The following is a 56741-nucleotide window of genomic DNA, read 5'->3' as shown; positions in this document are numbered from 1 at the left end:
CCCGGTGGGCGCTGTGTAGCAGGATACGGTTTTGGTAATGGTGGCAGATCTGGAGGTGAATCGCCCCGGGTCTGATGGAGGCTTTCATTGCACGGAAGGATGAGAGTCATGGCAGCACCGAGGAAGTACGGGACTGCCGTGCACAAAGAGTTTGCTGACCTTGTCGCGTCACCGCGTGACCATCGAGTTCATCTCACAGGCCAGGCGAGTCGGCCAGCAAGTCAGGCACGAGCCTCACAGCGCGTGTGGCACCGCGGCGCGCGGACCGGCGTACCTCGCCCGCCGTGGAACAATCGACCCCATGGCCAAGGGCAACCCCATCCTCCAGGTGCGAGGGCTGAAACGCGCGTTCGGACCCACCACCATCTTCGACAAGTTCGACCTCGACGTACGCGCCGGTGAGGCCGTCGTGCTGACCGGGCGCAACGGCGCCGGCAAATCGACGCTGCTGCGCTGCCTGGTCGGCGCCGACAAGCCCGACGCGGGGACGATCACCGTCGAGGGCGAGAAGATGTCGGAGACCAACAGGCAGATCCGCCGCGACGTCGCCACGGTCATCGACGACCTCGACTTCTTCCCCGACCTGTCGGTCGTCGAACACCTCGACCTGCTCGCCCGGGCCCACGGCATCGACGACCCCGAGACGATGGTCGACGCCATCCTCGAAGAGGTCCAGCTCGTGCCGCAGTCGGGCCAGCTGCCCGGCACGCTGTCGTCCGGCCAGCGCCGCCGCCTCGGCCTCGCCACCGCCTTCGTACGCCCCCGCAAGCTGCTGATCCTCGACGAGCCCGAGGCTCGCCTCGACGTCGAGGGCGTCCGCTGGCTCGCCGAGCGCCTCAACCGTGAGCTCTCCGAGGGCCTCGCGCTGGTCTTCGCCTCCCACGAGCCTTACCTCGTCGAGCAGGTCGCCACCCGCGTCGTACGCCTCGGCCCCCACGCCGAGGCCGGCGAGAACCGGGTCGAGCTGGCGTACGGCGACGCCCCCGTGGCCGGTGCCACGGCCGCCGCCGAGCCGAAGCCCGAGGCGCAGAGCGCGGGTGGTGGGCAGAAGAAGCCCCGTCCCTCCCACGGGAAGAAGAAGCGTTGACCACGTTCGCCCCCCGCCCCGTCGCCGGGGAACCCGCCGACGAACGCGACCTGCGCCGCCAGATCAAGGACTGGCGCACCGGCCGCGCCACCCGCACCCTGTGGGAGGCGCTGCAGGACGCGTACGTCGTCGTCCTGTCCGTGCTCGTCCTCGGCTCCATGCTGATCGCGCTGATCGTGCAGGCCCAGGGCGATGCGGCCACCTGTACCACCGCCGCCTGCCAGTCCGCCCGCTCGCTGCTCCCGTACGCGGCGCTGGCCACCTCGGTGGCGCTGTCGGTCGCCGCGGCGCGCCTGTTCGGGCCGGTGCTCGCATCGGCGCCGGAGGGCTTCTGGTTGCTCGACGCACCCATCGACCGGGCCCGGCTGCTGCGCGGCCGCCTGATGACCGCCGTCTCGCTCGCCGCCGTCCTCGGTGCAGTCCTGCCCCCGCTGGTCGCGGCCCTCGCGGGTTCGCCGGTCCCGCTGATCGTGGCTTGGGGCGTGGCGGGCGTCCTGTCGTGCGCTGCCATCGTGGCGTTCTCGGCGTTCGAGCAGACGGCCGAGCGGACGCTGGCCACGCGGGTCCTCACCTACCTCTTCGCCATCGCGGCGGTCGCCGCGCTGGGCGCGGTCGTCGGCATCGCCGCGGGGTGGTTCTCCTTCGCCATCGCCGCCGGCACGGAGATGGTCGTCGCCGTGGCGGTCGCGGGGGTCTCAGCGGTCGTCCTCGGCGTCACCTTCGTGGCCGCGTGGTCCCGCCTGCGCCGGCTCCGGCGTACGCGTCTGGTCTCCGGCGGTTCGCTCGTCTCCGGCATGGCCGGCGCCATGTATGCCCTCGACCTCGGTCTGGCCCGCGACATCGTCATCGAGCGCAACGCCCGCGAGCGCGGCCACGTCCGCTCCCGCGCGGGCAGCGGCACCGGCATCGACGCGCTCGTGCGCCGCGATCTGAGCCGGCTGCTGCGTACCCCGCAGGCCTTCCTGCCCGTCCTGGGCTCGCTGGTCGTCCCGTACGCCGCCGCCGCGCTCGGCTTCGGGAAGTTCGTGCCGCTGGTCGCCGGCCTGTTCCTGTTCTGGGCGCTGATCCCGCTACTGGGCTCGCTGCGCGTCCTCACGCGTACCGTCGGCCTCGCCCGCTGCCTGCCGTTCGACCAGCAGCAGATCATGCGCGCGTCGATGACCGTCGCCGCCGCCGTCGCGGCGGTCTGGGGCCTGCTCGTCGTCCCGGCGTTCGTGAGCACCGTCAAGACCCCGACCGACGCGATCACGTACGCGATGCTCACCGCCGTCGCCGGCCTGCTGGGCGCGGTGCGGTGGACGATCGCGAAGCCCGTCGACTACGGCGCCCCGATGCTGGCGACACAGGCCGGCGCGATGCCGCCCGGCCTGATCGGCAACATGGTGCGCGGCTTCGACATGGTCATCGCCATCACGATCCCGCTGTTGTTCGGCCTGCCCTGGCTGATCTCGGTGCTCGTGGCGGGCATCTGCTACTGGTTCGCGCTCGGAAACTTCGACATGGAGAAGCTGCAGGAGCAGCAGGCCGAGCAGAAACGCCTGCTCGAGGAGGAGCGCAAGAAGCGCGAGGAGCTCAAGACCAAGAAGTGACCGGTTGGACGGAGGTGTCACACTGGTCGCATGGACACCAAGCTGCTGGAGACCTTCGTGGCCGTCGTGCACACCGGGAGCATCTCGGCCGCCGCACGCCGGCTGGGGTTGAGTCAGCCCACGGTCAGCCAGCAGGTCAAGTCGCTCGAGCGCAACATGGGCACCCCGCTGTTCTCCCGCGAGGGCGGACGGGTCGAGCTCACCGCTGCCGGGCGCGCGCTTCAGGGGTACGCCGACACGACGCTGTCGTCGTGGCGGTTCGTCATCGATCAGGTCCGCGAGGCGGCCGGCCGTGACGACTTGGTCGACCTGTCGCTGGCCTCGTTCCCGTCGGCGAACGCCGCGCTGCTGCCGGGTGCGTTGGCCGAGCTCGTCGAGCGAGACTCGACGCTGCGCGTGAAGGTGCTCGACGCCGAGCCGCCGGCCTCGTGGGACCTGCTGTCGACCGGCCAGGTCGAGGCGCTGGTGACGTTCTCCTACCCGGGTGAGTCGCCCGGGCGCGGCCTCGTCGAGCTCGGTGTGCTCCAAGAGGACTTCGTCCTGCTCGTCCCCACGGCCGGGGACCTCGGCGGCCGGGAGTCGGCCCCGTTGGAGGCCGCCGCCGACGGCACGTGGATCGGCGGTTGTCCCAAGTGTCGCCAGGAGTTGGTGACCGCCTGCGCGGACCGCGGCTTCACCCCTGACATCCTCGTGTCGACCGATGACCCGGCGATGACGGGCCAGCTCGTCTCCCGCGGCATCGGAGTCGCCATGCGACCGCTGCTGAACGCGCTCGGTTCGATGCCGCAGGGCGTCACCGTCGTGGGCATCGAGGAGCCGCTGCGCCGTCAGGTGTCGCTCGTCGTGCCCGAGCACGACGCGAAGAAGCCGTCGCTGATCAACCTCCACCAGGCCCTCGTCGCCTCGGCGCGCAAGCTCGTGGCCGGCGTACCCGAGGAGCTCGCGGCGCGCATCAGCGTCTGCACCGCCTGACCCTTCCCCTCGAGCCCGATCTCTGCACAGGGCTTCACGACATGGTCCCGGGCGACGGCTTCCGGGACCGATCTGTGCTCACGGCACACCCGCCCGCGTACGCCGATCCACCCCCGGGCAGACTGGGCGTCATGCGTCACTTCGTCGCCGACAACGCCGAGGCCATCACCGACGGGCTGCGCGGTTTCTGCGCGGTCAACGCCGACCTGGTAGCCCTGGGCACCGATCCCCGTCTCGTCGTGCGGGCCACACCGAAGGAGCGCGGCGTCGCCGTCGTCTCCGGCGGCGGGTCCGGCCACGAGCCGCTCCACGCCGGGTTCGTGGGGGAGGGCATGCTGGACGCTGCCGTGCCCGGTGAGGTGTTCGCCTCGCCGTCGGCCGAGCAGGTCATCGCCGCCATGCGCGCGGTCGACACCGGCGACGGCGTGGTGCAGGTGATCAAGAACTACACAGGCGACGTCATCAACTTCACGATGGCCGCCGACGAGTGTCGCGCCGCCGGCATGCAGGTCGAGTCGGTTCTGGTCGACGACGACGTCCCGTCCGGCGTACGCGGGGAACACCCCGGCCGCCGCGGCACCGTCGCCACCGTCGTGGTGGAGAAGGTCTGCGGGGCCGCCGCCGAGGCCGGGCGTCCGCTGGCCGAGGTCGCCGAGCTCGGGCGCCGCGTCGTCGACCGTGCCCGCTCGATCGGCGCCGCGCAGGCTGCTGGCACCGGGTTCGGCGGCGAGCAGGCGTTCGACCTGCCCGACAACGAGGTCGAGTATGGCGTCGGCATCCACGGCGAGCGCGGCACCGACCGCCTGCCCGACGAGGGCCTCGAGAAGCTCGTGGGCCGCATGGTCGACGATCTCTTGGACGATCTCGACGCCGAGGGCCCGCTGCTGGTGATCATGAACGGGCTCGGTTCGACCACGCCGCTCGAGCTGCACGCCGCGATGGCCCACGCCCTGGACGCGCTCGGCTTCCGCGAGCTTGAGGTCGCCCGGGCGCTCGTCGGCGACCTCGTGACCTCGCTCGACATGCGCGGTCTGTCACTCACCGTCGTCGCCATGGACGACGAGCTGCTCGAGCTCTGGGACGCGCCGGTCATGACTTCCGCGTGGCGCGGCGTACGCCTCGATGGGCGGCCGGCGACGAAGCCGCGCCAGGCACCGTGCGTCGACGGTTCGCTCGGCGGTGACGACCCAGGCGCGCACCGCGACGAGGTCCGCGCCTGGGTCGATGCCTTCGCCGACGTCGCCGAGGACAAGGCCGACGAGCTCGGCGAGCTCGACCGCAAGGCGGGCGACGGCGACTTCGGCGACAACCTGCGTACGGCCGTCGGGCGCTACCGCGAGCGCGAGGAATCCGACGCGCTGGTCGCGCTGGCGGCAGCGTACGCGTCGATCGGCGGCACGTCCGGCCCCCTGTATGCGCTGTGGTTCCGGACGCTGGGCCGCGAGGCCGCCGCCTGGACGCCGGAGGGGATCGCGGCGGGCCTGGAGCAGGCGACGGGCCGCGTACGCGAGCTCGGCGGCGCGAGTCCGGGCGACAAGACGATGGTCGACGCCATGGTGCCGGCCGCCGAGGCGGCCCGGCACGCCGTGGACGCAGGGAAGGACGTGCGCGAGGTCCTGGCAGCCGCCGCTGATGCGGCCCTCGAGGGGGCGGAAAGAACCGCGGAGACCACCGCGTCGAAGGGCCGCGCGAGCTATGTCGGTGAGGTCGGTCGTGGCGTGGCCGACCCCGGAGCGCTCGTGGTGGCGTACTTCCTACGGGCGGGCAGCGGCATCGCGTGAGCCGAGCCGGATCGAACTGAACTCGCAACGACACGCCGTGCGGTCGGCGTGTCGTTCGCACTTGGGTGCGATCGGGCTCGGGTCCCGTCGATCCGGGTCAGCCCTCCAGCGCGTCGCGCATCGGGACGAGCTTCGCGTTGGTCTCGGCGAGCTCCGCCATGGGGTCGGAGTCGGCGACGATGCCGCAGCCGGCGTACAGGCGCGCCTGCCTGCCGTCGAGGCGGCCACAGCGCAGCGCGATGGCCCACTCGCCGTCGCCGGACGCGTCGACCCAGCCGACCGGCCCGGCGTAGCGGCCGCGGTCGAGGCCCTCGATCTCACGGATCAACAGGCGGGCGTCGTGGGTGGGCGTGCCGCAGACGGCCGCCGACGGGTGGAGCGCGGCGGCCAGCGACATCGACGTCACGCCCTCGCCGGCGACGGCGGTGACGTCGGAGGCCAGGTGGAACACGTTCGGCAGCTCCAGCACGTAGGGCGTGTCGGGCACGTTCATGCCCGTGCAGTGCGGCGCGAGCGCCTTCGCGACCGACTCCACCGCGTACTCGTGCTCGCCGAGGTCCTTGCTCGAGCGGGCCAGCCCGACCGCGAGCGCGCGGTCGGCGTCGGCGTCGGCGGTGCGCTGGATCGTGCCCGCCAGCACGCGTGACGTCGCCAGGCCGGCCTCGCGACGCACCAGCATCTCCGGGGAGGCGCCGACCATCCCGTCGACCAGGAACGTCCAGCACCGCTCGTACGCCGAGGCCAGTCTCGTCACCACCCAGCGCGGGTCGATCGGTGCGTCCGCGGTCGCGAGCAGCTCGCGGGCCAGCACGACCTTGCCCAGGTCGCCGCGGCGGATGCGCTCGACGGCCTCGGCGACGACACCCTCCCAGGCGGGCCCCGACAGCGCGCCGTCGGCGTACGAGATGGGGCCGGGGGAGCCGGGCCGCTCGTGGCCCAGCTCGGGGACCGCGAGGTCGTCGGGGGACGTGCCCGTGACCGTCGCCCAGCAGCGCCCGTCGCGACGGCCGACGACGACCCGCGGCACCACCAGCACCGACCGCATGCCCGTGTGACCCTGGTCGAACGTGAAAGAGCCGAACGCGACGGGACCGCTGCCGGCGAGGCCGAGGTCGCCCTCGTGGTGGATGGTGCCCACCGTCTGCTTCCACCAGGCCTCGGCGTCGGCGATCGATTCGAACTCCGTGCGCAGGATCTCGCCGCTGCCGACCATGCCGTCGCCGCGGCGCAGCCACACGGTGGTCAGCGCACCGGGGAAGAGTGTGTCGAGGTCGCCCGGGTCGGCGATCTCCACGGTGCGTGCATACAGGTCCCCGGTCGAGTTCACGCGCCGCATCCTAGTCTCCCGGGCCGGATGAGCACCGCGATCCGTGCGCCCCAAGGAATAGATTTACGCAACATGCCAGTGGCTTAATAATGACGTGACTTTTCTTTGTGTGTAAGGGCAATCACATTCTCGACACCATGGTCCTACCCGTTTGGAGAACCCCGAGACCTTGGGCCTAGACTGCGGACGTTAGTGACTGATTTCACGAGCGCCTCAGGAGTGTTCATGTCTCTCGACCCGAATGGGGTCAACCCCCGCCACGCCGCCGATGACCAGCAGGTCGCCGGAGGCCCGCTGGACGGCCAGGGAGATGTCACGCACGCCGACGTCATCGTGGTCGGTGCCGGGCCCGCAGGCTCCGCCACGGCCACCCACCTCGCCCGCCGCGGGCTGCAGGTGGCCCTGCTGGAGAAGGCCGAGTTCCCGCGCGAGAAGGTCTGCGGCGACGGCCTGACGCCGCGCGCGACCCGCCAGCTCATCCGGCTGGGCATCGACACGTCCGAGGAGAACGGCTGGCTCCACAACCGCGGCCTCCGCGTGTACGCCGGACGCGAGAAGCCGTTCGTCTTCGACTGGCCCGACCTGGACGACTTCCCGAACTTCGGACTCGTTCGCCCGCGCGCCGACTTCGACGACCTGCTGGCCCGCAACGCCGTCTCCAGCGGCGCCACGCTGTTCCAGAACACGAACGTGACCGCGCCGATCCTCGACGACACCGGCCGCATCGTCGGCGTCCGCTCCAAGGACGGCCGCGAGTTCCGCGCCCCCTCTGTCGTCGCCTGCGACGGCAACTCGGCCCGCCTGCCCATCGCCATGGGCCTGCAGAAGCGTGACGACCGCCCCATGGGTGTGGCCGTCCGTGCCTACTACGAGAGCCCGCGCCACGACGACGACTACATGGAGTCGTGGCTCGAGCTGTGGGACGGCAAGCCGAACGAGTCGAACCTCCTGCCCGGCTATGGCTGGGTCTTCGGCATGGGTGATGGCACCTGCAACATCGGCCTCGGCATCCTCAACACCTCCTCGGCGTTCGGCAAGACCGACTACAAGGAGCTCATGAAGCGCTGGCTCGACAACACGCCGGCCGAGTGGGGCTTCCGCGAGGAGAACCGCGTCAACGAGATCCGCGGCGCCGCGCTGCCCATGGGCTTCAATCGCGTCCCCCACTACTCGCGCGGCCTCGTGCTCGTGGGCGACTCGGGTGGCATGGTCAACCCGTTCAACGGCGAGGGCATCGCGTACGCGATGGAGGCCGGCGAATACGCGGCCGACGCCATCGCCGAGGCCCACTACCGCGGTGTGGGCACCGCCCAGGCCGAGCGCGCTCTGCAGGCCTACCCCAAGCGCCTCCAGCACGAGCTGGGCGGCTACTACCGCCTCGGCGGGATCTTCGTGAAGCTCATCGGCAACCCGGAGATCATGAAGCTCTGCACGAAATACGGACTGCCGCGCCGCACGCTGATGAAGTTCACCCTCAAGCTGCTGGCGAACCTCACCGACGAGAACGACGGTGATGCCATGGACAAGCTGATCAACACGCTGACGCGGATCGCCCCGTCGGTCTGATCGAAGGAAGAACGATGAACATCTACCTGCCTCTGGTCATCATGCTGGCCATCGCCGCGGCCTTCGTCGCCGGCGGTCTCCTGGTCACCATGCAGCTCGGCCCGCGTCGCTACAACCGCGCCAAGTACGACTCGTACGAGTGCGGCATCGAGCCCACGCCGCAGCCCATCGGCGGTGGCCGCTTCCCCGTGAAGTACTACATCACCGCGATGCTGTTCATCGTCTTCGACATCGAGATCGTGTTCCTCTACCCGTGGGCGGTCACGTTCGACAAGCTCGGCGCGTTCGCGCTCATCGAGATGATCCTGTTCGTCATCACGGTGTTCATCGCCTACATCTACATCATCCGCCGCGGCGGTCTGGAGTGGGACCAGTGAGCCCCGTGTACGACATCGATTCGACTAGGAAGAAGGACTGATATGGCTGGTGGGCTCGAGGACAAGCTCCCCGCGGGCATCGCGCTGACCACCGTCGAGGGCCTCGTCGGCTGGATGCGTCAGGCGTCGTTCTGGCCGGTCACCTTCGGTCTCGCGTGCTGCGCGATCGAGATGATGACCTACGGCGCTCCCCGCTACGACGCCTCGCGCTGGGGCCAGGAGGTCTTCCGACCCTCCCCGCGCCAGGCCGACCTGATGATCGTCGCCGGCCGCGTGTCGCAGAAGATGGCGCCGATTGTGCGCCAGGTCTACGACCAGATGCCGAACCCGAAGTTCGTCATGGCGATGGGCGTGTGCGCCTCGTCGGGCGGCATGTTCAACAACTACGCCGTGGTCCAGGGCGTCGACCACATCGTCCCCGTCGACGTCTACGTGCCCGGCTGCCCGCCGCGCCCCGAGATGTTGATCGACGCGATGTTCAAGCTGAAGAAGCAGAAGGTCGCCAAGCTGAAGATGGGCCCCCACGAGATCGCCGAGCGCGAGGAGCGCGAGCGCGCCGCCCTCTCCGCTCCCGCCACGCACGAGATGAAGGGCCTGCTGCGATGAGTGATCCCATCCGCGACAACAAGGGCAACCCGCACGAGAACAAGCCTGCGGGCGAGCCCGCGTCGCCGACGGGCCCCCAAGGAGCCGAGTCGGGCGACGCCGGTCTGGACCCCATCACGCCCCAGCCCGAGGTCCTCGAGACCCGCAGGGGCATGTGGGGTCGTGGTGGCGGCTCCGGCGACACCTCCGGCTACGGCGGCATCGTTCGCCAGGTCTACAAGCCGCAGGCGACAATGCCTCCCTACGGCGGCTGGTACGACGAGGTCGTCCAGCGGCTCGAACAGCTCGTCCCGGGCGCGATCGAGAAGGTCGTCGTCGACCGCGGCGAGCTGACCCTCTACGTCCACGGCGACCAGCTGGCCGACCTGGCCCGCTCGCTGCGTGACGACCCGCGCCTGCGCTTCGAGCACTGCTCGGGCGTCTCGGGCGTCCACTACCCGTCCGACAAGGGCAACGAGCTGCACGCGGTCTACCACATGCAGTCGCTCACCCATAATCGTCGCGTACGCCTCGAGGCCTCGTGCTCCGAGGACGACCCGCGTCTGCCGTCGATCGTGGCGACCTACCCGGCCGCCGACTGGCACGAGCGCGAGACCTACGACATGTTCGGCATCGTCTTCGACGGCCACCCGGCCCTCACGCGCATCCTGATGCCGGACGACTGGCCCGGCCACCCCCAGCGCAAGGACTACCCGCTGGGCGGCGTGCCTGTGGAATACAAGGGCGCCACGATCCCGCCGCCCGACCAGCGGAGGAGCTACTGATGTCCACCCGCCACGACAACGAGGAAACCGTGAGCAACACCGATCCGGTGATCGCCGACCACGACATGTACACCTCCGGCGACCCCGCCGAGGAGGGTGCGACCGTCTACACCGCCTCCGGCCAGGACTGGGACGAGATCGTCTCGAGCCAGGCCGAACGCGGCGATGAGCTCCTGGTGGTCAACATGGGCCCCCAGCATCCGTCGACCCACGGCGTGCTCCGCCTGATCCTCGAGATGGAGGGCGAGACGATCCGCACCGCGCGTGCCGGTATCGGCTACCTCCACACGGGCATCGAGAAGAACATGGAGTTCCGCTCCTGGACCCAGGGCGTCACGTTCTGCACCCGCATGGACTACTTGACGCCGTTCTTCCAGGAGGCGACCTACTGCATGGGCGTCGAGCGGCTGCTCGGCATCGAGGACGACGTGCCCGAGAAGGCCAAGGTCATCCGCGTCATGCTGATGGAGCTCAACCGCATCGCCTCCCACCTGGTGTGCTTCGGCACCGGTGGCATGGAGATCGGCGCCCTGACGGTCATGACGATCGGTTTCCGTGACCGCGAGATGATCCTCGACGCGTTCGAGGCCATCACGGGCCTGCGCATGAACCACGGCTACATCCGCCCCGGCGGTGTCGCCAACGATGTGACCCACGTCGAACTGGAGAAGGTCAAGGAGACGGTTCGCTGGCTCCACAAGCACCTGCCCGAATACAAGCAGTTCTGCAACGCCAACCCGATCTTCCTCGGCCGCATGAAGGGCGTCGGCTACCTCGACGCGGCCTCGTGCATGGCGCTGGGCATCACCGGCCCGATGCTTCGCTCCACCGGCATCGACTGGGACCTGCGCAAGAAGCAGCCCTACCTCGACTACGAGACCTACGACTTCGAGGTCCCCGTCAACGAGATGGGTGACGCCTTCGGCAAGTTCCTGGTCCGCCAGGAGGAGTGCTGGCAGTCGCTGCGCATCGTCGAGCAGTGCATCGAGCGGCTGGAGAAGATGGAGGGCGCGCCCGTCATGGTCGCCGACCCGAAGATCGCATGGCCGGCCCAGCTGGCCCTCGGCTCCGACGGCATGGGCAACTCCAACGAGCACATCAAGCACATCATGGGCGAGTCCATGGAGGCGCTGATCCACCACTTCAAGATCGTCACCGAGGGCTTCAAGGTCCCGGCCGGTCAGGCGTACGCCCCGGTCGAGTCGCCGAAGGGCGAACTCGGCGCCCACGTGGTCTCCGACGGCACGACGCGCCCGTGGCGCGCCCACTTCCGTGACCCCGCGTTCAACAACCTGCAGGCGGTGCCCGCGCTGTGCGAGGGTGCCCTCATGTCCGACGTGGTCGTCGCGGTCGCCTCGATCGACCCCGTGATGGGAGGCGTGGACCGATGAGTGGTTTCAAGACCCACTTCGAGAATTCCGGTGGTGTGGACCTGTCCAACGAGGACACATTCATCACCGCCGAGACCGTCGAGGAGATCCGCCAGATCGCGGCCCGCTACCCGCAGGCCCGTTCGGCCCTGCTGCCGGCGCTCCACCTGGTGCAGTCGGTCGACGGGCGCGTGAGCCCCCGCGGCATCGAGGTGTGCGCCGAGGTCCTCGGCATCACCGAGGCCGAGGTGTCGGGCGTCGCGACGTTCTACACGATGTACAAGCGCAAGCCGGTCGGCAAGCACCACGTCGGCGTCTGCACCACCGCGCTCTGCGCGATCATGGGCGGCGACCACATCCTGGCCGCGCTGCAGGACCACCTCGGTGTCGGCAACGACGAGACCACCGCCGACGGCGCGATCACGCTGGAGCACCTCGAGTGCAACGCGGCGTGCGACTACGCGCCGGTGATGATGGTCAACTGGGAATTCTTCGACAACATGACGCCGACGTCGGCGATCGAACTCGTCGACGCGCTGCGCGCCGGTGAAACAGTGCAGGCGTCTCGCGGGGCGACGATCACCAGCTGGCGCGAGGCCGAGCGGGTGCTCGCCGGCTTCCCGGACGGCCGCGCCGACGAGGGCCCCGCCGCGGGTCCCGAGTCGGTCCTCGGTCTCGAGATCGCGCGCGAGAAGGGCTGGCAGGCGCCCGATCCGAACAACCTGCCGCCGGCACCGGTCCAGGAGGAGAACAAGTGAGCATCGACCTGCTGACCCCGGTCCTGTCGGCCAACTGGGCCGACGATCGCGCCTGGAAGCTGTCGAACTACGAGCGTCGCGGCGGCTACAACGCGCTGCGCAAGGCCCTCGACATGTCGCCCGACGACATCGTCGCGACCGTCAAGGACGCGGGCCTGCGCGGCCGCGGTGGCGCCGGCTTCCCGACGGGCATGAAGTGGTCCTTCATCCCCAAGGACAACCCGAACCCGAAATACCTCGTGGTCAACGCCGACGAGTCGGAGCCGGGCACCTGCAAGGACATCCCGCTGATGATGGCCTCGCCCCACACGTTGGTCGAGGGCGTCATCATCTCCGCGTACGCGATCGGAGCGAACCACGCGTTCATCTACGTGCGTGGTGAGGTCCTCCACGTCGCCCGCCGCCTCCAGCAGGCGGTGCGCGAGGCCTACTCGGCCGGCTACCTCGGCAAGAACGTCCTCGGCAAGGGCTACGACATCGACCTGGTGATCCACTCCGGTGCCGGCGCCTACATCTGCGGCGAGGAGACGGCGCTGCTCGACTCCCTCGAGGGTCGACGCGGCCAGCCTCGCCTGCGTCCGCCGTTCCCCGCTGTCGCCGGCCTGTACGCGTCGCCCACGGTCATCAACAACGTGGAGTCGATCGCATCGGTGCCGTGCATCATCGACAACGGCAAGGAATGGTTCTCGGCGATGGGCACCGAGAAGTCCAAGGGCATGACGATCTACTCGCTGTCGGGCCACGTGAACCGCCCCGGCCAGTTCGAGGCGCCCATGGGCATCACGCTGCGCCAGCTGCTAGATCTGTCCGGTGGCGTACGCAACGGCCACCGCCTGAAGTTCTGGACCCCGGGCGGCTCGTCGACGCCGATCCTGCCTGGCACCGACGAATACCTCGACCTGCCGCTCGACTACGAGGGCATGGCCGGGGCCAAGACGATGCTGGGCACCAAGGCCCTCCAGTGCTTCGACGAGACGACCTCGGTGGTCCGTTCGACGTTGCGTTGGGTCGAGTTCTACAAGCACGAGTCGTGTGGCAAGTGCACGCCGTGCCGCGAGGGCTCGTGGTGGCTGACCCAGATCCTGATGCGCCTCGAGGCCGGCAAGGGCCAGGAAGGTGACATCGACAAGCTGCTCGACCTGTGCGACAACATCGGCGGCCGCTCGTTCTGCGCGCTCGCCGACGGTGCCGTGGCCTGCGTGACCTCGGCGATCGCCCACTTCCGCGATGAGTTCGAGCAGGGCACGCACACGCCTGCGTGGGAGCTGTTCCCGTATGAGAAGAGCGCGCTCTTCGCCGCCGAGCCGATGACTGTGGGGGCCCACTGATGACTGTCACCAACCACCCGGCCGAGGGCGAGGTCGCCCCGAAGCCCGAGCTCGTCACCCTGACGATCGACGACATCGAGGTATCGGTGCCGAAGGGCACCTTGGCCATCCGTGCCGCCGAGGCCGTCGGCATCGACATCCCGCGCTTCTGCGACCATCCGCTGCTCGACCCGGTCGGCGCGTGCCGCCAGTGCCTCGTCGAGGTCCCGGACGCGGGCAACGGCCGCGGCATGCCGAAGCCCCAGGCCTCCTGCACGCTGCAGGTCGCCCCGGGCATGCAGATCCGTACGCAGCTCAGCTCTCCCGTCGCCCAGAAGGCGCAGGAGGGCATGCTCGAGTTCTTGCTGATGAACCACCCGCTCGACTGCCCGATCTGCGACAAGGGTGGCGAGTGCCCCCTGCAGAACCAGTCGATGTCGCACGGTCACGGCGAGTCGCGCTACGAGGGCGTCAAGCGGACCTACCCGAAGCCGATCAACATCTCCAAGCAGGTCCTGCTCGACCGCGAGCGTTGCGTGCTCTGCGCGCGCTGCACCCGCTTCTCCGAGCAGATCGCCGGTGACCCGATGATCGCCTTGGTCGAGCGCGGCGCGCTCCAGCAGGTCGGCATCTACGAGAAGCAGCCATTCGAGTCCTACTTCTCGGGCAACACCATCCAGATCTGCCCCGTGGGCGCGCTCACGTCGGCGGCGTACCGCTTCCGCTCGCGCCCGTTCGACCTGGTCTCCACGCCGTCGGTGTGCGAAGGCTGCGCGTCGGGCTGCTCCCTGCGCGTCGACCACCGCCGCGGCGAGGTCATGCGTCGCCTTGCTGGCGAGGACCCCGAGGTCAACGAGGAGTGGAACTGCGACAAGGGCCGTTTCGGCTTCGTCTCCAACCGCGGCGACGACCGGGTACGCACCCCGCTGGTCCGTGAGGACGGCGTCCTGCGTCCGGCCTCGTGGGCCGAGGCGATCGACGTGGCCGTGCGCGGCCTGCGTGCGGCGGGCTCGTCGGTGGGCGTCCTGCCCGGCGGCCGCCTGCTGATGGAGGACGCGTACGCGTACTCCAAGTTCGCGCGCGCCGTCCTGAAGACGAACAACATCGACTTCCGCAGCCGTGTCCACACGGTCGAGGAGGGCGGCTTCTTGGCCAACGCGGTCGCGGGCACCGGCCTCCAGACCACGTACGCCGACCTCGAGCGAGCGAAGAAGGTCGTCCTGGTGGCGTTCGAGCCCGAGGACGAGTCGCCCATGGTCTTCCTGCGGCTGCGCAAGGCCGTCCGCAGGAACAACCTCGAGGTTGTCACGGTGGCCCCGTTCCTGTCGAAGGGCTCGGCCAAGCTGAAGGCCCGGCTCGTCGCGACCCAGCCCGGCAACGAGCCCCGCGTCCTCGCGGGCCTCGGTGTCGACCCCGACACCGTGGTGCTGGTGGGCGAGCGCGCCGGCGGCACGCTCGGCCTGCTCACGGCCGTGCTCGACCTGGTCCACAGCGGTGGCGCCAAGCTGGCGTGGATCCCGCGCCGTGCAGGCGACCGCGGTGCGCTGGAGGCTGGCTGCCTGCCTGCCGAACCTCCTGCCCGGCGGCCGTCAGGTCGTCGATGCCCAGGCGCGCGTCGACGTCCAGTCGGTCTGGGGTGTCGAGGGCCTGCCCGGCGAGGGCGGCCTCGATGCCGACGCGATGCTGGGAGCGGCGGCCGAAGGGCGCCTGAGGGCGCTGGTCGTGGGCGGTGTCGAGCCGGCCGACATGCGCTTCCCCGCTGCGGCGATCGACGGCCTCGAGAACGCCGACTTCGTCGTGTCGTTGGAGTCCCGCGAGTCGCAGGTCACCGAGCGCGCCGACGTGGTGTTCCCGGTGTCGGTCATCGAGGAGCGCTCGGGCACGTTCGTCGACTGGGAGGGTCGCGAGCGTCCGCTCCAGCAGTTCCTCAACGTCGACCGCAACGTGATGAGCGACCTCCGCGTGCTGGCGGCGCTGGCCGACGGCCTCGGTGCCGACCTCGGCTTCCGTACGCCGCAGCAGGCCAAGGCCGAGCTCGACGAGCTCGGACCGTGGGATGGCGCCCGCGCCGAGATGCCGCGCGAGGGCGCAGCCAGCGTGCTGGAGCCCGGTGCGGGGGAGGCCGTCCTAGCCGCCCACCGGGAGATGATCGACGACTCCCGCGGCACCGACGGCGAGCCCGCCCTGCTGGCGACTGCGCGTACGCCGGTCGTGCGCATGAACGAGGCCATGGCCGGTGGCCTCACCGACGGGGACCTGGTCGAGGTCTCCCGAGGCGAGGGCCGTGTGGTCCTCCCGCTAGCGATCACCGAAGGCATGGCCGACGGTGTGGTCTGGCTCCCGATGGCTGCTCGCGGGCTGCGTCTGTCGACGCACCTCGGCGCGGTCCCCGGCGACCTGGTCCGTGTGGCCGCGTCCGCCGCCGACTCGGCCACCCACTCTCCCGAAGGAGACCTGGCATGATGCCGCTCGAGATGTCCCTGTTCGGCAACGACCCCTGGTGGTTGTCCGCCATCAAGGGCGCCGTGCTGCTGGTGTACCTCCTGCTGTTCACACTGTTCAACATCGTGTTCGAGCGCAAGGTCGTCGCCAAGATGCAGCATCGCGTCGGCCCGATCATGAACGGCCCCGGCGGCTGGTTCCAGTCGCTGGCCGACGGCGTGAAGCTGATGGTGAAGGAAGACCTGCGTCCCAAGAATGCTGAGGCCTTCATCTTCAACCTGGCGCCCTACCTCGTCGCGATCCCGGCCTTCTCGATCCTGTCGATGATCCCGTTCGGTGGTGAGGTCACGATCCTCGGCCACCGGACGACGCTCCAGCTGACCGACATGCCGGTCGCCGTGCTCGGCATCCTGGCGCTCGCTTCGGTCGGCATCTACGGCATCGTGCTCGCTGGCTGGTCGTCCGGCTCGACGTTCTCGCTGCTCGGCGGCCTGCGTTCGAGCGCGCAGATGATCTCCTACGAGGTCGCGATGGGCTTGTCGTTCGTGACGGTGTTCATGTTCGCCGGCTCGATGTCGACGTCGGAGATTGTCGAGGCCCAGCAGCAGCCGATCAACCTGTTCGGCGGCGTCCAGCTGCCGATCCCGGGCTGGTACTTCCTGCTGCTCGCCCCGTCGTTCATCGTTTACGTCATCTCGATGGTCGGCGAGACCAACCGCGCGCCCTTCGACCTGCCGGAGTGCGAGTCGGAGCTCGTCGGCGGTTTCCACACCGAATACTCGGGCTTCCGCTTCGCCATGTTCTTCCTGGCCGAGTACATCAACATGGTCAACGTGTCGGCGATCGCCGTGACGCTCTTCCTCGGTGGCTGGCACGCCCCGTGGCCGCTGCACGGCCACAGTGTCCTAGACAGCGCGTGGATGGGTCCGGTGTGGCTCACGCTGAAGATCATCCTGTTCATCTTCATGTTCGTGTGGCTGCGCGGCACGCTCCCGCGTCTGCGCTACGACCAGTTCATGGGCTTCGGCTGGAAGTGGCTCATCCCGATCTCCATCGGCTGGATCATGGCGGTCGCCTCGATCCGCAGCCTCAACCTCCACAAGGTCGACGGCCCGAACATCCCGGCGATCATCGGCGCGGTGATCATCCTCTGCGCGCTCGGCTGGTTCGCCTTCTTCGGCGGGAAGCAGGAGGAGGAGAAGCCGCTCAACGCCCCGCAGCCGGCCGGCTCGTTCGACCCGTACGCGGGCGGCTACCCGGTGCCCCCGATGAAGGGGCAGAAGCTGCCTGAGCTTGCCGACGTCGTCACCGTCCCCGACGACCGCTCGACCACCGGCGGCAAAGGTGCCACCACCGCTAACTCGAACACGGGAGATGATCTCTGATGGGCTTTCTCGATGCCTGGGCGGGCTTCGGTGTCACGTTCAAGACGATGTTCCGCAAGACCTTCACCGAGGACTACCCCCTCAAGCCGAAGGTCACCGCGCCGCGCTTTCACGGTCGCCACCAGCTGAACCGCTGGCCCGACGGCCTGGAGAAGTGCGTCGGCTGCGAGCTGTGCGCGTGGGCGTGCCCCGCCGACGCGATCTTCGTCGAGGGCGCGTCGAACGTCGACGGGGAGAACTTCTCCCCGGGCGAGCGCTACGGCCGCGTCTACCAGATCAACTACCTGCGCTGCATCCTGTGCGGCCTGTGCATCGAGGCGTGCCCGACGCGTGCGCTGACGATGACCAACGAGTTCGAGCTGGCCGACTTCACCCGCGAGAAGATGATCTACGAGAAGCAGGACCTGCTGGCCCCGCTCCTCGCGGGCATGGAGCAGCCCCCTCACCCCCGTCGCCTCGGCGACGACGAGAAGGACTACTTCCTGGGCCTGCCGGCCTCCGGCCAGCCCGACACGCGTACGGGCACGACCGCGAGCCCGGCCGAGGCTGGCCACGGCGTGCCGGACCCGGGCCACGTCGACCCGAGCTCCATCCAGGTGGGAGGACCCCAGTGATTCCGATGGTCACCGCTTCGGCGGTCGCTTTCTGGGTGCTGGCACCGTTCATGGTGCTGGGTGCCCTGGGCATGATCCTGTCGAAGAAGGCGGTGCACTCGGCCATGTCGCTGGCCGTGGTCATGGTCTCGCTGGCGGTGCAGTACGCCGCGCAGGGGGCCCCGTTCCTCTTCGCCGTGCAGATCATCGTCTACACCGGCGCGATCCTCATGCTCTTCCTGTTCGTGCTCATGCTCGTGGGTGTCGACGCGCGTGACTCGCTGGTGGAGACGCTGCGCGGCCAGCGCGTGATGGCGATCATCGCCGCCCTCGCGTTCGGCGCGCTGCTGATCTTCGTGGTCGGCAACGCGGTGGTCGAGAGCCAGGTCGTCGGCATCGACGGCGCCAACGTCGTCCGCAACGCCGACGGCACGCTGAACCCGCAGGGCAACGTGACGGCGCTGGCGTACCTGATCTTCAGCCGCTACGTGTTCGTCTTCGAGACGACCTCGGCGCTCCTGATCACCGCCGCGCTCGGCGCGATGGTCCTGGCCCACCGCGAGCGCGTGGGCGAGAAGATCACCCAGCGCGCCAAGATGGGCGAGCGCATGCAGGCGTACGCCAAGACCGGCAAGCATCCCGGCCCGCTGCCGACGCCCGGCGTGTTCGCCCGCCACAACGCGGTCGACACCCCGGCGCTGCTGCCGGACGGCTCTATGGCCGAAGGCTCGGTGTCGCCGACTCTCGTGCGTCGCGGCACCGTGGTCGACGGCCACGCTCTTGCCGAGGCCACGCGCCACACCGTTGCGGCGCTCGACGGCGACGCCTCCTCGGTCAACGGGGCCCCGGCGAGCTCGCTGCCCGCCCGCGCCATCGACGAAGCCGAGGGGGAGAAGTGAACCCGAACAACTACCTGATCCTGTCCGCGATCCTCTTCACGATCGGGACTGTGGGCTTCATGATGCGCCGCAACGCGATCGTCGCCTTCATGTCGGTCGAGCTGATGCTGAACGCCTCGAACCTCGCGCTGGTGACCTTCTCCCGCGTCCACGGCAACCTCAACGGCCAGATCGCGAGCTTCTTCGTGATGGTCGTCGCCGCTGCCGAGGTCGTGGTGGGTCTCGCGATCATCGTGTCCATCTTCCGAACGCGACGCTCGGCTTCGGTCGACGACGCGAACCTGCTGAAGTTCTGAGGTGCATGGCATGACCGTCTTCACCGCCCTCCCGATCCTGGAGGGAGTCACCCCCGTCGTGGAGCCCTTCTCCATGATGACCTCGCTGGCATGGCTCACCATCGCCATCCCGCTGGTCTCGGCCGCCGTGCTCCTGCTGCTGGGCCGCGCGAGTGATGCGTGGGGCCACTGGCTCGGCACGCTCGCCTCGCTGGCGTCGTTCTCGATCGGTGCCTGCATCTTCGTCGAGATGTTCCTCGCCGACGAGGCGAAGCGACGCATCGTCGTCCCGCTGTGGGAGTGGATCGGCGTCGGACCGTGGCACGTCAACCTGGGCCTGCTGGTCGACCAGCTGTCGATCCTGTTCGTGCTGCTGATCACCGGCGTGGGTTCGCTGATCCACATCTATTCGATCGGCTACATGGCCCACGACGAGCGGCGTCGCCGCTTCTTCGCCTACCTGAACCTGTTCATCGCCGCCATGCTCACGCTGGTGCTGTCGGACGGCTACTTGGGCCTGTTCCTGGGCTGGGAGGGTGTGGGCCTCGCGTCCTACCTGCTGATCTCGTTCTGGCAGCACAAGCACTCCGCGGCCGCCGCCGGCAAGAAGGCGTTCGTGGTCAACCGCGTCGGTGACATCGGCCTGGCGCTCGCCATGGCGACGATGTTCGCGACCTTCGGCACAGTGAAATTCGAGGAGGTCAACGAGCGCGTCCACGGCATGGCCACCGCCTCCGGCACCCTGTTCGGTACGGGCTCGCTGACGGTCACGATGATCGGTCTGTTCCTGCTGCTGGCCGCCTGCGGCAAGTCGGCCCAGGTGCCCCTGCAGTCGTGGCTGCTGGACGCGATGGAGGGCCCGACCCCGGTCTCGGCCCTCATCCACGCCGCCACGATGGTCACCGCCGGCGTCTATCTGGTGACGCGCTCCCACGCGATCTACGCCGAGACGCCGCTGGCGTCGACCGCGGTCGCGATCATCGGCACGATCACCCTGCTCGCCGGCGCCTGGATCGGTACGTCGAAGGACGACATCAAGAAGGCGCTCGCCGGTTCGACGATGTCCCAGATCGGCTACATGATGCTCGCCGCGGGCATCGGCCCGGCCGGTTACGCGTTCGCGATCTTCCACCTGATCACCCACGGCTTCTTCAAGGCCAACATGTTCCTCGGCGCCGGCTCCGTGATGCACGGCATGGGCGACGACGTGAACATGCGCCACTACGGCGCGCTGTCGAAGGCCATGAAGGTCACGTTCCTGACATTCGGGGCGGGCTATCTGGCGATCATCGGCTTCCCGTTCACCGCGGGCTTCTTCTCGAAGGACCACATCATCGAGGCGGCGTTCGAGCACAACACCCTGATGGGCGTGTGCGCGCTGATCGGCGCGTTCATCACCGCCTACTACATGACGCGCATGATGATGATGACGTTCTTCGGCACGGAGCGCTGGGAGGACGGCATCCACCCGCACGAGTCGCCGGCCGTCATGACCGTCCCGCTCGTGGTGCTCGCCGTCCTGTCGCTCGTCGCCGGTGTGGCGATGAACGGCTGGATCAGTGGCTGGCTCGACCCGGCCACCGGCGGCCATACCCACACCGCCGACCTGCTCGCCGGGTTCACCTCGCCGATCGGCCTGATCACGTTGGCGGCGGTCGCCCTCGGCGTCCTCGCCGGCTGGCTGGTCTTCCGCGGTCGGATCCCGCGTGACGCCCCCTCGGGCAACGCTTTCGAGAACGCCGCGCGTCACGACCTGTACGGCGACGACATCAACAAGATCTTCGTCATCGATCCCGCGATGGGGCTCGCCACGGGCGTCGCCGCTTTCGATGAGCACCAGGTCGACGGGGCGGTGAACGGGACCGCCGGAACCATCGGTGGCCTGTCCACGATGGCACGTCGTCTGCAGACGGGCTATGTCCGCTCCTACGCGCTGACGATGGTGGCTGGCGCCGCCCTCGTGGGCTTCGTCATGATCCTCGGCCGGCTGGCCTGAGGGGAGGAGTCGTAATGAATTTCCCCTGGCTGACCCTGCTGGGTCTCCTGCCGATGCTCGGCGCGGCCGTGCTCATGATGGTGAGGGACGCCCGGTCCGCGCGTACGCTCGGACTGGTCTTCTCACTGATCACCTTGGCCGTCGGCGTCGCCGTGGCCGTCCTCGTGGCCGGTGGCACCGACGTGAGCGAGAAGTTGCCCTGGATCCGCGCCTTCGGGGCGTACTGGTCGCTCGGCCCGGTCGACGGGGTGTCGTTGACGATGGTGCTGCTGACCGTCATCCTGACCCCCATCGTCCTGATGGCCTCCTGGGACACCGTCGACTCCGACGACCGCTGGGGCAGCCACGTCTACTTCGGCCTCGTCCTGGCGCTGGAGTCGCTGTCGCTGTTCGTCTTCATGGCGACCGACGTGCTGCTGTTCTACCTCTTCTTCGAGGCCACGCTGATCCCGATGTACTTCCTGCTCGGCGGCTTCGGCGGCCGTCGCCGCGGGTACGCCGCCATCAAGTTCCTGCTGTTCGGCCTCGCCGGCGGTCTGATCATGCTGGCTGCCGTCATCGGCCTGTACGCGGTGTCCGCCAGGGCTGGCGCGCCGAGCTACCTGCTCGCCGACCTCGCCAAGCTGGACATCGACGGAAGCACCGGGCGCTGGCTGTTCCTCGGCTTCTTCATCGCGTTCGCGCTGAAGGCCCCGATGGTGCCGTTCCACACCTGGCTGCCCGACGCCGCCGAGGAGGGCACGGCCGGCAGCTCCACGCTGATGGTCGGCCTCCTCGACAAGATCGGCACGTTCGGCATGATCCGCTTCTGCCTTGAGCTGTTCCCCGAGGCGTCGCGCTGGGCCTCCCCGGTCGTGATCGTGCTGGCGCTGATCTCGGTCGTCTACGGCGCGCTCGCCGCCATCGGCCAGAAGGACATGATGCGCCTGATCGCCTTCACCTCGATCAGCCACTTCGGCTTCATCGTGATGGGCATCTTCTCCTTCACGACGGTGTCGATGACGGGTGCGACGTTCTACATGTTCAACCACGCGTTCTCCACGGCGGTGCTGTTCCTCGTGGCCGGCTACCTCGTGCAGCGTCGTGGCTCGCGCCAGATCTCCGCGTACGGCGGCGTGCAGAAGGTCGCCCCTGTCATGGCGGGCCTGTTCCTGTTCGGCGGCCTGTCCTCAGCGGCGCTGCCCGGCATGTCGAGCTTCATCTCGGAGTTCATGGTCATCGCCGGCTCGTTCGCGCGGAACCCGGTCGTCGCCGGCATCTCGACCATCGCCATGGTTCTGTCTGCCGTCTACTGCCTGTGGATGTACCAGCGGATCTTCACCGGTCCGGTCACCGAGCAGACGGCCAAGGCCTTCGGCGGGACGGCCGACCCGGTGGACTTCAACGGTGAGTACGCCGGGGGCGGCCATGCCGCTCACGACGACGACCACGGCCACGGGGCGACCGCCGCCACGGCGACGGCGACCCGCACCGCCACCACCTCGACCACGCCCCTCGATCTGACCGGGCGCGAGAAGCTGGCCATCGCGCCGCTGATCGCCCTGATCCTGGTGTTCGGCTTCTTCCCGAAGCCGATGCTCGACCTGATCGAACCGGCCGTGCAGGCCACCATGCAGCGCGTCGGCATGACCGATCCGCAGCCGCAGCTCGCGAAGGGACACAACTGATGAACTCGGACACGTTCCAGGTGCCCGTGCTGGAGTACGCCCAGCTCGCACCCCTGTTCGTCGTCTTCGGAATGGCCTGCCTCCAGGTCGGCGTTGAGGCGTTCCTGCCCCGCAGGGGCCGGGCCGGCATCCAGATCGGCCTGTCGGCGTTCGGCATCGTCGCCGCGCTGGCGCTGACGGTCATCAACTGGCTCACCGCGCCCGTGATGATCGGCGCCATGGGCTCGATCGCCCTCGACGCGCCGACCTACTTCCTGTGGTCGATGCTGCTGGTCCTCACGCTGGTCAGCCTGCTGGTCTTCGGCGAGCGCCGGCTGGGTGGCGGCAACACGGCGTTCACGCCGCAGGCCGCGTCGGTCCCGGGCACGCCCGCAGAGAAGGAGGCAATCCTCAACCGCCTCGAGCACACCGAGATCTACCCGCTGCTCATGTTCGCCCTCACCGGCATGATGATCTTCCCGGCGTCGAACGACCTGCTGACGATGTTCATCGCCCTCGAGGTCCTGTCACTGCCGCTGTACCTGATGTGCGGCCTGGCCCGCCGTCGCCGCCTGCTGTCGCAGGAGGCGTCGCTCAAGTACTTCCTGCTGGGCGCGCTGTCGTCGGCGTTCTTCCTGTACGGCGCGGCGCTCCTGTACGGCTACGCGGGCGACTTCACGATGTCGGCCATCGACACGGCTTCGCGCAACGGCACGGGTTCGCCGATGCTGCTGCTCGGCGGTCTGGGCCTGGTGGCCGTGGGCCTGTTGTTCAAGGTCGGTGCGGTGCCCTTCCACTCGTGGACGCCCGACGTCTACCAGGGCGCCCCGACGCCGGTGACCGGCTTCATGGCGGCCTGCACGAAGATCGCCGCGGTCGGCGCGCTGCTGCGAGTGTTCTACGTCGCCCTCGGTGGCGCCCGCTGGGACTGGCAGCCGCTCATGGCCGCCGTCGCCGTCGCGACCATGGTCGTCGGCTCGCTGCTGGCCATCACCCAGACCGACGTCAAGCGCATGCTGGCGTACTCGTCGATCGCCCACGCGGGCTTCATCCTGACCGCGGTCACGGGGGCCGCCCAGGGCGCGACCGGCGTTCCCGCCGGCCAGCTCACGTCGCTGTCGGCGATCATGTTCTACCTGGCCACGTACGGCCTCACGACCGTGGGCGCGTTCGCCATCGTCACGATGGTCCGCGACGCCGGCGGCGAGGTCACCTCGCTGAAGTCCTGGTCGGGCCTGGGCCGCAAGAACCCCGGCATCGCCGCGGTGTTCGCGCTGTTCCTGCTGTCGTTCGCGGGCATCCCGCTGACGTCGGGCTTCATCGGCAAGTGGGCCGTGTTCGCCGCCGCGTGGCGTGGCGGCTTCGCATGGCTCGTCGTGGTCGCGGTCCTGTGCTCCCTGGTCGCCGCCTTCTTCTACCTGCGCGTGATCATGGTGATGTTCTTCTCCGACCCGTCGGGTGATGCTCGTGTGGTGGCCCCGAGCTGGATGACCTGGATCGCCGTCGCGGTAGGATGCGTGGCCACGCTGGGTCTCGGCATCCTGCCCGGTCCGCTGATGGACGTGGCCACCAGGGCCAGCGAGTTCATTCGCTGACGTCGCCATACCTTCACCGGTATGCCCGAGAGGAGATCTGTGCTGTCGACATCTGACGCCGTGACCGACGAGGCCTTCGCCGAGACGGTCAAGGCCCGTCTGGCCACCATCGAGGAGAGCCTGCTGGAGTCCGCGCACGGCGACACCCCGATGGTCACCGAGGCGGCGCAGCACATCATCTCCGCCGGCGGCAAGCGTTTCCGTCCGCTGCTGGTCGTCCTCGCCTCCCACTTCGGCGAGGGTGCCAGCGACGACGACGTGACCAGAGCGGCGCTCGTCGTCGAGCTGACCCACGTGGCCAGCCTCTACCACGACGACGTCATGGACGACGCCGAGCTGCGCCGCGGCGTACCCTCGGCCAACCGTCGTTGGGACAACACGGTCGCCATCCTCGTGGGCGACTTCCTGTTCGCCCGCGCGTCCGACACGGTCGCTGACCTCGGCACCGATTTCGTGCGTCTGCAGGCGCGTACCTTCGCGCGCCTCGTCCAGGGTCAGATCGCCGAGACGGTCGGCCCGGCCGACGGCGTCGACCCGCTGGACCACTACCTGCAGGTGCTGGCCGACAAGACCGGCTCGCTCATCGCCACCTCGGCGGTGTTCGGCGGCATGGTCTCGAAGGCGTCGCCGCAGGTGCTCGAGGCCCTGTCGGCCTTCGGCGAGGAGGTCGGCATGGCGTTCCAGCTGTCCGACGACATCATCGACATCACCTCCGACGAGACGGGCAAGACTCCGGGCACCGACCTGCGCGAGGGCGTGGCGACGCTGCCGACGCTGCTGGTCCGCCGCTCGACCGACCTCGCCGACGCGCGCCTCAAGGAGCTGATCGCGTCCGACCTGTCCGACGACGAGGAGCTCGCCGAGGCGATCGCGCTGCTGCGCCGCCACCCGGCGATCGAGGAGTCGCGGGCCGAGGTACGCCGCCGCGCGGAGGCCGCCCGCGGACACTTGGCGGTGCTCCCGGAGGGGCCGGCGCGCGACGCGCTGTCGGCGTTGTGCGACCAGGTCGTCACGCGTTCTGCCTGAGCCGGGAGCGATGGATGGGACCATTGTGAATTCGAGCCGGCCGCACTGAACACCGAATTGGCGATTTTGGCCTCTTTGGTTGCTCGCGAGTGGGTGAAGGTGTCACCGTCATTCCGGCCACCCGACACCGCACCGGTTCGCGTGGGCACCGTGACCGCGACCCCCACGCCGACCCCGTCGGCCACCCCGACGCCTCAGCCGACCCCGTCGGCCACCCCGACGCGTCAGCCGACCCCGTCGGCCACCCCGACGCGTCAGCCGACCCCGTCGGCCACCCCGACGCCTCAGCCGACCCCGTCCTGGCGCCCCGACAAGGACTCCTCGGGCGGCCTCGCCAAGACGGGTGCCTGAGCCCCGAGGCTCTGACTGACCGAACGATCGTGGAGTGCTCCACGTGGCCTAGGATCGGCCGCGTGGAGCACTTCGCGTCTACGGCGCTCGCGCTGGCCGACCTGATCCGCCGCCGGGAGGTCTCGGTCACGGAGGTGACCGACCGCGCCCTCGAGGCGGCCCGAGCTGACCAGCTGGGGGCCTTCGTCCACGTCGCCGACGAGCGGGCGCGTACGCAGGCCCGGGAGCTCGACGCCCGGCTGGCCGACCCCGACTTCACGCCGGGGCCGCTGTTCGGCGTAGCGTGCCCGATCAAGGACCTGAACTCCGTCAAGGGCGTCCCCTACGAGGCCGGCTCGGCCGCGCTGCGCGGCAACGTCGGCACGTGGGACGACGGGACCGTGACGCTGCTGCGCGAGGCAGGCACGGTGATGCTCGGCAAGACGGCGACCCCCGAGTTCGGTCTGCCCTGCTACACCGAGCCGGAAGGACACCGGCCGGCCAGCACCCCGTTCGACCCGAGCCGTGGTGCGGGCGGCTCGTCCGGTGGCGCCGCGGTCGCGGTCGCGTCCGGGATCGTGCCCATCGCCCACGGCTCCGACGGTGGCGGATCCATCCGCATCCCGGCGTCCGCGTGCGGCCTCGTCGGCATGAAGCCTTCGCGCGGCCGCGTCTCGCCCGGACCCCACCTCGGGGACGGCCCGGGACTGGCGACGCAGGGCGTGCTCACCCGCGACGTTCGCGACACGGCGGCCGCCCTGGACGTCCTATCGCGCCGGTGGCCGGGGGACACCTACCTCGCGCCCTACGAGAGCTTCCTGACCGGCTTGGACGCCCCCACACCACGGCTGAGGGTCGGCGTGCTGCGCCGGGGACTCGTCGACCCGGACGCGCTCGTCCACCCCGCCGCGCTGCGCGCCGTCGACGTCACCCTCAACCGCCTCGCCGCCCGCGGCCACGAGATCGTCGACGTGCCCGACTGCGCCGACCTCGCCGAGCAGTGGCAGGCGTTTCAGTGCATGTGGGCCGTCTTGGCACTCGGCGCGCCCGTGCCCGAGCCGATGGAGGACCGGCTGCGCCCGCTGAGCCGCTGGCTGCGCGAGCTGGGCAGGGGTGTGAGCGGGCAGGCGTACGCCGAGGCCGTCTTCACCCAGCAGCGTCTGTCCCGGGCGTACGCGAACGCCTGGGACCCGGTGTGCGACGTGCTGGTCATGCCGACGCTGGCCCAGCCGCCGGCCGCGCACGGCTCCCTGCGCGACGACGACGACCCGGCGGCCGACTTCGCCGCCCAGACGCGCTTCACGCCGTGGACTTCGGTGTTCAACCTGACCGGCCGTCCCGCGATCTCGCTGCCGCTGCACCGTGAGGTGGTCGACGGCGTCGAGCTGCCCTTCGGGGTGATGATCGCCGCACAGCCACTGCGCGACGCCCTGCTGCTGGGGCTCGGACTCGACCTGGAGGAGGACTGATGAGCCCGAAGGCACTGCCCACCGCCGAGGAGCCGACCATGGCGATGACGCTCGCCCACAGCATCGCCATCGTGCTGTTCGCCGTCGGCGGCGTCGTCAACCTCGTCCTCGGTGCCGCCCTCGTGGGGCGCTCGATCCCGCTGGCGCTGGGCTTCCTCGTCGTCTCCGTGGTCCTCTTCGTGGGGCTGCTCCGCAGCGACCGCCTCCTGGTGACCCTCGGCGCCGCCGGCCTCGTCGCCGGACCGATGGTCGCCCAGGCGATCGAGGCCGAGACCGCCGAGATGTCCCTTCTGTCGCTGCTGTTGGGCGTGCTCGTCCTTCTGGCCGTCTGGTGGCTGACGCTCGCCCACCGACCATGGAACCGCCCCCGACCCGCCGACGACTGATGTCCGCCGGCCGGTCGCCCTTCCCGCGCCCGGGCAGGGACGCCACAATGGGGCCATGCGACAGGCACAGATCGACCGTTTCGGGACCGCTGACGAGCTCCACATGGGGGAGGGGCCCAAACCTGCGGCCGCCCCCGGACGCGTCGTCGTCAAGGTCGTCACCGCGGGTGTCAACCCGCTCGACTACAAGATCCGTGACGGGTCCTCGGGCATGTGCAAGGCGATCGGTCCCGACGACTTCCCCCTCGTGCTCGGTCGCGAGGCGTACGGCTTCGTCGAGGAGGTCGGCGAGGGCGTGGGCGGCTTCGAGCCGGGCCAGGCCGTCTTCGGCGTGGCCCCGCCGAACCATCCGGGCCACTGCTACGCCGAGTACGTCTCCCTGCCCGCGGAGTGCCTCTCCGCAGCCCCCGCCGACGGCGACGCCGTGACGCTCGGTGGCCTCGCGCTCGTCGGCACCACCGCCTGGATCGCCGTCCACGAGCTCGCCCGCGTACGCAGCGGCGAGAATGTCCTCGTCCACGGCGGCGCCGGCGGTGTCGGCCAGATGATGGTCCAGATGGCCGCTGCGGCCGGTGCCGACGTGTGGGCCACCGCGTCGACCCGCAACCAGGACCGTCTCCGCGAGCTCGGCGCGACCGCCGTCGACTACACCCAGCAGGACTTCCGCGAGGTCACGCCGAAGATGGACGTCATCCTGGACGGCGTCTACTTCGACGTGTTCGAGAAGTCCCTCGACCACCTCGTCGAGGGCGGGCGCATCGTCACACTGCCGTCGCTCGCCGACCTCGCGCCCGCCCAGGAGCGGGGCATCGAGGCCCACATCCCGAAGATCCACGCCCTCCCCCGCGAGATGGAGCAGCTGGCCCGGCTCGTCACCGACGGCGAGATGTCGCTCGAGGTGTCGAAGGTGCTCCCGCTCGAGCAGGTCGCCGACGCCCACCGCGAGCTCGAGACCGGCCACGCGCGCGGCAAGATCGTGCTCAAGGTGTAGGGCACAACAGACCGAAAACTCCATAACAGGCCCTGGGACGCCGGTTATGGAGTTTTCGGCCTGTTATGCGGCGCGAGCAGGGATCACCAGATGGTGACGCGGTCCTCCGGGGCGAGCCACAGGGCGTCGCCATCGCGTACGCCGAAGGCCGCGTAGAAGGCGTCCACGTTGCGCACGATCTGGTTGCACCGGAACTCGTTCGGTGAATGGGGGTCGGTCGCCAGGCGCTGCTTGACCGCCTCGGGACGGAACTTCGCCTGCCACACCGCCGCCCACGACAGGAAGAGCCGCTGCGCCGGCGTGAAGCCGTCCAGGTCGGCCGCCGGCGCCTCGTCGGCCGCCACGCGGTTCTGCTGGGCGATCTCCCACGCCTTGTACGCGATGGACAGCCCGCCGAGGTCGCCGATGTTCTCGCCGATGGTGAGCTCGCCGTTGACGGTCTGGCCGTCGGCGCCCTCGGGCGAAAGGACCGCGTACTGGTCGATCAGCGACCGCGTGCGCGCGGTGAACGCTTCACGGTCGTCGTCGGTCCACCAGTCACGCAGGCGGCCGTCGCCGTCGCACGTGGAGCCCTGGTCGTCGAAGCCGTGGCCGATCTCGTGGCCGATGACCGCGCCGATGCCTCCGTAGTTGACGGCGTCATCCGCGTCGACGTTGAAGAACGGCGGCTGCAGGATCGCCGCGGGGAACACGATCTCGTTGCGGAGTGGGTGGTAGTAGGCGTTGACCGTCTGCGGCGTCATGAACCACTCGTCGCGGTCGACCGGCTCCGAGACCTTCGCGATCGCCCGGTCGAGCTCGAACCGATTGGCGCGCTCCACGTTGCCGACGAGGTCGTCGCGGCGGATCTCCAGCGCGGAGTAGTCGCGCCACCTCGCCGGGAAGCCGATCTTCGGTGTGAACTGGTCGAGCTTCTTGAGCGCCTCGTCCCGGGTGGCGTCGGTCATCCAGTCGAGGTCGGTGATCGAGCGGCGGTAGGCCTCGATCAGGTTGTCGACGAGCTCGTCCATGCGGGCCTTCGCCTCGACGGGGAAGTGGCGCTCGACGTACAGGCGCCCGACGGCCTCGCCGAGGGTGCCCTCGACCAGGGAGACGCCGCGCTTCCAGCGCTCACGGTTGATGGGTACGCCGGACAGGACCGTGCCGTAGAAGGAGAAGCGCTCGTCGACGTACGCCGACGACAGGTATGGCGAGAACGAGCCGATCAGTGCGAACCGTGCCCACCAGCGCCAGTCGTCGAGGCGCTCGGCGGTCACCAGCTCGGCGAGGGCGGCGAAGAAGCTCGGCTGGGCGTTCACGACCTCGGCGACGGCGGCTTCGGGGATCCCCGCGGCCTCGAGGTACGCGTCCCACGGCAGCGCGCTCGCCGCGGTGAAGTCGGCCCACGTCTGCAGGTTGTACATCTGCACCATGTCGCGGCAGCGGACCTTGTCCCAGTGCCTTGCCGCTATGTCGGTCTCCAGCCGCACGACCGCGGCTGCGCCCTCGGCGGCGTCGCCGAACCCCGCCAGCGCGAGCGTGCGCTCGACGTGGTTCACGTACGCCGTGCGGATCTCGGCGTACCTCGCTCGCGGTAGTACTCCTCGTCGGGCAGGCCCAGACCGGACTGGCCGACGAACAGCACGCAGCGGTCCGGGTGGCCAGGGTCGGAGTCGGCGTCTGCGCCCAGGACCGATCGCGCGCCGAGGCCGGTGAGATGGCCGAACAGCGCCATCAGCCCGTCGACCGAGGCGACGGTGTCGATGCGTTCCAAGTGGTCGCGCAGCGGCTCGAGGCCCAGCTCGTCGGCGCGGTCGGTGTCCATGAACGACGCGTACAGGTCGGCGATGCGGGCCTCGTCGCTGCCAGGCTCGCCTCCGGTCAGACCGGTGACGATGTCGCGCACCGCAGCCTCCGCGGCATCGCGGAGCTCGATGAACGCCCCGGCGCCGGGCTTGTCGTCGTCGATCCGGACGTTCGCCAGCCACGTACCGTTGACGAAGCGGAACAGGTCGTCGGCGGGGCGTACGCCGCGGTCGAAGTCGTCGAGGTCCAGAACCGGTGCAGCAGTCATTCGGCCAGCCTAGCCGCCCCCGGAGCGGGCGGTGCCGTGGTTCAGGCGGCGCGGGTGAAGCGGACCAACACGTCGTCGGTCGTCATCTTCGCCACAGCGGTCGAGCCGAACGTGAAGGTGTTGGCCGACTCACCGCGTACGCCGTTCTGGGAGACCATCACCGACACGTTGATGCGCATCGAGGTCTGGGCCTCGGCCTGGGTCTCGTCGGCGGCGCTGATGCGCGGCTGGAGGTTGTCGAGCGGGTTGGGCCCCTCGAGCTTCCACCGGATGGTGTCGAGCTCGGGCTTCTGTCCCTCCGACGGCTTGACCACCTGCGGGCAGTCGGGCGGCGTGAGCTGCTTGACCTGCAGACAGGCCTCCAGCTGGGCCTTCGCCGCGTTGACGAAAGCCGTGCGTCCCTCCTCGGTGATGCGGGGGGCCGGGGCGATGCGCGGGAACGACTGGGAGTCGGCGACGGTGAACTGCGACTCGGCGTACGTGATGTTGCGCAGGCCGGTGGTAATGCTGTGGGCGCCGGGGAAGATCTCGGCCTCGCCGGACTTCATCTCGATGCCGCCGAGGAGGACGGGCAGGCCCTTGCGGCGGGTGACCTGGACGACGGTGGTGCCGCGCTCGATCTTGTAGGTGCCGTCGGGCTGGCGAACGGGCCGGAACAGACCCCGCTTCGTCTCGCCGCCGACCTTGAAGCTGACCTCGGCGACCTGCTCGCTCTGGGAGCCGGGGGTGATCTCGGTAATGGGGGCGAGCTTGCGCGACTCCGTCAGCGCCTCCTTGGTCAGGAAGGTGCGGTCGGCCGGCTGGTGGACCTGGAGCGCCAGGGCGGCTGAGGCATCGCCGGACGCGACGGCCTCCATGAACGCGAGGGCGGCGTCGACCGGCTTCGACTGGGAGCTCGGGCCGGGCTTGGGCGCGGCCCCCAGGGTCAGGGCGAGGGCGACGACCACGGCGAGGGCGACGACCGCCACGGCGCCGACGGCCAGGCCCACGAGGCGCATCGACGTGCGCTTCGGGGCGGGCGGCGGCGGAGGGGGTGGCGCATAACCGCCGGGTGCGAACCGGCTGTCGTAGCGGGGCATCGTCACGGGGACTCCTGGGGGTCGGGACTCACCTAGGCTAGATGGCGATCAGCTCGCCTCGGACCCGTGGTCGCGGGGCGGTCACGAGGCCCAGATGAAGGGCAGCTGGGGGTCGGCGAGGTCGGCCTCGTATTTGCCGATGACGAGTTTCTCGTCGGAGATCGTGCCTGCTCGACCGCCGGCCGTCCGGATCTTGCCGTTCACCTTGATCGTGAAGCGCACCTCGCCGCGCGCGATGGCGTCGGCGGTGCCGAGTGCGGGGGCGTTGAAGGCTGCGAACGGGTTGCCGTCCATCTTGTAGGTGATCGACGCCGGGTCGACCGTCTCGCCGGCGGCGGCGCGGAACGCCCACGGGCAGCCTTTCGGGGCGAGCTCCTTGGTGGCCAGGCACTGGTTGACGCGGTCTTGGAGGCGCTTCTTGAGCTCGGCCGGGTAGGCCTTCGTCGTCTGTGTCTTCGCGTTGATCTGGGGGTTGTCGATGAGCCCGGTGACGACGATCTCCGGCTGCTGGAACTCGACGAACGCACCCTCTGCGACCGACAGCCGGTGCTGGCCCGGGGCGAGCTCGACGTCGTAGGTGTAGGCCTGGCCGGTCAGCGGCTGCTTGTCGAGCTCGACGCGGATCATCTGGGGGCTGGGCGCGATGCGCGTACGCACCGTCGGGCGCTTGACCTTCCAACCCTCGGCGACGTGGACCATCGGGAATGTGCCGCGCACGTCCTTGCCGCCCAGCTTGTAGGCCAGCACGACGTCCTGACCGTTGAGCGCCTCGGCCCGCACATCGGTGATGGGCGCGGCCTGCTGGGAGGCGCGCAGCGACTCGGGGGTGAACGACGGCGACGTCACCTGGATGGCCGACTGGGCCTGGGCGGTCGCGATGTCGGCGGCGGCGATGGCGTTGAGGTAGCGCACGGCCACCTCCTGGGGGCCCGCAGGCGTAGCCTTCGGGGCGATGAGGGTCCGGACGACGAAGGCGGCGATCGTCGCGAGGACGGCCAGCGCGACGACGAGCGCCACCCACACGCCAGCGCGCGAACGGTGTCGCTCGACCGTCGGCAGGTCGTCGACGACGGGGTCGGTCTCGGGCTGCGGCAGCGGTTCGGCGGCGCGTGCCGGCCGCGCCGGCTCGGCGTACGGCTCGTCCACGGGACGCGCGAACGGACTGCGTTCCTGCTCGGTCATGGACCCCCTTCCAGAAGTCTTGGCGAACTCTAACCGGCCTGACCGACAGGTTCCTAACCGTTGGTCCTGCCCGGGGACGGGCGGGCCGCGACCCTGGCGCGGCGCTGCCTGGAGGCGCGGGACAATGCGTACGCCGTCAGCACCACCAGCGCCGCCCATACGAGCGCGAAACCTGCCCAGCGCGCTGGCGGCATGGCCTCGCGGAACACCCACACGCCGCACGCGAACTGGAGGGTTGGCGCGATGTACTGCAGCATCCCCATCGTCGACAGGTGGATGCGCGGCGCGGCCCACGCGAACAGCAGGAGCGGCCCCGCGGTCACCAGGCCGCTCGAGACCAGCAGCAGGTGGTACGCCGGCGAGGCGTGGAACAGGTCGCCGCGGCCCCGCGCGGCGAGCCAGCCCAGGTAGGCGGCGGCGGGCAGTGCCAGTGCGAGCGACTCCAGCGAGAACGACTCGATCGCGCTGAGGCGTACGCGCTTCTTGAGCAGGCCGTACGTGCCGAACGAGCAGGCGAGGGCGAGCGCGATCCAAGGCGGCCGGCCGAGGTCCATCGTGAGCACGACGACCGCCACGAACGCCAGCGCGACGGCCATCCACTGGACGGGCGCCAGACGCTCGCCGAGGAAGAGCACGCCGAGCAGGATGCTGATGATCGGGTTGATGTAGTAGCCCAGCGCGGTCTCGGTGACGTGGCCGCTGTTGACCGCCCAGATGTAGACGCCCCAGTTGATGCCGATGACGACGGCCGCGCCGAGCACGAACCAGACGGTGCGCCCGTCGCGGACCTTGGTCCGCCAGCCGCGGGCGAACAGGGCCAGCAGGAGCGCCCCGAGAGCCGCCGACCAGAAGACGCGGTGGGCGAGGATCTCGAGGGCACCCGAGGCCGCGAGCAGCGGCCAGTACAGCGGGAACAGCCCCCACATGAAATAGGTCGTCGCGGCGGCGGCGACCCCTCGGCCGTCGGCCCCGGGGGCCTGCTGGTCCGGCGTGGCCTCGCTCATGGCGCGAGGCTAACGCCTCCGTGGACTCAGCCGACGACCGTCCACGTGTCGCGCCCGTTGATCAGCGCCTGGAGCGCGTCGGCGTCGTGGGCCGTCGGGTCGTCACCCCGGGCCTGGGCGACCTGCTCACGGGCGAGGTCGTCGTAGGCGGGGCGCTCGACGTCGCGGAAGATGCCGATGGGGGAGCGCTGCAGCACGCCGGCGTCGGTGAGGCGCGACAGGCCGAACGCGTACGCCGGGTCGCGGTGATGGGCGTCGTGGACGACCACCGCGTCGGCGCCGACCTCGGCGACCTCCTTGATCGCGAACAGGCCGTCGGGCTCGCGGACCACGCCGAGGTGTCCGAGGCCGTCGTCACCGGGGGTGCCGAAGCGGATCGGCTCGCCGTGGACCAGCGGGATGATCGACTCGGCGGTGTCGGCGCCCTTGATGGCGTCGAACGCGCCGTCGTTGAAGATCGGGCAGTTCTGGTAGATCTCCACCAGCGACGCGCCACGATGCTCGGCGGCGGCCCGCAGCACCGACGTGAGGTGCTTGCGGTCGGAGTCGATGGTGCGGGCGACGAACCCGGCCTCCGCACCCAGCGCGACCGACACGGGGTTGAACGGGTGGTCGAGCGAACCCATCGGCGAGCTCTTGGTGACCTTGCCGACCTCGGAGGTCGGCGAGTACTGGCCCTTGGTGAGGCCGTAGATCCGGTTGTTGAACAGCAGGATCGTCAGGTTCACGTTGCGGCGCAGCGCGTGGATGAGGTGGTTGCCGCCGATCGACAGCGCATCGCCGTCGCCGGTGACGACCCACACGCCGAGGTCCTCGCGCGCGGTGGCGACACCGGTGGCGATGGCGGGCGCGCGGCCGTGGATCGAGTGCATGCCGTAGGAGTCGACGTAGTAGGGGAAGCGGCTGGAGCAGCCGATGCCCGACACGATGACGGTGTTCTCGCGCCGGATGCCGATCTCGGGCATGAACGACTGGAAGGCGGCCAGCACGGCGTAGTCACCGCAGCCGGGGCACCAGCGTGCCTCCTGGTCGGTGGTGAAGTCCTTGCGGTTCAGCGGCTCGACGGCCAGCGGGACGCCGCGGAGGCCGTTGATGGCCGGACGGTCAGGGGTCGTGGTCACTGTGCGGCTCCTTCGTCGCCCGCGGACTCGGGCGTGACGGGCTCCGAGCCGTCGGGCTCGGGCTCCTCGGTGAGCTGGTCGGCGGGTACGCCGGAGACGCCGACCTCGGCCAGCAGGTCCTCGGCGAGCTCGGCCAGCGAGATCGGCAGGCCGCGTACGCGGCTGTAGGAGGTGATGTCGACCAGATATTTCGCACGCAGCAGCATCGCGAGCTGGCCGAGGTTCATCTCGGGGACGATCACCTTGTCGTAGCGGCGCAGGACCCCGCCCAGGTTCGCGGGGAACGGGTTGAGGTGGCGCAGGTGGGTCTGGGCGACCTTGCCGCCGGCGGTGCGTACGCGGCGCACGGCCGCGGTGATCGGGCCGTAGGTCGAGCCCCAACCCAGCACGAGGACCGACGCGTCGCCGGTCGGGTCGTCGACCACCAGGTCGGGGATGTCGCGGACGATGCCGTCGATCTTCGCCTGGCGGGTGCGGACCATGCGGTCGTGGTTGTCGGGGTCGTAGGACACCGCTCCGGTGCCCTCGGCCTTTTCGATGCCGCCGACGCGGTGTTCCAGCCCCGGTGTGCCGGGGACGGCCCACGGGCGGGCGAGCGTCTCGGGGTCGCGCTTGTAGGGCAGGAACGTGTCGCCCTCGTTGGGCCCGGTCGCGAAGTCGGGATCGATCGCGGGGATGTCGGCCAGCGACGGCGTACGCCACGGCTCGGCCCCGTTCGCGAGGTAGCCGTCAGACAGCATGACCACCGGCGTACGGTACTTCACCGCGAACCGGACGGCCTCGATGGCGGTGTCGAAGCAGTCGCTGGGCGACTGGGCGGCGAGCACGGGGACGGGCGCCTCGCCGTTGCGGCCGAACATCACCTGGAGCAGGTCGGCCTGCTCGGTCTTCGTCGGCATGCCCGTCGAGGGGCCGGCGCGCTGGACGTCGACGACGACGAGCGGGATCTCGGTCATGACGCCCAGACCGATCGTCTCGGCCTTGAGCGCGATGCCGGGGCCCGAGCTGGTGGTGACGCCGAGCGCGCCCGCGAAGCTCGCGCCGAGCGCGGCGCCGACGGCGGCGATCTCGTCTTCGGCCTGGAACGCGGTCACGCCGAAGCGCTTGTGCTTGGAGAGCTCGTGGAGCACATCGGAGGCCGGTGTGATCGGGTAGGCGCCCAGGAACAGCTCCAGGCCGGCCTTGCGGGCGCCGGTGATGAGGCCGTACGCGGTGGCGACGTTGCCGGAGATCTGGCGGTAGGTGCCCGGCGGCATCACCGCGGGGGCGACCTCGTAGGTGTGGGCGAACGTCTCGGTGGTCTCGCCGAACGCGTAACCGGTCTTGAACGCGGTGATGTTGGCGTCGCGGATCTCGGGCTTGCCAGCGAACTTCTCGCCGAGGAACTGGATGGTGCCCTCGGTCGGGCGGCCGTACAGCCACGACAGCAGGCCCAGAGCGAACATGTTCTTGGCGCGGGTGGCGTCCTTGCGGGTCAGCCCGAACTGCGTCACCGCGGCGACGGTCATGCCGGACAGGTCGAGCGCGTGGAGCTGGTAGCCCTCGAGTGTGTCGTCCTCGAGCGGGTTGGCCTCGTAGCCGACCTTCGCCAGATTGCGCCTGTTGAACTCCGCGGTGTCGGCGATGATCAAGCCGCCGGGCAGGACGTCCTTGAGGTTGGCCTTGAGCGCCGCCGGGTTCATCGCCACGAGCACGTCGGGGCGGTCGCCCGGCGTCATGATGTCGTAGTTGGCGAAGTGGAGCTGGAAGCTCGACACTCCCGGCAGCGTTCCCTGCGGGGCACGGATCTCGGCCGGGAAGTTCGGCAGGGTCGAGATGTCGTTGCCGAAGGTGGCGGAGTCGGCGGTGAAGCGGTCTCCGGTGAGCTGCATGCCGTCGCCGGAATCGCCGGCGAAACGGATGACCACTCGGTCGAGGGTCTGGACGGGCACGGCGCCTCTTTCAGTTCTCTTCGATTCTGGGCTCTCGCCAGTCTACAGACCTGCCGGAAGGCCGCCCGCGTACGCCGCTTCCCACAGGTCAGGTACCGGGGGCGCGGTCAGGCGTCGCCCGTGCCGATGGCCATGGCGTCCTCGAGATCGTCGGCCTCGTGGGCGTCGATCACACGCAGCCGGTCGTGGCCCAGGGCGATCACGCCGCATGACACGACGAGGCACAGCGCACCCACCAGATAGGGCGTCGGGGCGCCGAAGGCGGCGGCGAGCGGTCCGGCGACGGCTGCCGAGACGGCGCCGCCGATGAAGCGAACGCCCGAGTAGGTCGACGAGGCGATGCTGCGCGGGAGGTCGGTGGCCTCCATGACCGCCTCGGTGAAGACGGTGTTGAGGATGCCCAGCAGCAGGCCGCCGACGACGATGCCGATGACCAGGGCGATCAGGGAGTGCACCTCGACGGCGAGGAAGGCCAGGTCGACGGCGAGGAAGAGCAGGGTCGCGCGGAGGACGGTGGTGCGCCCGTGGCGGCGCATCAGCTGCGGGGCGACGAAGACCGAGGTGAGTGCGACCGCCAGGCCCCAGCCGAAGAATACGTAGCCGAGCTCGTGGGCGCCGATGCGGACGCCCATCGCCCGGCCGGCGTCCTCGAGCGGGAACGGCGAGTAGGCCAGCAGGGCGAAGAAGGCCGCGTTGTAGAACAGGGCGGCGACGGCGAGCAGCCGCAGTGCGGGGTTTCCGAGGGCCCGGAACGAGCGGGTGATCGACAGTCGCTCGCTGGGCCGGGGCGTCCGGGGGAGCAGGACGGCGATGAGCACGAACCCGATCGCCATGAGGACGGCGGTGCCGAAGAAGGGTCCGCGCCAGGAGATGCCGCCGAGAAAGCCGCCGAGCAGCGGGCCGGTGGCGAGGCCGATGCCCATCGCGGCCTCGTAGAGTATGATCGCGCCAGAGATGCCGCCGGACGCCGAGCCCACGATGGCGGCGAGCGCGGTGGAGATGAACAGGGCGTTGCCCAGGCCCCAGCCCGCGCGCAGGCCGATGATCTGGGTGACGCTGCTCGAGGTGCCGGCCAGCGCTGCGAACATCACGATGAGCACCAGGCCCGTCAGAAGCGTCGTCTTCGCACCCAGCCTGCTCGAGACCCAGCTGGTGAAGAACATTGCGATGCCGGTGATCAGGAGATAGCTGGTGAACAACAGCATCGCCTGCGACGGGCTGGCCTGCAGCGACGCGCTGATCGCCGGGAGGATGGGATCGACCAGGCCGATGCCCATGAAGGCAGTCACGCAGGCAAATGCGACGGCCCACACGGCCTTCGGCTGGGAGAAGAGGTTGTTGTCGGCGCTCAAGCGTCGGTCCTTTCGGGTCGGGTGCCGTCGTGGCTGTCCATGAGGTCAGTGAGCAGGGTCATCGCGTCCGCCAGCAGCCGGCGCTGGTCGTCGTCGAGACCGTCGAGCAGGGGTGCGACCGCCCGGGCGCCCTCGGCGCGCCGCGACCCGAGCTGTTCGTGGCCGGCGTCGCTGAGCGCGACGAGCGAGGCGCGCCCGTCGGCAGGGTCGGGCGTACGCGTCAGCAGGCCCTCGTCGTGGAGCCGCCGCAGCATGGCGGTGGCCGACGGTTGGGTGAGCTGGTCGTGGGCGGCGAACTCGCTGACGCGAAGCGGTCCGTGCTCGTCGAGGATGGCGAGCGCCCGCCAGGTCGCGGTGGAGCGGCCCGGCGAGGTGCGGTGGCGTACGCCGCGGGTGAAGCGCGCGCACGTCGTGATCAGCGCGGTGGCGAGTGTGTCGGTGGTCACCCTCCCTATATACATAGAATGTCTATGTAATTGCAATCTCGGTAGGCTCGCCCCATGCGCTGTCTGGACTGGTACGGGGACCGATCGCTCGTCGTGGTCGACATCGGGCTGGCGTGCTGCGTACTCGAGCTCGAGGCGGCGGCCCGCTCGCTGACGGTCTCCGACCTGCGCCCCGACGACCGCGTGGTGGTCGTGGTCTCCGGCACCGTGACCGACGCGCTCGCCCCGGTCGTCCGCGAGATCGTCGACTCGTGCCCCGGCGCGAAGGTCGTCTCGTTCGGCGCCTGCGCCAGCTCGGGCGGCCCCTACTGGGACTCGTACGCGGTCACCAAGGGAGTCGACCAGCTCGTGGGCGTCGATGTGTTCGTGCCCGGCTGCCCGCCGCCACCCGCTGCGCTGCGCGAAGCGCTCGACGGCCTTCGTGCGGAGGTCGCCGCATGACCTGGCACGACGAGGTCGCCGCCCTCCACGCCGCCGGCTTCACCTGGTTCGAATGGCTCGACTGCGTCGACGAGATCGGCCGCGCCGACGAGCTGCGCATCGTCCTGCGCGCGGTCGACCGCACCACCGGTCAGGCCCGCCATGTCGAGACGCGCACGCCGCGTACCTCCCCGTCGGTCGCCTCCGTCGCCGACGTGTACGCCGGCGCGGCCTGGGCCGAGCGCGAGCTGCGCGACCTGTTCGGCGTGGAGTTCGTCGGCGGTGACGACAGGCCCCTGCTGCTGTCGCGCGCCTTCGGCGCCCACCCGCTGCTCAAGAGCGAGGTGCTCGGCGCCCGCGCGGCCGTGGGCTGGCCGGGGGCGAAGGAGCCGGGGGAGTCCGAGGCCGCGCCCAGCCGGCGCCGGATGGTCCCACCCGGCGTACCCGACCCGGCCGTCTGGGGTGACCGCGACCCGGTGGCCGGCCCCGCCGACCCCGCCGAGGTGGCCGCCAGCGCGATCGGCGGCCGCGTGAGGAGGCGTACGCGATGACCGACCCCACCCGCGCCACTCCTCGCCCTCCGAGCGACGCCGTCCGCGGCGAAGGCGAGGAGCGGCTCCACGGCAAGATCCGCCTGATCGAGGAGAGGTGCACCTCCTGCATGATCTGCGCGCGCGAGTGCCCGGTGTGGTGCATCCAGATCGACTCCCACACCGAGGTCGACCCCGACGCCCCCGCCCAGCTGACCGGCCGCGGGATGCGCGAGCGCACCAAGAACGTCCTCGACCGGTTCGAGATCGACTGGTCGCTGTGCATGTACTGCGGCATCTGCGTCGAGGAGTGTCCCTTCGACGCGCTCGAGTGGAACGGCCCCCACGTGCCGCCCGCCGACTCGCTCGCCATGCTCGTGCACGGCGTCGAGGACCTGGCCTGACGCCAGGCGGGCACGGGTTCCGGGCAAGTCCGCGAACAGCTCACGGCGACAACCGACCTACGGTCGGTCTAGGGGATGTCGCTCACCGGGGTCTGGGAAGTGGGGGTCTCCGCCGCGGGCACCTCCGCCATCCACCGCACCTGGTAGGCGGCCATGCGGACCGTCCGCTCCTCGGGGTGGCCCGACACGAGGTCGCGCAGCTGGGATCCGGGGGTGAAGTGGGCCGATGACTGCAGGCCGATCGAGAACGGCTCCGGCGACATGTTCGCCAGCACCAGCACGGTCCCGCGCGGCGAGCGCCGCAGCAACCCCAGCACCTTGTCGTTGCCCGTCTCGACCGGAACCGCCGGCGCCGACGCGTGGAAGGCCGGCGTACGTCGGCGTACCTCCACCAGGTTCGCCAGCGCCGAGAAGACCCGGCACTCGACGGTTTCGGGCGCGAACCGGCGGGCGGCGGCGTCCCAGTCCATCCTGGGGCGGTGGATCCACCGGTTGTCGTCGCGCAGGTCGGGGTCGGCCAGGTAGGAGCGGTCGTTCAGCAGGCCGATCTCGTCGCCGGAGTAGATCAGCGGTACGCCGCCGAACGACAGGACCAGCGCGTGCAGGAGCACGATCCGGCGTACGGCGAGGTCGACGAGCCGGTCGCGCCCGGCTCCGGCCGGCTCGAGGAGGGCCCGCTCGAGGCCCGCCAGCGAGGCCAGCGAACCAGAGATGCGGCGGTCGCCGGTGCGCGGGTTGGCCTGAAACACCTCGCCCGAGGCCCAGGAGCCGTCGAAGTCGCCGGAGTAGAAGTCCGACAGGAACGCCCGGTGCGCGAACCCGTCGTAGCCCACGCGCGCGGCGTCCTCGTCGGTGATGGCCCAGCCGATGTCGTCGTGGAGCCGGGCGTACGTCAGCCACGCCGACGTCGCCGGGATCTCCGGCATCGACCGGATGACCGACCCCAGGAGCCGCGCGTTCTGCTCGGCCAGCGCCGACCACAGCGTCACCATCAGCACGTTGTGGTACGCCAGCTCGCACTCGCGACCTGTCGCGCGGCCGGTGCCGAAGTAGGGCACGAGGTCGTCGGGGGAGACGATGGCCTCCGCCAGCAGGACCAGACCCGGCGCGGCGATCCGCGTCAGCGCGCGCAGCGCCTGCAGGATCAGGTGGGCCTCCGGCTCGTTCTGGCAGGTCGTGCCGAGCCGCTTCCACATGAAGGCGACCGCGTCGAGCCGGACGACCTCGACGCCCTGGTTGGCGAGGAAGAGCACGATCTCGAGCATCTCCCGCAGCACCTCGGGGTTGCGGTAGTTCAGGTCCCACTGCCACTCGTTGAACGTGGTCCACACCCACGAGCCGGTCGTGCCGTCGGGGTTCACCGCGTCGTCGAGCCACGTGAAGTTGCCCGGCGCGAAGTCGGGGAAGACCTCCGGCAGCGTCTTCTCCCAGGCATCGGGTCCCTCGACCCCGTCGCGGTCGGCGTAGAACCAGTAGTAGTCGCGGTAGCGCTCGTCACCCGCCCGTGCCGCCTGGGCCCACGGGTGCTCGGCGGCGGTGTGGTTGCACACCAGGTCGACGACCAGAGACATGCCCTTCGACCGCAGCGTCGCGCCGAGCTCGCGCAGGTCGGCCATCGTGCCCAGCCGCGGATCGACCTCGCGGTAGTCGGCCACGGCGTACCCACCGTCGTTGGCACCCTCACGGGGCTTCAGCAGCGGCATGAGGTGCAGGTAGCTCACTCCCAGCTGCTCCAGGAGGTCGAGCCGGTCGGCCACGCCCTTCAGGGAACCGGCGAAGCGGTCCGCGTACGCGACGTAGCCGATGATGTCCTCGCGCTGGAACCAGTCCGGCGTGACCAGCCGGCGTTCGTCGAGCGCGCGCAGGTCGGCCGGCCGCTCGGCGAACGCGGCCTCGACGGTCGCGAGCAGCCGCTCCACGACCTCGGCGAAGTCGGGCCGGTCGCCGTAGAGACCCTTCAGGGGACGGACCACCTCGTCCAGCAGGGCGGAGCGGCGGGCGGCGAGGATGGCGGTGTCGAGGTCGTGCATGGGGACATCCTTGCAACCCGGGATGGCCGGGGCGCGGCAGGGCTGCAGGTGTGCCCGGAGCACGTAGGCTCGCCCCAGCACGTGTCCAGACCAGGGAGGTGAGCCGGTGAGCTTGATGCCACAGGCGGCGCGCGGCCCCCTCATCTGGGTAGCCACCAAGCGCAACCGCATCATCGGCGCGCTCGTCGAGGCCTACTCCGTGCGCCAGGTGCGTCGCGGCATGCTCGGCACGCTGCTCATCGCACTCGGCAGCCTCACCCCGGCGTTCCTCCCCGAGAACAGCCCGTGGTGGAACGTGCTGGGCATGTTCGAGGGCTTCAAGTGGGTGCTGCCCATCCCGGGCACGCTGGTCACCCTCGTCGGCATCGTCCTCATCATGGACTCGTGGCTGAAGCTGCGCCCCGACCGTCTCGAGCGCTGGGTCGACTTCCGCGTCGTGCTCTTCCTGTGGGCGTTCCCGATGCTGCTCGCGCCGCCGATCTTCTCGCACGACGCTTACGCGTACGCAGCCGAGGGTTACATGATCCACGTCGGGCTCAACCCGTACGAGATGGGCGCGGGCATGCTCAACAACCGCTGGGGCGAGCAGGTCGTCGAGGTGTGGCGCTTCACCCGCGCCCCCTACGGCCCGCTGAGCCTGCAGCTGTCCCACCTCATGGTCGATCTGATGGGCCACTCGCCCTACTGGTCGTCGGCCGCCGGCATGCGCTTCCTGTGCGGGCTCGGCATGGTGGCGGTGGCGATCATGGTCCCGCAGGTGTCGCGCCGGCTCGGCTACGACGAGCAGAAGGCCATGTGGTTCGGCCTGGTCAACCCGCTGACGATCACCCACCTCATCGGCGGCGCCCACAACGACGCTTGGATGATCGGCTTCGTCGCGCTCGGCCTGCTCGCCGCCGTCAACGGCCGTTTCCTGCTGGGCTGCCTCATGGTCGCCGCCGCGACGGCGGTGAAGATGCCCGCGGTGATCGCGATCGTGCCGGTCGCCGTTCTCGCATGGCCCGTACGCCGGGCCGCCGCCTCGTGGTTTGGACGACTGTGGCAGGCCGCATGGCGCGTCATGCTCGGCACGCTCGTGGCCGTCATCGGGTTCGTCTTCATCTCGCTCGCCTGCGGCGTGGGCTTCGGCTGGATCGAGGCCATCAACGTGCCCGGCATGGTGTCGACCATCTCGCCGCCGACGCTGCTGGGTGAGATCACCCGTTGGGTGCTCAACGAGACCGGCCATTACCGTCTCGGCCTCGGCGTGGTCCGTCTGTTCCGCCAGTTCGCCATGGTCGTCACCGTGCTCGTCGTGCTGTGGTTCCTGGTCACCAAGGCCCCGCAGAAGCCGCTGGCGTTCCTGTGCTTCGCGTGGACCGCGATCATCCTCGGCAGCCCGGCCCTGCACCCCTGGTACTTCTCCTGGCCCGCCGTCGTGTTCGTGTTCGCCCGCCCGTCGGCCCAGCTCATGCGTCTGTCGTGCTGGATGACGATCCTGCTGCTGAGCTATTCGTCGGTGAGCTTCTCGTGGCGCAACGACGCGCTGGCCCTCGGCGTCGCGGCCGCCTGCGCGTTCGCCTGGGTCATCTGGGGCCACGACCGCGTCCACTACGCGGGCCGACGCAGGCCCCGGCCCTGACCAGCGGGGTCAGCCGAAGAAGGCCGCGACCTCCGCGTCGGTGACGTCGGCGACCGACCGGTGCTTCCAGCGCGGGGTGTCGCCGCGGTCGACGAGCTGGCAGCGCACGCCCTCGGCGAAGTCGGAGTCGCGGCAGAAACGGGCCGCCATCACGCGGTCCTGGGCCAGCACCTCGTCGAGGGTCATGGTCTCGGCGCGACGGAGCGCGGCCAGCGTGACGGCCACTGACAGCGGCGACCGCTGGGCGACCTGGTCGGCGGCCTCCCGGGCGGCGGGGGCGTCGTGGCCGCGCAGGCGATCGAGGATCTCGGCGGCGGAGTCGGCCGCGAAGCACTCGTCGACCCACGCGTCACGCGTCGGCGCCGGTTGGTTCGCGGGCTGCGGCTCGACGCCGGAGGCGAGCGTGGCCGCGTACGCCTCGGGGTCGTCGCTCTCGGCGTCGGCCAGGCCGGCGGCGATCGCCTCGAGGCCCGAGACCGTACGCCCGGTCAGCGCCAGGAGCGCACCCGTCTCACCCGGTGCGCGGGCGAGGAGGTGGAGCATGCCGACGTCGGGGAAGAAGCCGATGATCGTCTCGGGCATCGCGATCTTCGACCCGGCGGTGACGAGGCGGTGGGATCCGTGGGCGGAGATGCCCAGGCCTCCGCCCATGCAGACCCCGTCCATGTGCGCCACGTACGGCTTGGCGAACGCGGCGATGTCGGCGTTCATCGCGTACTCGGTGGTGAAGAACTCCTCCGGCGCGGCCGAGGCGGGGTCGTCGACCAGGGCCTGGCGTACGGCCTTCACGTCGCCGCCGGCGCACAGGCCGCGCTGCCCTGCGCCGCGCAGCAGCACCACCGCGACCTCGTCGTCGTCGGCCCAGGCCGCGAGCCGCTCGGACACGGCCCGGCACATCGCCGTGCTGAGCGAGTTGATGGCCTTCGGGCGGTTCAGCACGATGTGGCCGACGTTGTCGGCGACGGCGAACAGCACCTCGTCGGTGCCCGTCGGTCCGGGGGCCAGGGGCAGGGCGTCGATGGTCATGCGGCTCCTTCGTCGGCGTACTCGACCAGCACGGGTGCGTGGTCGGAGATGCGGGCCTCGTAGGTCTCGGCCCTCATGGTGCCACCGTGCACCGCACGGGCGGCCAGAGCGGGGGAGGCCAGGTGGTAGTCGATGCGCCAGCCGGCGTCGTTGGCCCACGACTGGCCGCGCCACGACCACCACGAATAGGGGCCGGGGGTGTCGGGGTGGAGCCGGCGTACGACGTCGACGAGCGTGCGCGGGGTGAGGATCTCGCCGAACCACGCGCGCTCCTCGGGCAGGAAGCCCTCGGACCTCTTGTTGGTCTTCCACGCCTTGAGGTCGAGCTCGGTGTGGGCGATGTTGAAGTCGCCCATGACCAGGAACTCTCGGCCCTCGCGGGCGGCGGCGCGGCGTGCCTTCGTGAGGTGGCGGCGGAATGCGGCCAGGAACCGCAGCTTGCGGTGGAAGCGCGCCTCGGAGACCTCGTCGGCGAACGGCGTCCCGCCCTTGGGCAGGTACAGCGAGGCGACGGTCACCCCGGGCAGGTCGACCTCGAGGTAGCGGCCCTCGGGGTCGAACTCGCGGTTGCCGAAGCCGGCGCGGACCGCCATGGGCTCGGCGCGTGACATGATCGCCACGCCGTTGCGGCCTGCGATCTGGCCTGAGTCGTAGGACCAGTGGTAGCCCTCGTGGACGCCGGCGGGGACCAGGTCGGCGGGGCAGCGGACCTCCTGCACGGCCACGACGTCGAGGTCGGCGGCGTCCAGCCACGGGCGGAAGCCGCGGCGTTCGGCGGCGCGGATGCCGTTGACGTTGAAGGTTGCGACTCTCACGGCAGGAACCCTAGCGAGGACCCCGTGGTTGATCGCACGCACGGCGACCCCGCGACGACTCCTGTCGGCGTGTCGCCGCGCGGTGCGTGCGATCGGCCTCGCTGGGGCCATGCGCCTGGCTCAGGCCATCTGGTGACGGAGTTCGGCGGCCGCGGCCGCACCCATCCGCCGACAGAACCGCACGGGGTCGGCGTCGGTGTCGTCCTCGGCGACGATCCGGTGGACGATGCCCGCACCGAGCAGGGAGCGCGACGAGATGCCCTGCTGACGGGTCATCTCCGGGGCGCGGTCGGGGGTGTCGTGCAGGATCACCGAGGCGCCCTCCGGTGGCAGCGGTGACAACCAGGCGTGCTCGGCGGCGACGACGCGACGGGCCGGCAGGATCGCCAACGCGCCGCCGCCGCAGCCCTGCCCGAGCAGGAGCGCCACACTGGGCACCTGCAGCTCGGTCATGTCGGCGATGCAGCGGGCGATCTCGCCGGCGAGCGCGCCCTCCTCGGCGTTGGCGGACAGGTCGGCGCCCGGGGTGTCGATGACGGAGACCAGTGGGAGCCCCAGCTCGGCGGCGAGCTTCATGCCGCGCCGGGCCGAGCGCAGGGCAGCGGGTCCCATCGACTTCTCCGCCTGGTAGCGGCGGTCCTGACCGACGACGATGCACGGCACGTTGTCAAAGGCCGCCAGCGCGAGCAGCAGGCCGGCGTCGTGCTCGCCGTGGCCGGTGCCCGACAGCGGGATCACGTCGTCAGCGGCGTGCCGGAGCAGCTCGCGTACGCCGGGGCGCGCCGCCGAGCGCGTGAGCAGCACCGAGTCCCACACGTCGACGTCGGTCTCGGCCGCGGCGTCGACGACCTCGGTGCCGGTCAGCCTGGACGTCTCAGGGGTGTGCGTACGCGCCGCCGGGTGGAGCAGGCGCAGCACACGCGCGGCGACCGATGCGAGCTGGTCGGTCGGCACGACGGCGTCGATCACGCCCTTGTCGACGAGGTTCTCGGCGACCTGCACGCCCTCGGGGAACTTCCGGCCGTTGAGGGCCTCGTAGACCTTCGGCCCGAGGAACCCGATGAGCGAGCCGGGCTCGGCGACCGAGACGTGCCCGAGCGATCCCCACGACGCGAACACACCGCCGGTCGTCGGGTGCCGCAGGTAGACCAGGTAGGGCAGGCCCGCGGCCTTGTGCTCGCCGATCGCCCGGCTGATCGTGACCATCTCGACGAACGCCGGCGTACCCTCCTGCATGCGTGTGCCGCCCGACGAGGTGGCGGCGAACAGGGGCAGCCCCTCGGCGGTGGCGCGGCGTACGCCAGCCTCGATGCGCCGGGCGGTGCGGTGGCCGATCGAGCCGCCGAGGAAGCGGAACTCGCCCGCGATGACCGCGACCGGCAGGCCGTCGACCGTGCCGCGGCCGGTGATCACGGCCTCGTCGGTGCCGGCGCGCTCAGCGGCGCGGGCCAGCGTGGCGCGGTAGTCCTCGCTGAAGTCCGACACGTCGACCGGGGTGTCCCACGACTGCCACGACCCCTCGTCGAGCGTTTGGTCGATGAGCGCGCGGGCGCCGAGGCGTTCGGACATGGGACCCTCCTTGGTCGTCGATTGGCCCAGCCAATCCGGTTCCGGGATCGGTGTCAACGGGGTCCGGTGGGTGGGTGCGGCGGGGTGGGGCGGGTGGGGCGTCGCGGCGGAGTGTGGTGGATCACTACAGCAGTTAGTACTACAGGTTGTCGCCACCATGCGGGTGACCTCGTGCGGGCGCTGCGGCGCCCGCTTCACCCCCGAGGGCGGGACCACCGACCTGTGCCCGGTGTGCGCGTTCCGCCGGGCGAACCCGTTCGGCACCCAGATGCCACGGATGACAGATGTCACGCGGGACCGGTGACGCCGGGGCCTGACCCGCACGGGCGCCGCCGGGCGACGCTGGAGGCATGAACGACACACCCGCCATCGACCTTGCCGACGTCACCCGGCGCTACGGCGCCGTCACCGCCGTGGACGCCCTCGACCTGACCGTCCCGACGGGACAGATCCTCGCCCTGCTGGGCCCCAACGGCGCCGGCAAGTCGACCACCACCGAGATGGTCCTCGGTCTGGCCCGGCCCGACCACGGACGGGTATCGGTGCTCGGGACCAGCGCGCAGGCCGCGGTCCGCAGCGGCGGGTGCGGGGCGATGCTTCAGAACGGCGCGCTGCTGCCCGACACCACGGTGAAGGTCCTGCTCGGCCTCGTGCACGGCCTGCACGCCCACCCGAGGCCGCTCGGCGAGGTGGTCGAGCGTGCCGACCTCGCGCCGATCCTGGGCAGCCAGGTGGGCAAGCTGTCCGGCGGTCAGGCCCAGCGGCTGCGGTTCGCGCTGGCGATCATGGGCGACCCGCGCCTGCTGATCCTCGATGAGCCGACCGTGGGCATGGACGTCGACGCCCGCCGTAGCTTCTGGGCGACGATGGACGATCTCGCCGACGGCGGACGGACCGTCGTCTTCGCCACCCACTACCTCGACGAGGCCGACGCCTTCGCCGACCGCATCGTCGTGATGAACGCCGGCCGCGTCGTCGCCGACGGCACCGGCGCCCACATCAAGGCCGTCGTCGGCGGCCGCCACATCCGCTTCACCGGACCAGACCGCGCGTACGCCGACCTGCCCGGCGTCGTCAGCGCCGCCAGGGACGCGGCCGGCTGGCTGCTGAGCTGTGCCGACTCCGACGCCACCCTGCGCGCCCTGCTCGCCCACGACGACGTCCGCGACGTCGTCGTCACCGCCCCCACCCTCGAGGACGCGTTCCTCGAGCTCGTCGCCTGAGAGGACCAGACATGACCACCACGACCGAGAAGCCCGCCGAGAGCGCCGCGGGCCCGCGTACGCCCGAACGGTTCGCGCCCGCGGGCAGCCCTCGCATCCTCGCCCACTACACGATCGCCAGCCTGGGTCTGGTACTGCGCGACTGGTCGTTCATCGCGTTCGTGCTGGCGATGCCGGTCTCGATCTACCTGTTCTTCGCCGGCATCTACGGTCACGAGATGTCGGACAACGGCACGCCCGTGGCCGCGATCATGATGGCGACGATGGCGACCTACGGCGGCCTGGGCGCCGCGATGAGCGCGGGCAACCAGATCCAGACCGAGCGCACGACCGGCTGGTTCCGTCAGCTGATGCTGACCGGCCTCACCCCCGCGCAGTTCGTCGTCGGCAAGATCGTCACCGCCGTGGGCGTCGTCCTGCCCGCCATCGGCATCGTCTTCGTCGCCGGTGCGCTGAGGGGCGTACGCCTGCCCCTGTCGACCTGGGCCGTGTCCTTCGTCCTGATCACGCTCGCGCTGCTGCCGATGGTCCTGCTGGGCCTGGTGCTCGGGCTGTGGCTGCGGCCCACCGCCGCCGGGGCGGCGACGACCCTGACGATGCTCGCGCTGTCGATGGTCGGCGGCCTGTGGTTCCCGCTCGACATGATGCCCGCGGTCATGCAGACGGTGGGGCGGCTGCTGCCGTCCTACTGGGCCGGTCAGCTGGGTGTGTGGCCGATCGGTGGCGGTGCCTTCCCGTGGCGCGGCGTGCTCGTCATCGGCTGCTGGACCGTCGGCCTGATCGTCGTCGGCGCGCTGGGCTACGGTCGGGCCGTACGCTCCTCCCGTCGCTGACAGGAAACCCGTGACCACCACAGCCCATCCGGCGCCCGTCCACCGCCCGGACGTCGACGACCTGCCCTGGTACCGCCGCGCGCGGGCCCAGGGCGCGGGCTACTTCGTCCCCAGCGCCTCCTTCGCGCTCATCCCGCTGCTGTTCGCCGACTTCGGGACGGTCAGGTTGCTGCTCGTGCTCGCGGCGACCCTCGTCGTCCTGGTCCTGTTCCTCGGGGCGACCGTCGTCGCCCACTGGGGCGAGGGCCGACGGTGGACGTGGGTGGCGGCGATGTGCGCGTCCATCCTGCTCCTGTCGCTGGCGACGGGGTGGGACTCGCGTCCGGAGTACTACACGCCGTACGCCACGGTCGTCACCGCCTCCCTGATCCGGTGGCGGCGCGCCCGCATCGTCATCGTCGTGCTCTCGCTCGCCGGTCTCGCGTCGGCGGTGGCCGACCGCAACACGTTCGGCGTCATCATGGCGCTGATGGGCCTGGCGCTGGGCTGGTCGATCGGTGCGGGCCTGGACGCCGACCAGGCGCGGGAGGCCCAGCGGCGTGCCGAGGAGCGGTCGGCGGTCCTGGCCGTCGCCGCCGAGCGCGAGCGCATCGGCCGCGACCTCCACGACATCCTCGGCCACTCGCTGACGACCATCGCCGTGCAGGCCGACCTCGTGGCACGGCTGGTGGGCCGCGACGACGACGCCGCGCGCGAGCAGGTGACCGCGCTCGCCGGCGTCGCGCGCCAGGCGCTGGCCGACGTGCGTGCGACCGCATCGGGCATGCGTGAGGTGCGGCTTGCCACCGAGGTGGCGTCGGCCCGGTCGGTGCTGGAGGCGGCGGGCGTCGAGTGCGCCGCGCCGTCGGCGGTGCCGGTGCTCGACGACGCGCGCTCGGAGCTGTTCGGCTACGTGGTGCGGGAGGCCGTCACGAACGTCGTACGCCACGCCGGCGCGACCTCGTGCACGATCACGGCGACCGCCGACACCGTGGAGGTCGTCGACGACGGGCGTGGCATCCGCTCGGAGCAGCGGACGGGCCTGGCTGGCCTGCAGCGGCGCGTCGAGGACGCGGGCGGCCGGCTGCTGGTGGGGTCGAGCGGTCGCGGCACCCGCGTCCGCGCCGAGATGGGGGAGGAACGATGATCCGCGTGGTGGTGGCCGACGATCAGGCCATGATCCGGACGGCACTGGCCGCGATGATCGACCTCGAGGACGACCTCGAGGTCGTCGGGCAGGCGGCCACGTCCGCGGAGGTGGTCGACGTGAGCGGCGGCGCCCTTCCCGACGTCGTCCTGCTCGACGTGCAGATGCCGGCGGGCGGTCTCGCCGTCGCCGACGGCCTGGACGTGCTGCCGGACCTGCGACGCGTGGCGCCCGACGCCCGCGTCGTGGTGGTGACCACGTTCGGCCGTGCCGGCTACCTGCGACGGGCGCTGGAGGCCGGCGCGGTGGGCTTCATGGTCAAGGACGCCCCCGCCGACCAGCTCCTCGACGGCATCCGCCGCGTGGCCTCGGGCCTGCGCGTCGTCGACCCCGACCTCGCCGCGGCGTCGCTGTCGATGGGGCCGTCCCCGCTGTCGACCCAGGAGGCCGCGGTGCTGGCCGCCGCCACCGGCGGCACGTCCACCGCCGACATCGCCCGCCGGGTCCACCTCAGCGAGGGCACCGTCCGCAACTACCTCTCCAGCGCCATCGGCAAGCTCGGCGCCCGCAACAGGGCCGAGGCCCTGCGTACGGCCACCGACAACGGCTGGCTGTAGCCGAGCCGGGCCCTCCCGGGCGTGCCATCATGCCCTCGCGAGGTCTGTTGCTGGCCGTTGGAGGTCAGGAGCTGCTGCGCGGACAGCGGTCAGCGGTAGTTGGTGAACTGCACCGCGAAGTCGTAGTCGGCCTCCTTGATGAGGCGCTGCACGGCCTGCAGGTCGTCGCGCGACTTCGACGAGATGCGCAGCTCGTCGCCCTGGATCTGGCACTTGACGCCCTTCGGGCCCTCGTCGCGGACGAGCTTGGAGACCTTCTTGGCGTTCTCCTGCGAGATGCCCTCCTCGGTCGAGGCCTCCATCTTCCACATCTTGCCGCTGACGTGCGGGTCGTTGGCCTTGACGGCCTTCAGGGAGACGCCGCGCTTGACCAGCTTCGACTGGAAGACGTCCCAGATCTGCTTGACCTTCTCCTCGGAGTTGCCCTCCATCGCGATGGTCTCGCCCGACCACTTGATCGATGAGTCGGTGCCCTTGAAGTCGAAGCGCTGGGAGACCTCCTTCGCGGCTTGGTTGAGCGCGTTGTCCACCTCCTGGCGGTCGACCTTGCTGACGACGTCGAACGAGCTCTCGGATGCCATGGCGTGTGTCCTCTCAGATGGTGCGTACGGGCCATCCTGCCAGTCACCGGACGTCGCGCCGCAGGGGTATCCCGGGTGGGGTGAGCGGGCTCAGCCGCGTACGCGCGGGGACCGGGATCGAACGAAATTGCTCCGGTCGGCGTGGACCCGCTAGAGTCCTTCCTCGCGTGAACAACGCACGGCAGGTTGCCCGAGCGGCCAATGGGAGCGGACTGTAAATCCGTCGGCTTTGCCTTCGCAGGTTCGAATCCTGCACCTGCCACCGACCAGGGGTCCCGGAGAGATCCGGGGCCCCTTGTCGTTCGTCGGTCGCGCGGGGTGTCGTGTGGACCGGTGGCGGTGCGTACGCCGGCCCGCGTACGCCTCCGATGCGCGGTCCCTTGTGGTCCGACAGCGGGATTTGCGTACGCATCACCGGGCCGTGTACCTTTACTCGTCGGCACCGAAGGGTGCCAGGCCCCTATAGCTCAGTAGGCAGAGCGTCTCCATGGTAAGGAGAAGGTCAGCAGTTCGATTCTGCTTGGGGGCTCTGATCTTTGTCGGGCACGACCGCCGTCGAGGATCATGGCGAGGTAGCTCAGTTGGTGAGAGCGCACGACTCATAATCGTGAGGTCGAGGGTTCGAATCCCTCTCTCGCTACAAAAGTGCCTTCCCGCAGGCACGTCCCACACCGAAGACAGTCAACCGAACGAGGATCCGAGATGGCCAAGAGCTCTGACGTACGCCCCAAGATCACCCTGGCGTGCACCGAGTGCAAGGACCGCAACTACATCACCAAGAAGAACCGTCGAAACGATCCGGATCGTCTCGAGCTGAAGAAGTTCTGCCCGAAGTGCCACTCCCACACGGCTCACCGCGAGACCCGCTGACGAGTCCCACGAACACCTGCAACGGCCGCCCCGGAAGGGGCGGCCGTTCTGCGTCCTGCCCGCCTCTCGTCAACGTGCTGCAAGTCAGCCGATCGAAACCGAAGCCGGTGACCCAAGCGCCGTCGCCGTCGTGGCCCGCAGGGCCCCCTACCGGAGGATGTCGAGCCTGCGAGGACGGTTCCGACGCCCATGCGTGAGCGCGGACATGTCGGTCGGTCACGGTAGGTTGGGCGCCATGCCCATCACGAACGACCACATCGGCCGGGTCTACCCGCCGGGAGAGCCGTACGCCGTGACGCGCAGCAAGATCGCCGAGTTCGCGGCGGCGCTCGGTGACGACGGCCCGGCCTACGGCGGACGCGAGCCGATCGCGCCGCCGACCTTCGCGATCGTCGTGGCCTCCGACGCCTGGCAGCAGGTCTTCGCCGACGCCGAGCTCGGTCTGGCTCTCAACCGCACGATCCACGTCGAGCAGTCGTTCGCCCACGTGCGTCCCCTGCGGGCCGGCGACGAGGTCGTTGCGACCACGCGCATAGCCAACGTGCGTACGCGGGGCCAGGTCGACATGATCACCCTCGATGTCGACATCGACACCACCGACGGCGAGCGCGTGTGCACCGCCACGACCCAGGTGTTCCACACCCGTGAGGAGGACGCCTCGTGACCGAGATCCGCATGCGCTTCACCCGCCAACAGTTGGTGCGCTACGCCGGCGCGTCCGGCGACTTCAACCAGATCCACTTCTCCGACCACTACGCCCACGCGCTGGGCCTCGACTCGGTGATAGCCCACGGCATGCTCACGATGGGCGTCGCGATGCGCGCCGCCACCACCCACGCCGGCGACCCGGCGAAGGTCCGGGCGTGCTCGTTCCGGTTCACGAAGCCCGTCCCGGTCCCCGACGACGAGGATGGTGTCGAGGTCGTGGTGACCGCGACGGCCGGAGAACCCGCCGACGGGGCGACGCCGCTGACCATCGTGGCGACGTGCGGTGACACGACTGTCGGCAAGGGCCGGGCGGAGGTGCTCGCATGACTGATGACTCGTGCGCGATACCCGACCACCTCGGGCCGATGCTGGCGACCTACACAACGATGCGCGTCGGCGGCCCCATCAAGAATCTCGTGGTGGCCGGCTCCGAACAACACCTCGTCGACATCGTGGTCGAGGCCGATGCCGCGGGGGTGCCCGTTCTGGTGCTCGGCGGAGGCTCCAACCTGCTCGTCGGCGACGCGGGCTTCGACGGCATCGTCGTGCTCGTCGCCACCCGTGGGATCACCGCCGACGTGTCCACGTGCTCCGGTGCATCAATCAAGGTTGCCGCGGGCGAGCCGTGGGACAACCTCGTCGCCCACACGCTGGCCCAGGGCTGGGTCGGGCTCGAGGCGCTGTCCGGCATTCCGGGCCTCGTCGGCGCCTCGCCCATCCAGAACGTCGGCGCCTACGGGGCGGAGGTCGCCGAGACCATCGCCCGTGTCCGCACCTACGACCGCCACGACAAGGCGGTGCGTACGTTCGCTGCTGCCGACTGCGGCTTCGCCTACCGCCACTCCCGCTTCAAGGCCGAGCCCGGCCGCTACGTCGTCCTGGGCGTCGAGTTCCAGCTACGGCTCGGCGAGCTGTCGGCCCCGGTGAAGTACGCGGAGCTCGCCCGCACCCTCGGCGTCGAGGTGGGGGAGCGCGCGCCCGCGCTCGACGTGCGGAAGGCCGTCCTCGGCCTGCGCCGAGGCAAGGGTATGGTGCTCGACCCCGCCGACCACGACACGTGGAGCGCCGGCTCCTTTTTCACCAACCCCATCGTCCCGACCGACGTGGCCGCCACGCTGCCGGACGACGCACCGCGCTACCCGGCCGGTGACGGCCTGGTGAAGATGTCGGCGGCCTGGCTCATCGACCACGCCGGCTTCACGAAGGGCTACGGCGAGGGCCGTCCCGCGACCCTGTCCACCAAGCACACGCTGGCGCTCACCAACCGCGGCCGCGCGTCGGCCACCGACGTCGTCGCCCTCGCCCGTGAGGTCCGCGACGGCGTACGCGACCGCTTCGGCATCACTCTCGTCCCCGAGCCCGTGCTGGTCGGCATCGAGCTCTGACCACCCGTCCCAGACCAGGAGGACCCATGACCCGCCCTCAGATCAGCTTCGACGTCTGGGCGCCGCGGCGCGACGCCGTCACGCTCCTCGCCGACGGGGAGAAATTCCCGCTCAGTCGCGGTGACGACGGCTGGTGGCGTTCCGACGAGCTGCCCGAGCGCCTGTTCACCACGGGCATCGACTACGGCTACCTTCTCGACGGCTCCGATGACGTGCTCCCCGACCCGCGTACGCGCTGGCAGCCCGACGGCCCCCATGGCCTGTCGCGCACGTTCGACCGCAGCGCGTACGCCTGGGGCGACGACAACTGGACGGGCCGCCAGCTGGCCGGCGGCGTGATCTACGAGATGCACGTCGGCACGTTCACCCCCGGCCCCGACGGGAAAGGCGGCACGCTCGACTCGGCCATCGAGCGCCTCGACCACCTCGTCGAGCTCGGCATCGACTTCGTCGAGCTGATGCCGGTCAACGAGTTCAACGGGGAGCACGGGTGGGGCTACGACGGCGTCGACTGGTACGCGGTCCACCACGCGTACGGCGGCCCCGAGGCCTACATGCGCTTCGTCGACGCCTGCCACCAGCGCGGGCTCGCCGTCATCCAGGACGTCGTCTACAACCACCTGGGGCCGTCCGGCAACTACCTGCCCGCGTTCGCCCCCTACCTCCAGGAAGGCGTCCAGAACCCGTGGGGGGCGGCGATCAACCTCGACGGCGAGGAGTCCGACGAGGTCCGCAAATACATCATCGACAACGCCGTCTCGTGGCTGCGCGACTTCCACGTCGACGGCCTCCGCCTCGACGCCGTCCACGCCCTCGTCGACGCACGCGCCGTCCACATCCTCGAGGAGATGTCGGAGGAGGTCGACGTCCTGTCGACATTCCTCGGGCGCCCGCTGTCGCTGATCGCCGAGTCCGACCTCAACGACCCACGCATGATCACCCCGCGCGAGGCCGGTGGATACGGCATCACCGCCCAGTGGTCCGACGACTTCCACCACGCGCTCCTGGCCAACCTCACCGGCGACTCGTCGGGCTACTACGCCGACTTCGCCACGATGGACGCCCTCGGCAAGGTCTTCGAGACGGGCTTCTTCCACGACGGCACGATCTCCACCTTCCGCGGACGTCGCCACGGCCGCCCCGTCGACACCACGCGTACGCTCACCTGGCGCCTGGTCGTGTGCTCCGACAATCACGACCAGATCGGCAACCGTGCTGACGGCCGCCGCCTGTCCGCCACCCTGACCACCGACCAGCTCGCCATCGCCGCCGCTCTCATCCTGCTCGGCCCGTGCACGCCGATGATCTTCATGGGCGAGGAGTGGGGCGCGTCCACCCCGTGGGCCTTCTTCACCTCCCACCCCGAGCCCGAGCTCGGCGAGGCCGTCTCCAAGGGACGCCTCGAGGAGTTCGCCAAGATGGAGTGGGGTGACGTCGAGGTCCCCGACCCCCAGGACGAGTCGACGTTCACCGGCTCGATGCTCAACTGGGACGAGGTCGACCAAGGCTCCCACGCCGAGCTCTTCCAGCTCTACAAGGAGCTGCTCGTCCAGCGACGCACCCACCCTGAGCTCACCGACCCCCGCTTCCAGTGGGTCACCGTCGAGCACGACACCGAAGACCGCTGGTTCATGGTCCAGCGCGGCGAGCGGCTGTCCATCGTCGTCAACCTCGGCGACGACGGCGCGACCGTCCCGCTCGAGGGCCCGTCCGAGACGCTCTACTCCCGCGGCGACCTTGACATCACCGCCGACGGTGACCAGCACACGCTCAACATGGGTCCCTATTCGTTCGCCCTGCTGAGCCTCGCTGACGCCGACCTCAAGTAGTGAGGCCCGCGCTCTCATCTGTTCTCCGAGGGAGGCCTTCCACAGCCGAGCCCCGCGTTGATCCACGTCACCAAGTGCGTGAATCACCGCGGGGCGATGACGACTGCGACGACGACAGGGGGGCGCAGCGCGAGCCAGGACTACTGGAACTGGATCTCGCGCTTGAGGATCTTGCCCGTCGGGCCCTTGGGCAGGGTGCCGAACTTCACCTTGCGCGGGTACTTGTACGCGGCGACCTGCTCCTTCACCCAGTCACGAAGCTCCTCCGGGGTGAGCGTTGAACCCTCGCGCACGCTGACGAGCGCGCCGATCTCCTCGCCGACCTCGGGGTCGGGGATGCCGAGGACTGCGGCCTCGACCACGTCGGGATGGGTGTAGATGATCTGGCTCATCCCAATCGAGGGTGGGTCGCGGGGGTGGCGCGTCGGTCTCGGGGTAGGCGTCGAGGT

49 protein-coding genes, 3 tRNA genes and 3 pseudogenes are annotated in these 56741 nt (G+C 70.2%); 40 read left to right on the top strand and 15 right to left on the bottom strand.

The genetic code is table 11. The annotated features are described in order from the left end of the window. Positions 1 to 301: 301 nt before the first annotated feature. From ccmA to ACYVGD_RS13700, 4 genes and pseudogenes are all read left to right on the top strand, one after another. Positions 302 to 931, top strand: a pseudogene (ccmA, locus tag ACYVGD_RS13715) (heme ABC exporter ATP-binding protein CcmA); the annotation flags it as partial. A gap of 152 nt (positions 932 to 1083) precedes the next feature. Continuing rightward, on the top strand, positions 1084 to 2676 hold the full coding sequence (locus ACYVGD_RS13710) for a DUF6297 family protein (RefSeq protein WP_460744332.1): 1593 nt from the start codon (positions 1084 to 1086) through the stop codon (positions 2674 to 2676). Positions 2677 to 2706: 30 nt separating this feature from the next. Then, entirely contained in the window at positions 2707 to 3648 is a 942-nt protein-coding gene (locus ACYVGD_RS13705; protein WP_460744331.1) for a LysR family transcriptional regulator, read from the top strand. 131 nt (positions 3649 to 3779) lie between these two features. Continuing rightward, positions 3780 to 5429, top strand: coding sequence for a dihydroxyacetone kinase family protein (locus ACYVGD_RS13700; RefSeq protein ID WP_460744330.1), 1650 nt, complete (start codon positions 3780 to 3782; stop codon positions 5427 to 5429). A 97-nt stretch (positions 5430 to 5526) separates the two neighbouring features. Here ACYVGD_RS13700 and ACYVGD_RS13695 read toward each other — a convergent pair whose 3' ends face one another. Beyond that, positions 5527 to 6756: an isochorismate synthase gene (locus ACYVGD_RS13695; RefSeq protein WP_460744329.1), complete on the bottom strand. Its 1230-nt coding sequence runs from the start codon at positions 6754 to 6756 to the stop codon at positions 5527 to 5529. 225 nt (positions 6757 to 6981) lie between these two features. On the opposite strand from ACYVGD_RS13695, the gene ACYVGD_RS13690 reads away from it, so the two are divergent. The 20 genes and pseudogenes from ACYVGD_RS13690 (at position 6982) to ACYVGD_RS13595 (ending at position 28537) form a co-directional block, all read left to right on the top strand. After that, positions 6982 to 8322, top strand: a complete 1341-nt coding sequence (locus ACYVGD_RS13690) for a geranylgeranyl reductase family protein (RefSeq protein WP_460744328.1) — start codon at positions 6982 to 6984, stop codon at positions 8320 to 8322. Positions 8323 to 8336: 14 nt separating this feature from the next. Continuing rightward, a complete protein-coding gene (locus tag ACYVGD_RS13685; RefSeq protein ID WP_460744327.1) occupies positions 8337 to 8699 on the top strand; it encodes an NADH-quinone oxidoreductase subunit A in 363 nt (120 codons plus the stop codon). A gap of 42 nt (positions 8700 to 8741) precedes the next feature. Beyond that, positions 8742 to 9305, top strand: coding sequence for an NADH-quinone oxidoreductase subunit B (locus ACYVGD_RS13680; protein ID WP_460744326.1), 564 nt, complete (start codon positions 8742 to 8744; stop codon positions 9303 to 9305). Next, positions 9302 to 10069: an NADH-quinone oxidoreductase subunit C gene (locus ACYVGD_RS13675; protein ID WP_460744325.1), complete on the top strand. Its 768-nt coding sequence runs from the start codon at positions 9302 to 9304 to the stop codon at positions 10067 to 10069. Before ACYVGD_RS13680 ends, ACYVGD_RS13675 begins: the two co-directional genes overlap by 4 nt. Positions 10070 to 10134: 65 nt before the next feature. After that, positions 10135 to 11460, top strand: a complete 1326-nt coding sequence (locus ACYVGD_RS13670; protein ID WP_460744340.1) for an NADH-quinone oxidoreductase subunit D — start codon at positions 10135 to 10137, stop codon at positions 11458 to 11460. After that, positions 11457 to 12197 (top strand): NADH-quinone oxidoreductase subunit NuoE, encoded by a 741-nt coding sequence (gene nuoE, locus ACYVGD_RS13665; protein WP_460744324.1) that lies wholly within the window; start codon positions 11457 to 11459, stop codon positions 12195 to 12197. Before ACYVGD_RS13670 ends, nuoE begins: the two co-directional genes overlap by 4 nt. Beyond that, positions 12194 to 13525 carry an NADH-quinone oxidoreductase subunit NuoF gene (gene nuoF / locus ACYVGD_RS13660; RefSeq protein ID WP_460744323.1) on the top strand — a complete coding sequence of 444 codons (1332 nt, stop codon included), beginning with the start codon at positions 12194 to 12196 and terminating at the stop codon, positions 13523 to 13525. Before nuoE ends, nuoF begins: the two co-directional genes overlap by 4 nt. Beyond that, a pseudogene (locus ACYVGD_RS13655) lies at positions 13525 to 15967 on the top strand (NADH-quinone oxidoreductase subunit G). Before nuoF ends, ACYVGD_RS13655 begins: the two are co-directional and overlap by 1 nt. Then, the gene (gene nuoH / locus ACYVGD_RS13650) at positions 15964 to 17331 is read left to right on the top strand and encodes an NADH-quinone oxidoreductase subunit NuoH (protein ID WP_460744322.1); all 1368 of its coding nucleotides are present in this window, start codon (positions 15964 to 15966) and stop codon (positions 17329 to 17331) included. Before ACYVGD_RS13655 ends, nuoH begins: the two are co-directional and overlap by 4 nt. After that, positions 17331 to 17945, top strand: a complete 615-nt coding sequence (gene nuoI / locus ACYVGD_RS13645) for an NADH-quinone oxidoreductase subunit NuoI (RefSeq protein WP_460744321.1) — start codon at positions 17331 to 17333, stop codon at positions 17943 to 17945. The genes nuoH and nuoI overlap by 1 nt, the downstream gene beginning before the upstream one ends. Before the next feature lie 5 nt (positions 17946 to 17950). Next, positions 17951 to 18823 (top strand): NADH-quinone oxidoreductase subunit J, encoded by an 873-nt coding sequence (locus tag ACYVGD_RS13640; RefSeq protein WP_460744320.1) that lies wholly within the window; start codon positions 17951 to 17953, stop codon positions 18821 to 18823. Next, positions 18820 to 19119: an NADH-quinone oxidoreductase subunit NuoK gene (nuoK, locus tag ACYVGD_RS13635; protein ID WP_460744319.1), complete on the top strand. Its 300-nt coding sequence runs from the start codon at positions 18820 to 18822 to the stop codon at positions 19117 to 19119. Before ACYVGD_RS13640 ends, nuoK begins: the two co-directional genes overlap by 4 nt. 73 nt (positions 19120 to 19192) lie before the next feature. Beyond that, the gene (gene nuoL / locus ACYVGD_RS13630; protein WP_460744339.1) at positions 19193 to 21094 is read left to right on the top strand and encodes an NADH-quinone oxidoreductase subunit L; all 1902 of its coding nucleotides are present in this window, start codon (positions 19193 to 19195) and stop codon (positions 21092 to 21094) included. Between the two features lie 14 nt (positions 21095 to 21108). Beyond that, the gene (locus tag ACYVGD_RS13625) at positions 21109 to 22761 is read left to right on the top strand and encodes an NADH-quinone oxidoreductase subunit M (RefSeq protein WP_460744318.1); all 1653 of its coding nucleotides are present in this window, start codon (positions 21109 to 21111) and stop codon (positions 22759 to 22761) included. Continuing rightward, on the top strand, positions 22761 to 24335 hold the full coding sequence (nuoN, locus tag ACYVGD_RS13620; RefSeq protein WP_460744317.1) for an NADH-quinone oxidoreductase subunit NuoN: 1575 nt from the start codon (positions 22761 to 22763) through the stop codon (positions 24333 to 24335). The genes ACYVGD_RS13625 and nuoN overlap by 1 nt, the downstream gene beginning before the upstream one ends. Positions 24336 to 24377: 42 nt before the next feature. Continuing rightward, on the top strand, positions 24378 to 25361 hold the full coding sequence (locus ACYVGD_RS13615; RefSeq protein WP_460744338.1) for a polyprenyl synthetase family protein: 984 nt from the start codon (positions 24378 to 24380) through the stop codon (positions 25359 to 25361). Positions 25362 to 25511: 150 nt separating this feature from the next. Beyond that, the gene (locus ACYVGD_RS13610) at positions 25512 to 25712 is read left to right on the top strand and encodes a hypothetical protein (protein WP_460744316.1); all 201 of its coding nucleotides are present in this window, start codon (positions 25512 to 25514) and stop codon (positions 25710 to 25712) included. Positions 25713 to 25774: 62 nt separating this feature from the next. Next, positions 25775 to 27160 carry an amidase gene (locus ACYVGD_RS13605; protein WP_460744315.1) on the top strand — a complete coding sequence of 462 codons (1386 nt, stop codon included), beginning with the start codon at positions 25775 to 25777 and terminating at the stop codon, positions 27158 to 27160. Beyond that, positions 27160 to 27546 carry a hypothetical protein gene (locus tag ACYVGD_RS13600; protein WP_460744314.1) on the top strand — a complete coding sequence of 129 codons (387 nt, stop codon included), beginning with the start codon at positions 27160 to 27162 and terminating at the stop codon, positions 27544 to 27546. The genes ACYVGD_RS13605 and ACYVGD_RS13600 overlap by 1 nt, the downstream gene beginning before the upstream one ends. 55 nt (positions 27547 to 27601) lie before the next feature. Then, positions 27602 to 28537, top strand: a complete 936-nt coding sequence (locus tag ACYVGD_RS13595; RefSeq protein ID WP_460744313.1) for an NADP-dependent oxidoreductase — start codon at positions 27602 to 27604, stop codon at positions 28535 to 28537. 83 nt (positions 28538 to 28620) lie between these two features. On the opposite strand, the pseudogene ACYVGD_RS13590 reads toward ACYVGD_RS13595, so the two are convergent. From ACYVGD_RS13590 to ACYVGD_RS13555, 8 genes and pseudogenes are all read right to left on the bottom strand, one after another. Then, positions 28621 to 30590: pseudogene (locus tag ACYVGD_RS13590) on the bottom strand (M13 family metallopeptidase). A 41-nt stretch (positions 30591 to 30631) separates the two neighbouring features. After that, on the bottom strand, positions 30632 to 31675 hold the full coding sequence (locus ACYVGD_RS13585; RefSeq protein WP_460744312.1) for a hypothetical protein: 1044 nt from the start codon (positions 31673 to 31675) through the stop codon (positions 30632 to 30634). Between the two features lie 75 nt (positions 31676 to 31750). Next, positions 31751 to 32851: a hypothetical protein gene (locus ACYVGD_RS13580; protein WP_460744311.1), complete on the bottom strand. Its 1101-nt coding sequence runs from the start codon at positions 32849 to 32851 to the stop codon at positions 31751 to 31753. Between the two features lie 53 nt (positions 32852 to 32904). Then, on the bottom strand, positions 32905 to 33855 hold the full coding sequence (gene rarD / locus ACYVGD_RS13575) for an EamA family transporter RarD (RefSeq protein WP_460744310.1): 951 nt from the start codon (positions 33853 to 33855) through the stop codon (positions 32905 to 32907). 26 nt (positions 33856 to 33881) lie between these two features. Further along, complete coding sequence (locus ACYVGD_RS13570) at positions 33882 to 34976, bottom strand: 2-oxoacid:ferredoxin oxidoreductase subunit beta (protein WP_460744309.1); 1095 nt, start codon at positions 34974 to 34976, stop codon at positions 33882 to 33884. Continuing rightward, positions 34973 to 36847 carry a 2-oxoacid:acceptor oxidoreductase subunit alpha gene (locus ACYVGD_RS13565; RefSeq protein ID WP_460744337.1) on the bottom strand — a complete coding sequence of 625 codons (1875 nt, stop codon included), beginning with the start codon at positions 36845 to 36847 and terminating at the stop codon, positions 34973 to 34975. The genes ACYVGD_RS13570 and ACYVGD_RS13565 overlap by 4 nt, the downstream gene beginning before the upstream one ends. Positions 36848 to 37014: 167 nt before the next feature. Continuing rightward, on the bottom strand, positions 37015 to 38259 hold the full coding sequence (locus tag ACYVGD_RS13560) for an MFS transporter (protein WP_460744308.1): 1245 nt from the start codon (positions 38257 to 38259) through the stop codon (positions 37015 to 37017). Continuing rightward, positions 38256 to 38705: a MarR family winged helix-turn-helix transcriptional regulator gene (locus tag ACYVGD_RS13555; RefSeq protein ID WP_460744307.1), complete on the bottom strand. Its 450-nt coding sequence runs from the start codon at positions 38703 to 38705 to the stop codon at positions 38256 to 38258. Before ACYVGD_RS13555 ends, ACYVGD_RS13560 begins: the two co-directional genes overlap by 4 nt. A 54-nt stretch (positions 38706 to 38759) precedes the next feature. Between ACYVGD_RS13555 and ACYVGD_RS13550 the strand changes: the two genes are divergently transcribed. From ACYVGD_RS13550 to ACYVGD_RS13540, 3 genes are read left to right on the top strand one after another with little or no spacing between them, the layout of a single operon-like run. Next, positions 38760 to 39146 (top strand): NADH-quinone oxidoreductase subunit B, encoded by a 387-nt coding sequence (locus ACYVGD_RS13550; protein ID WP_460744306.1) that lies wholly within the window; start codon positions 38760 to 38762, stop codon positions 39144 to 39146. Beyond that, on the top strand, positions 39143 to 39676 hold the full coding sequence (locus tag ACYVGD_RS13545) for an NADH-quinone oxidoreductase subunit C (RefSeq protein ID WP_460744305.1): 534 nt from the start codon (positions 39143 to 39145) through the stop codon (positions 39674 to 39676). Before ACYVGD_RS13550 ends, ACYVGD_RS13545 begins: the two co-directional genes overlap by 4 nt. Further along, positions 39673 to 40059, top strand: a complete 387-nt coding sequence (locus tag ACYVGD_RS13540) for a 4Fe-4S binding protein (protein WP_460744304.1) — start codon at positions 39673 to 39675, stop codon at positions 40057 to 40059. The genes ACYVGD_RS13545 and ACYVGD_RS13540 overlap by 4 nt, the downstream gene beginning before the upstream one ends. Positions 40060 to 40127: 68 nt before the next feature. Here the strand turns inward: ACYVGD_RS13540 and ACYVGD_RS13535 are convergent, their stop codons facing one another. Continuing rightward, positions 40128 to 42089 (bottom strand): amylosucrase, encoded by a 1962-nt coding sequence (locus ACYVGD_RS13535; RefSeq protein WP_460744303.1) that lies wholly within the window; start codon positions 42087 to 42089, stop codon positions 40128 to 40130. Between the two features lie 115 nt (positions 42090 to 42204). Between ACYVGD_RS13535 and mptB the strand changes: the two genes are divergently transcribed. Further along, entirely contained in the window at positions 42205 to 43710 is a 1506-nt protein-coding gene (gene mptB / locus ACYVGD_RS13530) for a polyprenol phosphomannose-dependent alpha 1,6 mannosyltransferase MptB (RefSeq protein ID WP_460744336.1), read from the top strand. A gap of 9 nt (positions 43711 to 43719) precedes the next feature. Here mptB and ACYVGD_RS13525 read toward each other — a convergent pair whose 3' ends face one another. The 3 genes from ACYVGD_RS13525 to ACYVGD_RS13515 form a co-directional block, all read right to left on the bottom strand. Further along, positions 43720 to 44736: an enoyl-CoA hydratase/isomerase family protein gene (locus ACYVGD_RS13525; protein WP_460744302.1), complete on the bottom strand. Its 1017-nt coding sequence runs from the start codon at positions 44734 to 44736 to the stop codon at positions 43720 to 43722. Then, entirely contained in the window at positions 44733 to 45551 is an 819-nt protein-coding gene (locus ACYVGD_RS13520) for an exodeoxyribonuclease III (protein ID WP_460744301.1), read from the bottom strand. Before ACYVGD_RS13520 ends, ACYVGD_RS13525 begins: the two co-directional genes overlap by 4 nt. Before the next feature lie 120 nt (positions 45552 to 45671). Then, the gene (locus tag ACYVGD_RS13515) at positions 45672 to 47120 is read right to left on the bottom strand and encodes a carboxyl transferase domain-containing protein (RefSeq protein WP_460744300.1); all 1449 of its coding nucleotides are present in this window, start codon (positions 47118 to 47120) and stop codon (positions 45672 to 45674) included. A gap of 350 nt (positions 47121 to 47470) precedes the next feature. Between ACYVGD_RS13515 and ACYVGD_RS13510 the strand changes: the two genes are divergently transcribed. Genes ACYVGD_RS13510 through ACYVGD_RS13495 form a run of 4 tightly spaced genes read left to right on the top strand, consistent with a single transcriptional unit; the run spans position 47471 to position 50919 of the window. After that, the gene (locus tag ACYVGD_RS13510; RefSeq protein WP_460744299.1) at positions 47471 to 48343 is read left to right on the top strand and encodes an ABC transporter ATP-binding protein; all 873 of its coding nucleotides are present in this window, start codon (positions 47471 to 47473) and stop codon (positions 48341 to 48343) included. Between the two features lie 11 nt (positions 48344 to 48354). Then, positions 48355 to 49176, top strand: a complete 822-nt coding sequence (locus ACYVGD_RS13505) for an ABC transporter permease (protein WP_460744298.1) — start codon at positions 48355 to 48357, stop codon at positions 49174 to 49176. Between the two features lie 10 nt (positions 49177 to 49186). Continuing rightward, on the top strand, positions 49187 to 50302 hold the full coding sequence (locus tag ACYVGD_RS13500) for a sensor histidine kinase (protein ID WP_460744297.1): 1116 nt from the start codon (positions 49187 to 49189) through the stop codon (positions 50300 to 50302). Then, a complete protein-coding gene (locus tag ACYVGD_RS13495) occupies positions 50299 to 50919 on the top strand; it encodes a response regulator (protein WP_460744296.1) in 621 nt (206 codons plus the stop codon). Before ACYVGD_RS13500 ends, ACYVGD_RS13495 begins: the two co-directional genes overlap by 4 nt. 89 nt (positions 50920 to 51008) lie before the next feature. On the opposite strand, the gene ACYVGD_RS13490 is transcribed toward ACYVGD_RS13495, so the two are convergent. After that, a complete protein-coding gene (locus ACYVGD_RS13490) occupies positions 51009 to 51500 on the bottom strand; it encodes a YajQ family cyclic di-GMP-binding protein (RefSeq protein WP_460744295.1) in 492 nt (163 codons plus the stop codon). 180 nt (positions 51501 to 51680) lie between these two features. Between ACYVGD_RS13490 and ACYVGD_RS13485 the strand changes: the two genes are divergently transcribed. The 8 genes from ACYVGD_RS13485 (at position 51681) to treZ (ending at position 56292) form a co-directional block, all read left to right on the top strand. Beyond that, positions 51681 to 51762 (top strand) — tRNA-Tyr (locus ACYVGD_RS13485). 194 nt (positions 51763 to 51956) lie between these two features. Next, a tRNA-Thr gene (locus ACYVGD_RS13480) sits at positions 51957 to 52029 on the top strand. A gap of 37 nt (positions 52030 to 52066) precedes the next feature. Next, a tRNA-Met gene (locus ACYVGD_RS13475) sits at positions 52067 to 52140 on the top strand. A gap of 62 nt (positions 52141 to 52202) precedes the next feature. Then, positions 52203 to 52370, top strand: coding sequence for a 50S ribosomal protein L33 (gene rpmG / locus ACYVGD_RS13470; RefSeq protein WP_460744294.1), 168 nt, complete (start codon positions 52203 to 52205; stop codon positions 52368 to 52370). A 235-nt stretch (positions 52371 to 52605) separates the two neighbouring features. Beyond that, positions 52606 to 53034, top strand: coding sequence for an FAS1-like dehydratase domain-containing protein (locus ACYVGD_RS13465; RefSeq protein WP_460744293.1), 429 nt, complete (start codon positions 52606 to 52608; stop codon positions 53032 to 53034). After that, positions 53031 to 53405 carry a MaoC/PaaZ C-terminal domain-containing protein gene (locus tag ACYVGD_RS13460; protein ID WP_460744292.1) on the top strand — a complete coding sequence of 125 codons (375 nt, stop codon included), beginning with the start codon at positions 53031 to 53033 and terminating at the stop codon, positions 53403 to 53405. Before ACYVGD_RS13465 ends, ACYVGD_RS13460 begins: the two co-directional genes overlap by 4 nt. Next, positions 53402 to 54463 (top strand): UDP-N-acetylmuramate dehydrogenase, encoded by a 1062-nt coding sequence (locus ACYVGD_RS13455; RefSeq protein WP_460744291.1) that lies wholly within the window; start codon positions 53402 to 53404, stop codon positions 54461 to 54463. Before ACYVGD_RS13460 ends, ACYVGD_RS13455 begins: the two co-directional genes overlap by 4 nt. Before the next feature lie 26 nt (positions 54464 to 54489). Further along, positions 54490 to 56292: a malto-oligosyltrehalose trehalohydrolase gene (gene treZ / locus ACYVGD_RS13450; protein WP_460744290.1), complete on the top strand. Its 1803-nt coding sequence runs from the start codon at positions 54490 to 54492 to the stop codon at positions 56290 to 56292. A 140-nt stretch (positions 56293 to 56432) separates the two neighbouring features. Here treZ and ACYVGD_RS13445 read toward each other — a convergent pair whose 3' ends face one another. After that, positions 56433 to 56684, bottom strand: coding sequence for an AMP-binding enzyme (locus ACYVGD_RS13445; protein WP_460744289.1), 252 nt, complete (start codon positions 56682 to 56684; stop codon positions 56433 to 56435). Positions 56685 to 56741: the final 57 nt, after the last annotated feature.

The sequence above is a fragment of the Mariniluteicoccus endophyticus genome (assembly GCF_054780035.1).
Note: the sequence above shows the minus strand (reverse complement) of the source record. Positions and strands in the feature narration are given on the sequence as shown.

Bases quoted from the DNA above. Each gene is read 5' to 3' on its own strand.
- ACYVGD_RS13705 (WP_460744331.1), top strand. From the start codon at position 2,707: ATGGACACCAAGCTGCTGGAGACCTTCGTGGCCGTCGTGCACACCGGG.
- ACYVGD_RS13700 (WP_460744330.1), top strand. From the start codon at position 3,780: ATGCGTCACTTCGTCGCCGACAACGCCGAGGCCATCACCGACGGGCTG.
- ACYVGD_RS13690 (WP_460744328.1), top strand. From the start codon at position 6,982: ATGTCTCTCGACCCGAATGGGGTCAACCCCCGCCACGCCGCCGATGAC.
- ACYVGD_RS13685 (WP_460744327.1), top strand. From the start codon at position 8,337: ATGAACATCTACCTGCCTCTGGTCATCATGCTGGCCATCGCCGCGGCC.
- ACYVGD_RS13680 (WP_460744326.1), top strand. From the start codon at position 8,742: ATGGCTGGTGGGCTCGAGGACAAGCTCCCCGCGGGCATCGCGCTGACC.
- ACYVGD_RS13675 (WP_460744325.1), top strand. From the start codon at position 9,302: ATGAGTGATCCCATCCGCGACAACAAGGGCAACCCGCACGAGAACAAG.
- ACYVGD_RS13670 (WP_460744340.1), top strand. From the start codon at position 10,135: ATGTACACCTCCGGCGACCCCGCCGAGGAGGGTGCGACCGTCTACACC.
- nuoE (WP_460744324.1), top strand. From the start codon at position 11,457: ATGAGTGGTTTCAAGACCCACTTCGAGAATTCCGGTGGTGTGGACCTG.
- nuoH (WP_460744322.1), top strand. From the start codon at position 15,964: ATGATGCCGCTCGAGATGTCCCTGTTCGGCAACGACCCCTGGTGGTTG.
- nuoI (WP_460744321.1), top strand. From the start codon at position 17,331: ATGGGCTTTCTCGATGCCTGGGCGGGCTTCGGTGTCACGTTCAAGACG.
- ACYVGD_RS13640 (WP_460744320.1), top strand. From the start codon at position 17,951: ATGGTCACCGCTTCGGCGGTCGCTTTCTGGGTGCTGGCACCGTTCATG.
- nuoL (WP_460744339.1), top strand. From the start codon at position 19,193: ATGATGACCTCGCTGGCATGGCTCACCATCGCCATCCCGCTGGTCTCG.
- ACYVGD_RS13625 (WP_460744318.1), top strand. From the start codon at position 21,109: ATGAATTTCCCCTGGCTGACCCTGCTGGGTCTCCTGCCGATGCTCGGC.
- nuoN (WP_460744317.1), top strand. From the start codon at position 22,761: ATGAACTCGGACACGTTCCAGGTGCCCGTGCTGGAGTACGCCCAGCTC.
- ACYVGD_RS13600 (WP_460744314.1), top strand. From the start codon at position 27,160: ATGAGCCCGAAGGCACTGCCCACCGCCGAGGAGCCGACCATGGCGATG.
- ACYVGD_RS13595 (WP_460744313.1), top strand. From the start codon at position 27,602: ATGCGACAGGCACAGATCGACCGTTTCGGGACCGCTGACGAGCTCCAC.
- ACYVGD_RS13580 (WP_460744311.1), bottom strand. From the start codon at position 32,851: ATGACCGAGCAGGAACGCAGTCCGTTCGCGCGTCCCGTGGACGAGCCG.
- rarD (WP_460744310.1), bottom strand. From the start codon at position 33,855: ATGAGCGAGGCCACGCCGGACCAGCAGGCCCCCGGGGCCGACGGCCGA.
- ACYVGD_RS13565 (WP_460744337.1), bottom strand. From the start codon at position 36,847: ATGCAGCTCACCGGAGACCGCTTCACCGCCGACTCCGCCACCTTCGGC.
- ACYVGD_RS13550 (WP_460744306.1), top strand. From the start codon at position 38,760: ATGCGCTGTCTGGACTGGTACGGGGACCGATCGCTCGTCGTGGTCGAC.
- ACYVGD_RS13545 (WP_460744305.1), top strand. From the start codon at position 39,143: ATGACCTGGCACGACGAGGTCGCCGCCCTCCACGCCGCCGGCTTCACC.
- ACYVGD_RS13540 (WP_460744304.1), top strand. From the start codon at position 39,673: ATGACCGACCCCACCCGCGCCACTCCTCGCCCTCCGAGCGACGCCGTC.
- ACYVGD_RS13535 (WP_460744303.1), bottom strand. From the start codon at position 42,089: ATGCACGACCTCGACACCGCCATCCTCGCCGCCCGCCGCTCCGCCCTG.
- mptB (WP_460744336.1), top strand. From the start codon at position 42,205: ATGCCACAGGCGGCGCGCGGCCCCCTCATCTGGGTAGCCACCAAGCGC.
- ACYVGD_RS13525 (WP_460744302.1), bottom strand. From the start codon at position 44,736: ATGACCATCGACGCCCTGCCCCTGGCCCCCGGACCGACGGGCACCGAC.
- ACYVGD_RS13515 (WP_460744300.1), bottom strand. From the start codon at position 47,120: ATGTCCGAACGCCTCGGCGCCCGCGCGCTCATCGACCAAACGCTCGAC.
- ACYVGD_RS13510 (WP_460744299.1), top strand. From the start codon at position 47,471: ATGAACGACACACCCGCCATCGACCTTGCCGACGTCACCCGGCGCTAC.
- ACYVGD_RS13505 (WP_460744298.1), top strand. From the start codon at position 48,355: ATGACCACCACGACCGAGAAGCCCGCCGAGAGCGCCGCGGGCCCGCGT.
- ACYVGD_RS13495 (WP_460744296.1), top strand. From the start codon at position 50,299: ATGATCCGCGTGGTGGTGGCCGACGATCAGGCCATGATCCGGACGGCA.
- ACYVGD_RS13490 (WP_460744295.1), bottom strand. From the start codon at position 51,500: ATGGCATCCGAGAGCTCGTTCGACGTCGTCAGCAAGGTCGACCGCCAG.
- rpmG (WP_460744294.1), top strand. From the start codon at position 52,203: ATGGCCAAGAGCTCTGACGTACGCCCCAAGATCACCCTGGCGTGCACC.
- ACYVGD_RS13465 (WP_460744293.1), top strand. From the start codon at position 52,606: ATGCCCATCACGAACGACCACATCGGCCGGGTCTACCCGCCGGGAGAG.
- ACYVGD_RS13455 (WP_460744291.1), top strand. From the start codon at position 53,402: ATGACTGATGACTCGTGCGCGATACCCGACCACCTCGGGCCGATGCTG.
- treZ (WP_460744290.1), top strand. From the start codon at position 54,490: ATGACCCGCCCTCAGATCAGCTTCGACGTCTGGGCGCCGCGGCGCGAC.
- ACYVGD_RS13445 (WP_460744289.1), bottom strand. From the start codon at position 56,684: ATGAGCCAGATCATCTACACCCATCCCGACGTGGTCGAGGCCGCAGTC.